Origin of the sequence: Pseudomonas sp. UBA6276 (assembly GCF_002438365.1) — a bacterium.
GTDB lineage: Bacteria > Pseudomonadota > Gammaproteobacteria > Pseudomonadales > Pseudomonadaceae > Aquipseudomonas > Aquipseudomonas coleopterorum.
The window spans coordinates 1-50752 of the sequence record NZ_DJUS01000081.1 but is presented as its reverse complement, the minus strand read 5'-3'; the positions used below and the strand labels follow the sequence as shown (position 1 = coordinate 50752).

The following is a 50752-nucleotide window of genomic DNA, read 5'->3' as shown; positions in this document are numbered from 1 at the left end:
CGCTGGGAGGCGATCGCCAACGGCGATGACGGCGCTGCCAAGGGTCGCGAGCTGGAAATCGCCGAGCTGCTGGGTTTTCTGCGCCAGCAAAAAATCGCCAACACCGTCTGGCTCACGGCCGATGTGCATTACTGCGCAGCCCACCACTACCACCCCGACCGCGCTGCGTTTCAGGACTTCGAGCCCTTCTGGGAGTTCGTCGCCGGACCGTTGAATGCCGGCAGCTTCGGGCCCAACCCGCTCGATGCCACGTTCGGTCCGCAAGTGGTTTTCCAGAAAGCGCCGCCTGCGCAGAACACTTCGCCGTTCGCGGGCTTCCAGTTTTTCGGCGAAGTGCAGATCGAGGGCTTAAGCGGGGAAATGACTGTGCAACTGCGCGACCTGGACGGCGTGGTGGTGTTCGAAAAGAAACTGCAGCCGGCCTGATCGGTTGCACCGCAAGCGCCATGGCAGACGGCTTGCGATGCCATGGCTCAGCCAACAAGGCCCGGCAGCACCAGGCTCGCGCCCAACCCGATGAGCGCGGTGCCGATCACGCGATCGACGAGGCGTTGCTTCTCCAGCATCCGCCGCCGCAATGGCCCGGACGAAAAGAACAGCGCCACGATGCTGAACCACACCCAGTGCGAGAACGACATGAACAGACCGTAGGCAAAGTTCGTCGTCATCGAACTGCCTGCCTGCACGACCTGACTGTAGGTCGCCACCACGAACAGCATCGTTTTGGGATTGAGCGCATTGGTGAAAAAGCCCATTCGAAAAGCGCTCCACAGAGACGGTGTCGCACCCTCGACGGTATCCAGCGCCAACTTTGACGTGTTGAACAGTGAGCGCAGCCCCAGGTAAATGAGATAACCGGCACCCAGCCATTTCATGGCCATGAACAACAGGGGCGATTGCGTGATGATCACGGCAATACCGAACACGGTGTAGAAAACATGCACCTGTACACCGCAGGCAATGCCCAATGCCGCGATCAGTCCACTGCGCCGCCCATAGGCATAACTGTTGCGCGTGACCATGGCGAAGTCGGGGCCTGGGCTGATGACAGCCAATACGGTAATCAGGGCTACTGCCAGTAATTCGTTCATGACCACATTCCGTCAGCGTTTCTTGAAAGTAACGACCAGTACATCGCGGTGGGCAGGTCGATCGGGGTGTATCGGGATGATGGCGCTGACACCGTGCCGGACCTGTGCGTCATTGAGCAGCGCAGCTTCCAGTTCATGGATCATCGAATGCCTGGCCAGCAGCCGCTGGTCGTTATCGTAGATGGACGTTTCGCCCTCCACGACATTGACCCTGTTGACCATCAGCATGAATACAAAGTCGACGCCGTCCCGGTGCACACCTTCGGGCGTGGGAGAGGCGGCGCCCGCGGACGCATCGATGCGGAACTGATGAACTTCGATATGCCATGCGCAGTGTGGCGCCAGCACGTTGAAGCAGGCGCAACACAGATCCATCACCGCCGAAAAAACCAGGCCTTCGCAGAGCTCGGTCGGGATCGGGGCAAAGTGCCGGACAATGCCGCCATTGAGTGGGTTGTGCACAGTGGTCTGGTAATGCGGTTGGTGAGGACTGGGCTGCCAGTGGCGACTGCCCTGCTCGGTGAAGAAGGTGGCGTAACGGCGGAAGCGATAGGTACCACCGTCGCCCATGAACGCGTCCCGGTCCAGATGATCCCATGACAGCCGAAAATCTTCCCAGCCCTGGACGAAGCCGGGTACGGCACTGTTCAGCAAGGCTGCGACCATGGGCGGTTGCAGAAAAACAAACCCATTGCGGTTTACGGTATCGCAGACTTCGGCGATCAGTGGCGTATACAGCTGGGGAGCAAGATTGCCAATGGGCACTGCACGCTTATGAATATTGTCCATGGATTTTCTCCATTTTATTGGTCAGGTCGCCAGAATCCTCGGCAACGAGCGCCATCATGGAGTTTTGCCTGGGCTGAAAAAAACGATTTATAGTCATCGAAACCTGTGAGATTTCGTTGCCCGTATGAGCCTCCCGCCCCTCGCTTCCTTCCGTTTTTTCAACGCTGCCGCGCAAACGCAGAGTTTCATCAAGGCCGCAGAGCAACTGCACGTCACTCATGGCGCTGTGAGCCGCCAGATTCGCTCGCTTGAAGAGGCATTGGGCGTAGAGCTGTTCGATCGACGCAACCGTGCGGTGTTTCTCAACCATGCCGGACGTCTGCTGCATGAGGTGACCCAACCGATGTTCGAGCAGCTGGAACAGGCGGTTCGTCAGGTACAGCAGAAAGCCGGCGAAGACATTCTGGTGTTGTCCTGCGAGCCGACCATCGCAATGAAATGGCTGATTCCACGCCTGCCCGCCTTCAACAAGGCGCATCCGGACATCCAGATTCAATTGCTGGCAGCGGGCGGACCGATCGATTTCTCTCGGTGTAGCGCAGACCTGGCCATCCGACGCGATGATTTCCACTGGGATGACACCGTGCACAGCAGCGCACTGTGTCCGGAATGGGTGGGCCCGGTGTGCGCGCCCAGCCTGGCAGGGCCGGCCGGACGATTGAGCGGCGTGCACCTGCTTCGCAGCCGAACACGACCCGCGGCCTGGGAGCAGTGGTTGCGTCTGGTGCAGCAAGTGGCCTGCGATGTCACGACCATCGATTACGAGCACTTCTACTTGTGCCTTCAGGCGGCCACTGCAGGCCTGGGCGTGAGCATGGCGTCGATGATGATGGTGGAAGAAGAGCTCGCCTCGGGCCAACTGGTCGCACCCTTTGGCTTTGTACGCGACGGGTCCGGGTATTTCCTGCTGTCGGCGCGGTCGACCGAAGAAAGCCGGAAATGCAGGGTTTTTCGTCAGTGGCTGGAGCTCCAGGCGCAGGCATCGGTGGCCCAAGGGCTTGAAGGCACGTCTGCCACCCCCCTCTGATCCGGCCTCGTCTGGTGCAGCAGGAATTAACCACCGCCTCGTCCACCTTGCGCTACGCTTTGTCTTATAACGCCCACCGAGGCTGGTTGGGTGTTCCGCTGTTCCATCAGCCTGGCGACTACGACAGCGCCAGCAAGCGTGCGAGGGGCGAACGTGAAAAACCTAGGCGATATTCTGCAAATCAAGAACTTGACCGAAAAGCTCCAGGGCATCCTTCCATCGACGGCTGCAAAGGGCTACCTGCAGGGGGCCGACGCCTTCGACAAGGGCCGTCCGGACTACCCCAAGGAGCTCGACAACTGGTTGCGCGAGACGATTCAGATCAAGCCGCACAGCAAATGGGACCCACCCCACACAACGGTACTCGACCTGGGGTCAGGGACCGGCAAGTTCATTCCGCGACTGCTTGAGGCCGGCGCCGAAGTGTTCGCCGTCGAGCCTGTTGCGGCGATGCGTGCACAGCTGGAACACAACTGGGCCGACAACCCCTACGTGAAAGTCCTCGAAGGAGCTGCCGAGGAAATCCCTCTCAAAAGTGGGTCGGTAGACGCCGTGGTCTGCGCCCACTCCTTCCATTGGTTCGCCAATGCCGCCAGCATGGCGGAAATCTACCGCGTGCTGAAACCCAGAGGACGCTTGGGGATGATCTGGAACCTGCGCGACACCAGCCACGACTGGGTGCGCCAGATCGCGGACATCGTGAGCGATGTGGCCGGAGACAGCCCACGGTTCTATACCCAGAAATGGCGGGAAGCATTCCCTCACAGCGGATTCACGCCCTTGGTGGAAAAGCGGTTCACCCATACGTACACCGGTACGCCAGAGGACGTCATCCTCAACCGGGTACGCTCGATCAGCTTCATTTCTGCCCTTGCCCCAGAGCAGCAGGAACCGATTTTCCAGAAAGTGCGCGAAATCATCGCCACACATCCGGATCTCAAGGAAAAACAGGAAATCACCGTGCCCTACAACACGGTGGCCTTTCACACTGTCAGGTTTCTCTAGCGCCCATAGCGAGCGGCCGGGGCCGGTCAGTGCACCGGCGTCAGCCCGCTTTCCTCAATTGCCAGCCGGGCCGCCGGGGTGCTCAAGTACTGCAGCAGCGCCGCGGCCTCTTCAGGGTGAGCGCTGGTACGCGTAACGCCACCTGAATACAGCGTCATCTTCTGCACCGCATCGGGAATCAGACCGACGATGTCGATACCCGGTACCGCCTTGAGCTCGCTCAATTGCTGGAACCCCAATTGCACATCACCCCGAGCGACGGCCGCCCCCACCGGTTCGTTGTCGACCAGGCTGCTTTTATCGCGAAGCTGCTCGGTGAGCTTCATGCGCGGGAACAACAGATGCGACAGGTACAGGCCACTGGTACTGTTGGAATAGGCCAGCGAACGGGCGTCAAGCAACGTCTTGCGAAAGGCGTCGACACTGCCGATGTCAGGCTTGGCCTCGCCCTGGCGTACCGCCATGGCAATGAACGACTTGCCGACATCCACCCGTGGCTCGCGCTGCACTTCACCCAATTGAATGAGTTTGTTCAGGGCCGCGTCTTCGGTAAGCACCAGGTCCGCACGCTCGCCGCGCTCCAGTCGACTGGAGATCGCCATGGGGTTGTCGCCGATGGCCGGCGAAGGCAACACCGTGACTTTGACCCCAGTGGCCTTTTCATATTCGACGACGATGGTCTGCATGGCGCTGACCACACCACCGGAGCCGAGCAACGACAGCTGAACCGGTGGGGGCGCTTTCTGCGCGTGGGCGGCGCTGGAGCCGAGTAATACACAAGCCAGCAGAGCGCTGGTGAGCCGTTTGGTCATGACAATATGATCCTGAAACTGAAGATGAAGCCTGGCCGATGACTGGCCAGAGGCGAAGCGAACGAGTGCAGTGAAGGTCAACCGCCTCGCGAGGAATGATCAGTTTACGCGTAATCGGCCAAAAGCCAGGATCAGGTTGCCATTTAAAAAGGTGTTCTCGGGCAACTGCAACTTGGCGAAACAATTTCTCCGGACAGTCGAGCGCTCATTACGGCAATGCGTCGCACGATGCATTGGCAGGATCTGTGGGGTAACTGTCATTTACCCACGCAAGCTCCGGACCGATCATGCCTGCTCCAGACTGGAGTGAACGTATGCCCAACGCCCTGCCCCCCGAACTGCAGATTTTCGACCGCCCCTTGCAGGTGGTCATCCTGCTGTATCCCGGTATCGAGATCCTCGACTTCGCAGGACCTTACGAGGTGTTCAGTGTCGCCACGCGCATCGCCTTGCGCGACGGCCTCAGTGCTCATCCACCGTTTCTCGTCAGCACAGTCGCGGCCAGTCGCGAGCTGCTTACTGCGCGCTACGACCTGCGGGTGCAGCCCGATGCGCAGTTCGATGACGAACTGCCTTGCGACGTTCTGATAGTACCGGGTGGTGTGATCGATCAGCCCGTAAATGATCCGCAGACCCTGGCTTGGGTGCGCCGGATGGCATCGTCGACAGGCTTGCTGACGTCGGTGTGCAGCGGGGCGTTGATTCTGGCCAAGGCTGGCCTGCTGCAAGGACACAGCGTGACCACCCATTGGGCCGACATCCAGGAACTCCGTGAAGGCTACCCGGACCTGGACGTGCAGGAAAATGTACCCTATGTCGACGCCGGCAGCCTGGTCACCAGTGCCGGGATCTCCGCCGGTATCGACATGAGCCTGCATCTGGTGGCGAGGCTGCTGGGCGGTGACGCAGCGCGCATCACCGCGCGCCAGATGCAGTACGAGTGGCGCGACCTGCCAGGCTAGGAACGATCCGCCTTGTCGGCCCGGAACATCTGGCGGATGCCACGTACGGCCTGGCGTATGCGATCCTGGTTCTCGATCAGGGCAAAGCGCACGTGATCATCGCCATAGTCACCGAACCCGATGCCAGGCGAGACGCAGACCTTGGCTTCGGCCAACAGCTTCTTGGCGAATTCGAGCGAACCAAGATGGGCGTAGTCCTCGGGAATCTTCGCCCAGACGTACATCGAAGCCTTGGGGGTTTCCACCATCCAACCCAGCTCGTGAAGACCTTTGACCAGCACGTTGCGACGCTGGCGGTACTGTTCGGCGATGTCTTTCACACACTGCTGATCGCCTTCGAGTGCGGCGATGGCCGCCACCTGCAGGGGTGTGAACGTGCCGTAGTCGTGATAGCTCTTGATCCGGGCCAGAGCGTTGACCAGCTCGGGATTGCCGACCATGAAGCCGATTCGCCATCCTGCCATGTTGTAACTTTTGGACAGCGTGAAGAACTCGACGGCGATGTCCTTGGCGCCCGGTACCTGCATGATCGAAGGCGCCTTCCAGCCGTCGTAGACGATGTCGGCGTAGGCCAGGTCGTGCACCACCAAAACGTCGTAGCGCTTGGCGAGTGCTACCACCCGCTCGAAGAAATCCAGTTCCACGCATTGCGCGGTCGGGTTGGAAGGAAAGCCCAGGATCATCATCTTCGGCTTGGGAATGGACTCGCGGATCGCCCGTTCCAGCTCGTTGAAGAAATCCACACCGGGCACCAGCGGCACCGAGCGTACCTGGGCACCGGCGATCACTGCACCGTAGATGTGAATAGGGTAGCTGGGGTTGGGCACCAGAACGGTATCGCCCTGGTCGAGGGTCGCCAGCATCAGGTGGGCCAGGCCCTCCTTCGAACCAATGGTGACGATGGCTTCGTCTTCAGGGTCGATATCGACCTGATAGCGGTCTTTGTACCAGCGCGAGATCGCCCGACGCAGCCGCGGGATGCCACGGGAAGTGGAGTAGCCGTGGGTGTCTTCGCGCTGGGCAACGGTCACCAGTTTGTCGACGATGTGGGGCGGCGTGGCGCCGTCGGGATTACCCATGCTCAGGTCGATGATGTCTTCGCCGCGCCGACGCGCAGCCATCTTCAATTCGGCAGTGATGTTGAACACATAAGGGGGGAGACGATCGATGCGCGCAAAGCGGCGCGGGCGAACAGGTTCGGCCATGATTTCCTCGGAGACGTAAGCGCCCGGAACCGTCCGAGCGACGTTGGCCACTGCGGTGGCCAGGTCGAACGATAATCGGGCCGATGCGGGGCTGTAAAGCGGAATATGCGGTGCGCCCTTCGCGGGCAGAGGGCTCGCCGCCCGCCCCGCTCCCACAGATGAGGGCCGGGTCTGGGGTACGGCCCTTGCGGGCAGAGCCCGGTTCCACGAAAGTCCCTGTGGGAGCGGGCTCTGCCCGCGAAGGCCGCACCACGGACCCAACCTCTGCCCAAAAAAAAGCCCCGGATCTATTCGATTCGGGGCTTTTTTATCGCTGCAGCAAAATCAGTGCGCGTAAGTCAGCAGCAACTCACTGGGCACCTTGAAATCCAGCGACATCATCACGCTCAAGGCAGTGATGGTGAAGATCGAGAACACGAACAGCTTGCGCGCCCAGACTCGATCATCAACCGCCTTGTAGCCCGTCCAAGCCATATACAACCAGTACATGCCCATGGCCGCCGCCACCGCCAGATAGCTCATCCCGGCATATCCACCCAGAGTCAGCATCAGCGTCGCCAGCAGGAAAGCCAAGATGTAGAGCAGGATGTGCTTCTTGGCCACCACGATTCCGCGCTTCACCGGCAACACTGGAATCGAAGCTGCCAGATAATCATTGAAGCGGAAGATCGCGATGGCATACGAATGAGGCATCTGCCACAGGCTGAACATCACCAGCAACGTCAAAGCCGCCAGATCGAAGCTGTTGCTGACTGCCACGTAACCGATCACCGGAGGCATGGCACCGGACAGACTGCCGACCAACGTACCATGCACCGACTTGCGCTTCAGGTAGAGGCTATAGAACCCTACATAGATCACGAAGCCGATCAGACCGCACAACGCCGCCAGAGGGTTGGCCAATGCGTACAGCATGACCATCCCGGCGACCCCGAGCAGTGTGGCGAAGATCAATGCGACCTTCACCGAAATCTGCCCCTGGACCAATGCGCGGTTCTTGGTGCGTTCCATCTTCACGTCGATGTCGCGGTCGATGCAGTTGTTGAATGCACAGCCCGATGCCACCACCAGCGATGTACCGATCACTGTGGCCAGGAACAGCCCAATGTCGACATGCCCTTGAGAGGCCAGGAAGAACCCACCTGCCACGGAAAGCACGTTACCGAAAATGATCCCCGGTTTGGTGATTTGGATAAAGTGCTTAACGGACATGCCGGGTTCCTTACTTCGCCATCATGAAGTGATGGATGCTGAACATGATCCACAGCGACAGACCGACCAGGAACGCGATGATCAACGCCGAGAAGACGAAGGCGATCACGTTCCAGCGCTGTTCGGACGTGCGGTCCAGGTGCAGGAAGTAAACCAGGTGAACCAGCACCTGGACCACCGCGAAGATCAGCGCGATCCACAGCGTGGCTTCCTTGGACAGCGTCGGGAACATCACCAGACCGAACGGAATCGCGGTCAGGATGACCGACAGCACGAAACCGATCATGTACGACTTGTAGCTACCGTGGCTGCTACCGGCCGAAGTGGTATGAGGGTTTGCCATTTACAGAGCTCCCATCAGATAGACGACGGTGAACACGCAGATCCAGACCACGTCCAGGAAGTGCCAGAACAGGCTCAGGCAGCTCATGCGCGTGTTGTTGGTTGCGGTCAGGCCTTTGGATTTGATCTGGGCGATCAGCACCGCCATCCAGATCAAGCCGCTGGTCACGTGCAGGCCGTGGGTTCCGACCAAGGTGAAGAACCCGGTCAGGAAGCCGCTGCGCTGCGGGCCGAAGCCCTCTTCGATCAGCTTGTGGAACTCGTAGATCTCCATCGCGATGAAGCCTGCACCCAGCAGGAACGTGACGAACAACCACTTCATCACGCCGCTTTTGTCGTTGCTGTGCAGCGCCAGCATGGCGAAGCCATACGTGATGGAGCTGAACAGCAGCAGTGCAGTCTCGGCTGCCACGAAGGGCAGCTCGAAGATGTCGTGGCCCGACGGGCCACCGGCGACATTGTTAACCAGTACTGCGTAGGCGGCGAAGATCGACGCGAACAGGATGCAGTCGGTCATCAGGTAGATCCAGAAACCAAAGACAGTCATGCCCCCGGAATCGTGATGATCGTGATCGTCGTGACCGTGCTCGTGTTGGTGAGCCACTTCCGCGTTTAAGGTTGCGTTAGACATTGTTTAAGCCTTCTCCACCGTGGAGTTCAGACGAGAATCAACTCGTGCAGCGTTTGCCAGGCGAGCCATGCGTTCACCTTCGATACGAGCGACTTCTTCAGCCGGTACGTAGTAGTCGATGTCGTCGTCATAGCTGCGCACGATCAGGGTGATGACCATGCCGGCCAGGCCGATCGCAGCCGCCCACCAGATGTGCCAGATGGCGGCGAAGCCCAGGATCAGACCGAAGAACGACATCAGCACACCCATACCAGTGTTGCGCGGCATGTGAATCTGCTTGTAGTCCGCGGCGTTGGCAGTGGCTTCACCACGCTCTTTCATGCCCCAGTAAGCGTCCAGGTCGGAAACCACTGGTTGCTCGGCGAAGTTGTAGAACGGTGGTGGCGACGAAGTCGACCACTCCAGGGTACGGCCATCCCATGGGTCGCCCGAAACGTCCTGATTCTTGTGACGATCGCGGATCGATACATAGAGTTGCAGCAGCTGGAAGAAGATACCGGCGGCGACGAACAGTGCACCGACGAAAGCCACGTACAGCCAAGGCGTCCACTCTGGGTTGTCGGTATGGTTCAGGCGACGGGTCATGCCCATGAAGCCCAGCACGTACAACGGCATAAACGCCAGGTAGAAACCGACCAGCCAGCACCAGAACGAGTACTTGCCCAGACGCTCGTTGAGCTTGAAGCCAAACGCTTTCGGGAACCAGAAGGCGAAGCCGGCCAGGTAACCGAATACCGCACCACCGATGATCACGTTGTGGAAGTGAGCGATCAGGAACAGGCTGTTGTGCAGCACGAAGTCAGCGCCCGGTACCGCCAGCAGTACGCCAGTCATGCCGCCGATGCTGAAGGTCACGATGAAGCCGATGGTCCACAACATCGGAGTGGTGAACTCGATGCGGCCACGGTACATGGTGAACAGCCAGGTGAAGATCTTCACACCGGTCGGAATCGCGATGACCATTGTCATGATGCCGAAGAAGGCGTTGACGTTGGCCCCCGAACCCATGGTGAAGAAGTGGTGCAGCCAGACCACGAACGACAGCACGGTAATGGCGATCGTTGCCCATACCAGCGAGACGTAGCCGAACAGACGCTTTTTACAGAACGTCGAGGTTACTTCCGAGAACACACCGAAGGCCGGCAGGATCAGGATGTAAACCTCGGGGTGGCCCCAGGCCCAGAACAGGTTGACGTACATCATCGGGTTCCCACCAAGCTCGTTGGTGAAGAAGTGGAAGCCCAAGTAGCGGTCAAGGGTCAGCATGAACAGAACAGCGGTGAGGATCGGGAACGAAGCAGCGATCAGGACCGCGGTGCACAGGCAGTTCCAGGTGAACACCGGCATTTTCATCAGCGTCATGCCAGGCGCACGCATCTTCAGGATGGTGACGATGAAGTTGACGCCTGTGAGCAAGGTACCCAAGCCGGATATCTGCAGGGCCCAGATGTAGTAGTCGACACCTACCCCCGGACTGTATTGCAACCCCGCCAACGGCGGATACGCCACCCAGCCGGTCTTGGCGAACTCGCCGACACCCAGAGAGATGTTGACCAGCAGCACGCCGACCACGAACAGCCAGAAGCTGACCGAGTTCAGGAACGGGAAAGCCACGTCGCGAGCGCCGATCTGCAGCGGCACGACAATGTTCATCAGACCGATCATGAATGGCATGGCCATGAAGATGATCATGATCACACCGTGAGCGGTGAAGATCTGGTCGTAGTGTTCCGGTGGCAGGAAGCCGGTGGAACCGCCCGTGGCGACCGCAAGCTGCGAGCGCATCATGATGGCGTCGGCAAAGCCGCGCAGCAGCATGACCATGGCAACGGCGATGTACATCACGCCGATTTTCTTGTGGTCGACCGACGTGAACCACTCGGTCCACAGGTACGTCCACTTCTTGTAGTAGGTGATCAGACCGAACACCACCGCCCCGAGCACCGCAACGACGGCGAGTGTCACCATCACTATCGGCTCGTGGAAGGGCACCGCTTCCAGACTAAGTTTACCGAACATCTTTTACTCCTCTGCCCCAGCAGCTGAATTCTTGCCCATGTCCATCCCTTCGTTCGAGGCTTGCTTCCCCTCGTGGCTGACGCCTTTACCTGGGTTCATGCCTTCATACTTGTCGATGATGGTCTGGAACAGGTTCGGGACGTACGAGGAATACAGCTCGACCGGATTTTTCTCGCTAGGTTTGGCCAGCGCTTCGTAGGTAGCTGCATCGAGCTGCTTAGGCGCGCTCTTCACTTCACTGATCCATGCATCGAAATCAGCCTGGGTCGTAGCGACTGCTTTGAATTTCATGCCGGTGAAGCCTGCACCGCTGTAGTTCGCGGAGATGCCGTCGAACTCGCCGTTTTCATTGGCGATCAGGTGCAACTGCGTCTGCATGCCGGCCATTGCGTAGATCTGGCCGCCCAGCTGCGGAATGAAGAACGAGTTCATGACCGAGTCGGAGGTGATGCGGAAGTTGACCGGTACGTTGGCCGGGAAGACGATCTTGTTGACCGTGGCAATGCCTTGTTCCGGATAGATGAACAACCATTTCCAGTCCATCGCAACGACCTGGATGGTGACCGGCTTGTGCTCGGAATCCAGCGGACGGTACGGATCCAGGTGATGAGTCGACACGTAGGTCACGTAGCCCAGCGCGATGATGATCAGCAGCGGGATGCCCCACACCACCAGTTCGATCTTGGTGGAGTGCGCCCATTCAGGCGTATAGGTGGCTTCCTTGTTGGAGGCACGGTACTTCCAGGCGAACGCGAGCGCCATGACGATGACCGGGATCACCACCAGCAACATCAGCCCGGTGGCGATGTAGATCAGGTTGCGTTCGTCGATGCCCACCTGCCCTTTCGAGTCGATCAGGGTCCACTTGCACCCGCCGAGAAAAAGCATGCCTAAAAAGGGCAGTATGCCAAACAGTCTGGGGTAACGCTTTTTACTCATCTCACGACCTCTAGAGCAGCTTGCTTCAATGCAATTGTGTTTTGGTAGCCAACACTTCGACCTGCCAAGCGCCAGCATTTATATCGGGATTGAATACGGACATGCCAGGCTCGCAGTTGCTGCGGGGTGACAAGACCGGTCTGGAACGGTGCAGCTGTCATGACTTGTGCAATCCAGAGGATTGCAGACTCTTTCCCTTGAGTGCACGGACCACTCAAGGGTTCAGCCAAGCCGTACCAACGGTATGAAAAGTGCCTGCCAATGGTGCAAAAGCGCCACCGACCTGCCCTTTTTGAGGCACTGACCTGCTGAAATTTCCGCGATTGTAGTGAGCCCTTTACCCATTGACTACGACTAATCCAGCAACAGGTATTTCCAAATTATGCAACAATCCGACGCACTTTCAAAGCCTTGCGACACGATGTCGCACCCCTGAAAACCCTTGCGAAGGCCCGTATTTTAGGGGCTTTCGCGAAATTGCCGACGACAGGTTGTCGCATCTTCGCCGTTACACGCCGAAGGCGGAATCGACTTCCGGCACGAATAATGACAAGGCCGATACCCCCGGCGCCATCAGGCGCGTGTTCGATTGCGATAGATGCCTACGGGTACAAGAATAGCCGTCATCACAAAAGCCACCAGCGCCCACTGCGCCAGCGACAGGCCGAGCACCGGCGGATAAGGTGTGGAGCAGAAACCCTGGACCTGAAACACGCTGGGCATCAGATCGGCCAGGGGCAACCCGTCGACGATCGGTTGCAGCGTGTCGAGGCCGCAACTGACCGAGGGATTGGCCAATACCCATGCATGACGCCCGGCCGCCGCAATGCCGCCCACGGCGCTGAGCACCACCAACCCTTCGCATACCGTCACACCGGTACGGCCGCGCATCGCCGCGCCGATGAAGGCGAACAGGGCAATGAAAAGCAAGGCATAGCGTTGCAGGATGCACAATGGGCAAGGTGCTTCGCCCAACACGATCTGCATGTACAGCGCCCCACCGATCAAGGCCAGGCAGATCACGCCCAGCAATACCAGGAAACGTCGCTCGCGGTTCAGGCGCAGGTTGACTTCATTCATTGCAGCTTTCCCTTCACAGGTCAGAACGGGCAGGTTTTTAGATGGGCGCCAGTCTACACGCTGGGTTGCCAAGTGGACTGTAGGAAAACTCTGGAAATACGGTGTAACCAGAAATTTCTGCCAACCCGCACACAGTATGGCGCGCGTGATTAAACCGACGTTAAGCCAGGCGTGGCAGCCAGCACGGCGATCTCGTTAAAGCCTGCGCGTGTCGAGTCGATACATAGGCAACGCACTCCTTTGGCGGGTCGTTCGCCGCCCCGCATCGGCTCCATCAAGAAGGTTCACATGGCAACCCAGAACGCCCGCGCAGATTCCCTTTCCTTGCTGTTGTTCAGCTTGCGCAGCGGCAAGTTGATGGCCATCAACCTGCTCAAGGTCAGCGAGATCATCCCCTGCCCTGCCCTGACCCGACTCCCCGAAGCACATCCCCACGTCAAAGGGGTGGCAACCCTGCGGGGCCAGGCGTTGTCCGTCATCGACCTGAGCCGAGCGATCGGTGAGCAACCCTTGCTCGATCCGTCCGGCGGGTGCCTGATCGTCACGGACGTCAGTCGCTCCAAGCAGGGCCTGCACGTTCAGGCCGTCAGTCGCATAGTGCATTGCCTGAGCACCGATATCCGTCCGCCACCCTACGGTTCTGGCACCAAGTCGTTCATTACCGGGGTGACCCAGGTGGACGGTGCGCTGGTGCAGGTACTGGACATCGAGAAAGTCATCCACGGCATTGCCCCGGCGCGCCTGCAGGGCGAACCCCAGCGCTTGAGCGACGCCGATGCCCGCTGCCTGGCCAACGCCAACATCCTGGTCGTGGACGACAGCCACGTGGCGTTGCAGCAGTCGCTCATCACCTTGCGCACCCTGGGCATCGAATGTCGGACGGCGCGCAGCGCCCGCGAGGCGATCGACTGCCTGCTGGAACTGCAGGGCACCGAGGCGCAGATCAATGTGCTGGTATCGGATATCGAGATGTCGGAAATGGACGGCTACGCGCTGACCCGCACTTTGCGAGAAACGCCGGACTTCAAGGATCTGTACGTTCTGCTGCACACCTCGCTGGACAGTACGATGAACAGCGAGAAGGCTCGGCTGGCCGGCGCCAATGCCGTGCTGACGAAATTCTCCTCCCCCGAACTGACCGGCTGCCTGATCACCGCAGCACGTTTCGTCGCCGAACAGGCGCGCTGAGCCCACTGCGGCATAAAGGTACCTGCGCACTTACGCCGTGAGGTCAGCGGTGCCTGGATGAACGGGACATGGATGGAAGGTACCCAGGCATAATGGGTGCCCGTTTACACCGCTGAGGCTCCCTGACCATGAAAACCCACCTGATCCTTTTGCTCGCGCTCGGCGGCGCCACCACTCAAGCGATGGCGTCGACCGACCAAGCCTGGGCGGAACACGACAAACGCGTCGCGAGCAGCTGCTTGAAAGCCACCACATTGAAACAGGCCCGGGTGGCCAGCGCGCCTGCCGAATTCGAAGACCGCGTGGGTTACACCGCAGTGCTCATCCAAGGCCGTTATCCACAGGCGCACATGAAGAATCAGCCTGGCGCCGAGCTGTGTCTGTACCACAAGCAAAGCCGCAAGGCATTCGTCACTCAGTGGGATTCGGTACAGGGCAAATAACGTCAAAGCAGAATGAATGCATAGAGGATGCTGACAAACGGCATGCTGCCGGCTTTCTCGTCGAGTGCTTCCAGCGCTGCGAACTTGAGCATGAATGAAGCAACCACCAGCACCCTAATCCATGGCTGGCGTGTCGATAACACCAACAGCATGCCCAAGGCGAGGGCCAGTTGAAAGGCGCAGCACTTGATCGCCGCCGGCAACGTGCTGACGTACAGCAAGGCCAGCATCACGGGGATCAGACTCGCCAGCAGCAATCCTTTGCCATACTTCACACAGTCCATAACGATCACTGGCCTTCCTTCATTTATCGACTTGTTGTAAGGAAAGAAGTCTCTGGTGATCAACTGGGCAGTTCCATAGGTCTATTCAGCACACCTTGTAGGAAAAACCCGACGGGTCTAACGGTTAAACGCCTCTGGATCTGAGCGATTTTTTCCTAGGCGAACCGCAATAGCTCCATGGGCGTCGGCTGCCTAGGGCCGGCCACCCACAGGCCTGGGCTTGGCAAGGCAGCGCGACTAAGGTCAAACTGCCCGATCTTCCCCCCTGCCGGTGTCCGATCCGCATGCGCATAGCCATCCGCCCCCTGCTCGTGGCAGGTCTGCTGCTCGTCGTCGTGGTCGTCGCGGCATGGCTGTTCAAGCGCACCTCACCCAACCAGCCAGCACCGGCCCAGCCCATCCCAGTGCGGGTGGTCAGCGTGGTGCAGGCCGATGTTCCGCGTTACCTCACCGGCATCGGTTCGGTGCTTTCATTGCATAGCGTGACCGTGCGCGCGCAGGTCGACGGTATTCTTGACCAGGTCGCGGTGAAAGAAGGCCAATGGGTGAACAAAGGGGATGCGCTCGCCAGCATCGACGATCGCGCCATTCGCGCCAGCCTGGCTCAAGCTCAGGCGCAAGCCAGTCAGAGCCAGGCGCAGTTGCAAGTGGCAGGGATCAACCTGCGCCGCTACAAGGACCTGAGCCGTGACAACGGTATTTCCCGACAGGTGCTCGACGAACAGCAAGCCCTGTTCGACCAGCTCACCGCAACCCTGCAAGGCAACAAGGCCGCCATCGCTGCGGCGCAAGTGCAGTTGTCCTATACCCAGATTCGTTCGCCGGTGACCGGTCGGGTCGGGATTCGCCGTGTGGACCCCGGTAATTTCCTGCGCGTCAGTGATGCCGAAGGCTTGTTCACGGTGACTCAGATCGACCCCATCGCTGTCGAGTTCTCGCTGCCGCAGCAGGAACTGGCCACCCTGCAGTCGCTGCTGGACAAGCCGCAGCCAGCGGTGGTGCGCGCGTACATAAATGGCGACACCGAGACGGGCACGCAGGTCGGTGAAGGCCACCTCACCCTGCTCGACAACCAGATTGCGGCAAACACCGGTACCATTCGCGCCAAGGCTGAATTTCATAACGGCAAACACACTTTGTGGCCAGGTCAGCTGGTGAGTGTCGGATTGCAGGTCGGGGTCGAGCGCAATGCCCTGGTAGTGCCATTGGCCGTGGTCCAGCGCGGGATCGACGGCCATTACGTCTACCGTGTGACCGACGCCAAGGTCGAGCAGGTTCCGGTGCAGGTGCTTTACCAGAACTCCACGCAAAGCCTAATAGAAGGCGTGGCGGCGGGTGACGTGCTGGTCAGTGACGGGCAGTCAAGATTGAGGCCAGGCGCTCCAGTACAGCTTGTCGAGCCGGCGACGGGCAACGCAGCGACCGCGCCATGAGCACCGGGCGCTCGGTCAGCGCCTGGTGCATCGACCACCCGGTGGCCACCGTTCTGCTGACCTTTGCCCTGGTGTTGCTCGGTGGCCTGGCCTTTACCCGGCTGGCAATCGCGCCGCTGCCCGAAGCGGATTTCCCGACCATTCAGGTGAACGCCCAGTTGCCCGGCGCCAGTCCGCAGACCATGGCGTCTTCGGTCGCTACACCTTTGGAAGTGCAATTCAGCGCCATCCCCGGCATGACCCAGATGACCTCCAGCAGCGCACTGGGATCGACCAATCTGATCCTGCAATTCAGCCTGAGCAAAAGCATCGACACCGCCGCGCAAGAGGTCCAGGCGGCAATCAATACTGCAGCTGGACGTCTGCCGCAGGACATGCCCAACCTGCCAACCTGGCGCAAGGTCAACCCGGGTGACAGCCCGGTGCTGATCCTCAGCGTGAGCTCGGCGCAGATGCCCACCCATGTGTTGAGTGACTACACCGAAACGCTGTTGGCCCGGCAACTGAGCCAGATCGAGGGCGTCGGCCAGGTCTACATCACCGGCCAGCAACGCCCGGCGATTCGTGTGCAGGCGGCTCCCGAGCGCTTGGCTGCGTTGGAGCTGACCTTGGCCGACCTGCGCGGCGCCATCCAGCAGACCAGCCTGAACCTGGCCAAGGGCGCTCTGTACGGCGACACCAGCGTGTCGACACTGGCTACCAACGATCAACTGTTCGAGGCCGACGAATACGCGCAACTGGTGGTGGCCTACCGTGACGGTGCGCCGGTGCGGCTCAAGGATGTCGCCACGGTGATCCAGGGCGCGGAGAATGCCTACGTGCAATCCTGGTCCGGTGATCAACCGGGGTTGAACCTGACGATTTTCCGTCAGCCGGGCGCGAATATCGTCGACACCGTCGACCGCATCCTCACCGCCATGCCACGCTTGCAGGAGATGCTGCCGGCGACCGTGGACGTCACCGTGCTCAACGACCGCACCCAGACCATCCGGGCTTCCCTGCACGAAGTCGAGCTGACGCTGCTGATCGCCGTATTGCTGGTCGTGGCGGTCATGGCCCTGTTCCTGCGCCAGCTGTCAGCCACGCTGATCGTGTCGAGCGTGCTGGGTGTGTCTCTGGTCGCGACATTCGCCGCCATGTACCTGATGGGTTTCAGCCTGAACAATCTGACGCTGGTGGCGATCGTGATCAGCGTCGGCTTCGTGGTCGACGACGCGATCGTCGTGGTGGAGAACATCCATCGCCATCTGGAAGCCGGCGATGGCATGCGCGAAGCGGCGATAAAGGGTGCCAGCGAAATCAGCTTCACGGTGGTGTCGATCAGTTTTTCGCTGATCGCCGCGTTCATTCCGCTGCTGTTCATGGGGGGCGTGGTCGGGCGGCTGTTCAAGGAGTTTGCGTTGACGGCGACCTCGACCATTCTGATTTCGGTCGTGGTTTCCCTGACCCTGGCACCGACCTTGTGCGCGCTGTTCATGCGCCGACCCGCGCACACCACGCGCGCCGATTTCGGTGCGCGTCTGCTGGACTGGTATGACAAGGGGCTGATACGCGCGCTGGCGCACCAGCGCGTCACCCTGGCCGTGTTCGCCGTGACCGTGGGCCTTTCAGTCGCAGGCTACGTGCTCATCCCGAAAGGGTTCTTCCCGGTGCAGGACACCGGTTTCGTGCTGGGCACAACCGAGGCGGCGGCGGACATTTCCTATAAGGACATGCAGGAAAAACACCTCGCTCTGGCCCGCATCGTCGGCGCAGATCCGGCGGTCCGGGCTTATTCCCACGCTGTCGGCGTGACAGGCAGCAACCAGACCATTGCTACTGGACGGTTCTGGATCGGCTTGAAGAACCAGGGCGAGCGAGACGTGTCGGCCAGCGAGTTCATCGACCGCCTGCGGCCGCAACTGGCGCAGGTCCCGGGCGTGGTGCTGTACCTGCGCGCCGGGCAGGACATCAACCTGAGCGCCGGCCCCAGCCGTAGTCAGTACCAATACGTACTCAAGAGTAATGACGGGCCCACCCTGAACCTGTGGACCCAGCGTCTGACCGAGCGGCTGCGGGCCAACCCGGCCTTCCGCGACCTGTCCAACGACTTGCAGCTGGGCGGCAGCGTGACGCAGATCAGCATCGATCGCGTGGCCGCAGCACGCTTCGGCCTGACCGCCAGCGACATCGATCAGGCGCTGTACGATGCGTTCGGTCAGCGCCAGATCAACGAATTCCAGACCGAGACCAATCAGTACAAGGTCATTCTGGAGCTCAAGGCGGACCAACGCGGCAAGGCCCAGAGCCTGCAGTACTTCTATCTGCGCTCAGCGCTGAGTGGTGAAATGGTACCGCTCTCGGCCGTCGCCCGAGTGGAGCCGCCCACTCAGGGCCCCTTGTCGATCAGTCACGACGGTCTGTTTCCCGCTGCCAACCTGTCTTTCAATCTGGCGCCAGGCGTTGCGTTGGGCGAAGCCGTGGCGTTGCTCGAACGCACGGAGGCGGAACTGGGCATGCCCGCTGCCATCTCCGGCAGTTTCCAGGGTGCAGCCCAGGCCTTTCAAAGCTCACTGGCCAGCCAACCTTGGCTGATTCTGGCCGCGCTGGTGGCGGTCTATATCATCCTGGGCGTGCTGTACGAAAGCTTCGTCCACCCCCTGACGATCATCTCGACCCTGCCCTCGGCTGGACTCGGTGCCCTGTTGCTGCTATGGCTGTGGGGACAAGATTTCTCGATCATGGGTTTGATCGGCCTGGTCTTGCTGATCGGCATCGTCAAGAAGAACGGCATTCTGATGATCGACTTCGCCCTGCAGGCGCAACGTATCCAAGGACTGCCCCCGCGTGAAGCGATACACAAAGCCTGCCTGACGCGATTTCGCCCGATCATCATGACCACCCTGGCTGCACTGCTGGGTGCGTTGCCGTTGATGTTCGGCTACGGCGCCGGTGCGGAATTGCGCCAGCCGCTGGGTATTGCGGTGGTGGGCGGCCTGCTCATCAGCCAGGTGCTGACGCTGTTCACCACCCCGGTGATCTATCTGCAACTGGAGCGGCTGTTTCACCACACCGACGGTTCGCGGACACCCGCACTGCCTGCCAGCCACTGAACACCACCCATAAAAAAACGCCCGATACGCGGGCGTTCTTCTATTGCTCAAACCTACTCAGCTATGGGCGCGAGCGATATTGCGCAGCGCCTTGATCTCGTCGTGATTGCGTTGCACCCCCTGCTGCTGACGCTCGATGATGGAATGAACATGGGCGGGCAGTGGCTGGGCCAAGGCGTCCTTATAGGCCGCGAGTGCCACATCTTCGCCACGCTCGGCTTCGTTCAAGACCGCTTCTTCATCCTTGCCGGTAAAAATCGATTTGACGTCGACCCAACGGCGGTGCAGGTCGCCGCTCAGGCTGGTCGAGTCTTCAGGGGTACCGCCCAGAGCGATCACTTCGGCTTGCAACTCGCCAGCCGCCTCGGCGCATTCGTGCGCGTGCTTGGTGAACAGCGCCTTGAGCTCGGGGTTCTTGATGTCTTCGGCGCACGTCTTGAAGCCTTCCTGACCGTCTTTGCAGGTTTCGATCAGATTGTTGAGAATCGAAATCACGCTTTTGGTGGGACCATTCATCTTTGTTCAATTCCTGAGAAAATCGGAAACCGGGTTGGGGATGAATGAGCAGGAGCAGGCTTCGTGCCAAATCGCTGTTATTGGTTATTGTCTTATAGATCAGTGGCTTGCGATTAATCAGCCGCCGACCCTACCCTCTTTATGCATGATCGCGAATTATGCGCTCGTGCAGAATGCATGTAACCTTTGTCACCTTGTCCATGAAATGAAACTCGTTGCGAAGACCTGCCCATGAACCCCGAAAAACTCGAATCCCTGGTGACATTTGCAATGCCCTTCGGCAAGTACAAAGGCCGGGTGATTGCCGATCTGCCAGGGCATTATCTGAACTGGTTCGCACGCGAGGGTTTTCCCAAGGGAGAGCTGGGTGGTCTGCTGGCCCTCATGCAGGAAATCGATCACAACGGTTTGTCCGACCTGCTCGATCCGCTGCGTGCCAAACATGGCAAGCCGCGCATTGCCGATGGCCGCTAGGCCCTGTAGGGGGCTTTATTCCAGGCAAAAAAAAGTGCGCCGACCAAGCGCACTGAAGACAGCCATGAAGCGCCTAACGAAGTCTGATCAATCGAGCAGAGCCAGTGCTTGCGCGCTGCACTCCTGAATGCGTGCCCAATCGCGGTTTTCAATCCATTTGCTGTCGAGCATCCACGAGCCGCCCACGCACATCACGTTGGACTGCGCCATGTAGCTGTTGATGTTGCCTGGACCCACGCCGCCGGTTGGGCAGAAGCGTACCTCCGGGAAAGGCCCGCCCAGCGCCTTGATGGCAGCAACACCACCGCTCACCTCGGCCGGGAACAGCTTGAAGCGGCGATACCCCAGCGCGTAGCCCATCATCAATTCGGACGGACTGCTGATACCCGGCAGCAAGGGCAGCGAGCTTTCCACACCGGCCTCGAGCATGTCCTGGGTCACACCGGGGGTGACGGTGAACTGAGAGCCGGCCTGCTCGGTTGCGGCCAGCATTTCCCGAGTCAGTACGGTGCCTGCGCCCACCAGCAGTTCGGGGCGTTGCTCGCGCAGCACCTGAATGGCCTTCAGGCCGAGCGCCGAACGCAGGGTCACTTCCAGCACGGTCAGACCGCCGGCCGCCAGCGCATCAGCGAGCGGCAGAATGTCCTCTTCACGCGCGATAGTGATGACGGGCAGGATTCGCGCACGCGCCGCCAGGGCGTCGATCTGGGCAACCTTGTCGACCATGCGTTGCTGTTGTTCGGTGGTGATCATTGCGGCGGTTCCTTGATTCATTGACACCAGTAGATATCCAGCGCGGAGTGCAGGAAGGCGCGGATCGGCATCTGCGCGACATCGTCGCCAGCCAGTGCGGTGCGCAATGTGCTCAACTTGCTTTCGCCCTGTACCGACAACACCTTGAAGCGGGCCGAGGCCAGCAGCGCGCGGCTCATGCTCAGGCGTTGATGAGGGACGCTGGGCGCCAGCATGGGCCAGCAGCGACGCTCGCTGTCCAGTGCCAGAGCCTGTTCGAGGTTGGGGCTGTCGGGAAACAGCGACGCGGTGTGCCCGTCATCGCCCATGCCCAGTACCAGCACATCGATCGGCGGCAATTGGCCAAGCAGATCATCGGCCACTGCAGCGGCCTCCTCCTGGCTGGAAGTGGTCTGGTACAGACTGACGAAACGAGCCTGCTCCACCGCGCCGACCAACAGGTGGCGCTTGAGCAGACCGGCGTTGCTGTCGGCATGCTCGATGGGCACCCAGCGCTCGTCGGCCAGGGAAATCACTACGCGCGACCAGTCCAGGCTCTGACGCGCCAGGCATTCGAAGAACGCCACCGGACTGCGTCCGCCGGAAACCACCAGGGTCGCCACGTTCTGACGCTCGATGGCCTCGCGCAATTGTTCGGCCACCTTGCCGGCCAAGGCTTCAGCCAACAAGGGAGCGCTCACGCAGTCGTGAACCTTCACCCCTTCGGGGAACTGTAAATCAGATATCGCCATACCAGGATCTCCCATCGCGTGTGATCAGGGCAATCGAGCTCATCGGCCCCCAGGAACCTGCCGCGTACGGCTTGGGGGCATCGCCGGACTTCTTCCAGCCGGCGATCAGCTGATCGCACCACGTCCACGCATATTCGATTTCATCTTTGCGGACAAACAGGTTCTGATTGCCCTGCATGACCTCCAGCAGCAACCGCTCGTACGCATCTGGAATACGCGCACTGCGATAGGTGTCGGAGAAATTCAGTTGCAACGGCCCGCTGCGCAGTTGCATGCCCTTGTCCAGGCCTTGTTCCTTGGTCATCACCCGCAGCGATATGCCTTCGTCCGGTTGCAGGCGGATGATCAGCTTGTTGCTGATCTGCAGGCGCTGCTCGGGAGCGAAGATGTAGTGCGGCGGCTCTTTGAAGTGGATGACGATCTGCGACAGTTTCTGTGGCATGCGCTTGCCGGTGCGTAGGTAGAACGGCACGCCGGCCCAGCGCCAGTTGCGAATGTCGGCGCGCAGCGCGACGAACGTTTCGGTGTCGCTCTGGGTGTTGGAGTTTTCCTCTTCCAGATACCCCGGCACAGGCCGGCCTTCGCTATAGCCCGCGATGTACTGACCCCGGACCACTTGCTGGGTCAGCCCATCGGCAGTGAACGGCGCGAGCGCCTTGAGAACCTTCACTTTCTCGTCGCGGATACTGTCGGCGGACAGATCGGCCGGTGGATCCATGGCGATCAGGCACAGCAGCTGCAACAGGTGGTTCTGGATCATGTCGCGCAGCTGACCGGCCTGGTCGAAATACCCCCAACGGCCTTCGATACCGACCTTTTCCGCCACGGTGATTTCCACGTGGGAAATGTAGTTCTGGTTCCACTGGGTTTCGAACAGGCTGTTGGCGAAGCGCAGGGCAATGAGGTTCTGCACCGTCTCCTTGCCCAGGTAGTGGTCGATTCGGTAGACCCGGTTTTCGGGGAAGTACTGCGCCACGGCGTCGTTGACCCGGCGCGAGGATTCCAGGTCGTGGCCAATCGGTTTTTCCAGCACGGCGCGGGTGCGCTCGGTCAGGCCGACCTTGTGCAGGTTTTCGCAGATGGCGCCGTACACGGCAGCCGGCGTGGCGAAGTAGGCGATCAATTGCTCGGCATCGCCGACTTTCTCGGCCAGTGCAACGTAGGTGTCGGCGTCCAGAAAGTCCACGTGCACGTAGCTCAGACGGGCCAGAAAACGCTGCAGTGATTCAGGCTCAAGCTGCGCCTCGGAAACGAATTTGCGCAGTCCGGCTTCGATGACACCCAGGTGGTGGGCCTCGTCACCGGGTTCGCGAGCCAGCGCGAGAATGCGGGTATCGGCGTGCAGCAACTGCGCGCGATCGAGTTGATACAGCGCTGGAAACAGCTTGCGCAATGCCAAGTCGCCCAAGGCGCCAAAGAGGGCAAAGGTGCATGATCCTGCGGTCATTGAGGGCATGATGTTTGTTCTTCTATCAAGTTGACGTAGAAATACCCTTTTTCAGGGCGCGATTCAAGGCAGAATGTAGTAATAACCACAACATTTGCCCCTTCAAACAGATACGGGTGGTGGCGCACTGCGCCCACCAGTAGGATAAGCCACCCGTGAAGACAGCCTGGCCAGACATGCTCGCTGGCTGCAGTAGACCCAAGGACATACCATGGACCGTGTGCGAAACCTTCTGGAACAGATCCAGAGCCGCCTCGATGAGCTGAACAAGGCCGAACGCAAGGTGGCCGAGATCATTCTGCTCAATCCGCAGCAGGCAACCCGCTTCAGTATTGCCGCCCTGGCGCAAGCCGCCAAGGTCAGCGAGCCGACGGTGAACCGCTTCTGTCGATCCTTCGGCGTCAGTGGCTACCCCGAGCTGAAGCTGCAACTGGCGCAAAGCCTGGCCAGCGGCGCGGCTTATGTCAGTCGCGCGGTGGAAGCCGACGACGATCCTGCAGCCTACACCCAGAAGATTTTCGGCAGCGCCATTGCCTCGTTGGACAGCGCCTGCCAGCAACTCGATCCGGCCTTGGTCAGCCGCGCCGTGGACATGCTGATCCAGGCGCGGCAGATCCATTTCTTCGGCCTCGGCGCATCGGCGCCGGTGGCGCTCGATGCGCAGCACAAGTTCTTCCGCTTCAACCTGGCGGTGTCGGCGCATGCCGATGTCCTCATGCAGCGAATGCTGGCCTCGGTGGCCCACACCGGTGAGCTGTTCGTGATCATTTCCTACACCGGGCGCACTCGCGAACTGGTGGAAGTGGCTCGCCTGGCGCGGGAAAACGGCGCCTCGGTGCTGGGCCTGACCGCCGCGGGCTCGCCCCTGGCCAAGGCCAGCAGTGTCAGTCTGAACATACCCCTGCCAGAAGACACGGATATTTACATGCCGATGACCTCGCGCATCGTGCAACTGACCGTGCTCGATGTGCTGGCCACGGGCATGACGCTACGACGCGGGGTGGATTTCCAGCCGCACCTGAGGAAGATCAAGGAAAGCCTGAATGTCAGCCGCTATCCGGCAGGAGATGGGCTGGACTGAATACGGATCTGTAGGAGCGGCCAGTGGCCGCGAAAAGTGCGCTGCGGTGAAGCAGATGGACTGTGCCCTGGCTTTCGCGGCCGATGACCGCTCCTACGGTGAGCCCGTCACCGGGTAAAAAAACGGGCGACCGAAGTCACCCGTAAAGAGCACACCACAAATCAGAACTTGGACTGAATCTTCAGGCCGGCCACCAGTGCATCGTCCACCTGATTCACGCCGCCCGGGTGCTTGATGTACTGCACGTTGGGCCGCACGGTCAGCCAGTTGGTGACGTGGAACCCGTAGTAGATCTCGGCGTTGTATTCGGTGTCCTGGATCGGCAGGTAGGTGGGGTTGTCGTAGTCGTCGACATTGTTCAGATCGTTGACCAGGCGACGATTCTTGCGTACGTCGTCGTTGACGTGGATGCGGGCGATGCCCACGCCGATGTCATCCTTGGGCCGAGCGTCGAAGGGCCCCATGTAGGTCAGGCCGATCTGCTGGTAGTTGTCGACGAAGTTGGTGTCCTTGTCGTGCACGGTGGCGTTGGCGAAGATGCTCAGACCACGGGCAGCGCTGCCGTTATGGCTGGTCAACTGCTGCTGTGCCACGATCCAGGCGCCATGCTTGCTGCTGTGGGACTTGTAACTGGCGCCGGACACGGCTGCTGCCTGGCCATTGCCGTCTTCATAGACGTCGTCGGCCTTGGCCGTGCTGTAGTAATAGCCCAGACGGTACTCGCCTGGCAGATCGTTGAGCTTGGGCGTCCACACCAGTTCGACCGGCAGGATCATGCCTTTGGTGCCGCTACCGCTAAGCTTGAAGCCGTTGCCGGTTTCCAGGTACGAAGGGTTCTGCTCGAACACACCCACCTGCGCGTACACTTCCGGCGTTATGTTGTACTTGATGCGCAAGGCCCACTGGCTGACCGGCCAGTTGTACCAGATGTTGCCCACCCAGTTGCCGACCTGCGAACCGCAGAAGGCCAGGTTCTGGAAGTCGCACGGGAAGCTGTTGAATTCCTCGCCCGGACCAAATCGACCGATCTTGACGTTGAGTTTGTTGTCGAAATAGCCCTGCTTGTACCACATCTGCGTCAGCCGCCAGGTCTGCCCCCTGCCCCAGACTTCCTGGGAGGAACTCAAGGTCCCGGCACGCGGATCGCCGATCCGGTCGTTGGAAATGTTGCGACCGCTACGTTCGGTAATGGCCAGCTTGAACTCGGCGTCGTTCCAGCCCAGGATCTTTTCCAGGTCCATCTTCACGCCCAGGGCGAACTGGTCGCTGTAGCGTGCGGTGGTGTCGTCGTTGTAGCCACCGTTCAGGTTGCTACCAACCTCCCCCACATACTCCAGCGAAAAATCGTACCCCTTTTCCAGCAACTCGGTACGCGCTCCACCCCAATCGCCGGTCATCCACGGCGACTCTTCGGTGAAGGCGCCGGCGGCGTGCACGCTACCGGCCAGACTCAAGGCGCCAAGCATCGACAATTGGCCGATCAGTCTGGGTTTGTTGATAAGTCTGCTGTTCATCCCGCTTCCTCTTTTATTGTTATTGACGTGTTGTACAGTCTTGCCAATGACAGGCGACAGGCCGCCTGCCGGTATCGCTATTCAGCGTCCTTTGAACTGGGTCACGTTGCCCAAGGGTGCAGCATCTTCCACGGAGCGCGTTGTGCCGAGGCGCTCGCCACTGGCCGCGTCGAAAAGCAGGACCTTGCTCGGGTCCAGCAACAGGTTCAGGGTCGCGCCTGGCGTCGGTGCATCATCCGGCGCCAGTCGGCAGCAGACCTTGGTCTGGTTCACCGTGACGAAGACCAGGGTGTCCGGCCCGGTCGGCTCGGTGATCTGTACTTCGGCGCGCAACACCGGCAACCCCGTGGTCTGTTCGCTCGCCAGGGCGATCTGCTCGGGGCGAATACCGAGGATGATCTCGCGATCTTCTAGCCCTGCGTCGGTGATACCCAGCGGTAGCTCGCAGCGCGCCTGGCCGCTGTCGAGCAACGCCACCAGACGGCCGTCCTGACGCGTCAGGCGCAGAGGGATGAAGTTCATCGGCGGCGAGCCGATGAAGCTGGCCACGAACAGGTTGGCCGGATCGTTGTAGATCTGTTGTGGCGTGCCGAACTGCTGGATGATCCCATCCTTCATGACTGCCACCTTATCGCCCAGGGTCATGGCCTCGATCTGGTCGTGGGTCACGTAGACCGTGGTGGTCTTCAGGCGCTGGTGCATCAGTTTCATTTCAGTGCGCATCTCGACGCGCAGTTTGGCGTCGAGGTTGGACAGCGGTTCGTCGAACAGATAAATCTTCGGCCGACGCGCCAGGGCACGGCCCATCGCCACACGCTGTTGCTGACCACCGGAGAGCTGACCCGGTTTGCGGTTGAGCAGGTGTTCGATCTGCAGCAGCTTGGCCACGCGCGCGACTTCTTCATCGATCGCCGACTGCGGCATCTTGCGGATTTTCAAGCCAAATTCGATGTTCTCGCGCACGCTCATGGTCGGGTACAGCGCGTAGGACTGGAACACCATGGCGATGTCACGATCCTTCGGGCTCATGCCACTGACGTCCTGATCACCAATCATGATCGCGCCGCCGGTGATGCTTTCCAGACCGGCGATGCAGTTCATCAGGGTCGACTTGCCGCACCCCGACGGGCCGACGAGGATCAGGAACTCCCCGTCCTTGATCGACAGTTCGATGTTCTTCAGCGTGTCCGGCAGGCCGGGACCGTAGGTCTTGTTGACGTTGCGAAGTTCGAGCGTAGCCATGATTACCCCTTGACTGCGCCGGCTGTCAGCCCGCGCACGAAATACTTGCCTGCGACCACATAGACCAGCAGGGTCGGCAAACCGGCGATCATCGCCGCCGCCATGTCCACGTTGTATTCCTTGGCGCCGGTGCTGGTGTTGACCAGGTTGTTCAGCGCCACCGTGATCGGTTGCGAATCACCGCTGGAGAACACCACACCGAACAGGAAGTCGTTCCAGATCTGGGTGAATTGCCAGATCAGGCACACCATGATGATCGGCGTCGACATCGGCAGAATGATGCGGCGGAAAATCGTGAAGAAACCCGCGCCGTCCAGACGTGCGGCTTTAACCAGCGCGTCGGGAATGCTCACGTAGTAGTTACGGAAAAACAGCGTGGTGAACGCCAGACCGTAAACCACGTGGACAAGCACCAGGCCGGTGGTAGTACTCGCCAGCCCGATCTTGCCGAGCGTGAACGAGGCCGGCAGCAGCACCGTCTGGAACGGCAGGAAGCAGCCGAACAACAGCAGACCGAAGAACAACTGCGAACCGCGGAAGCGCCACATCGACAGCACGTAGCCGTTCAGTGCCCCGATGGCGGTAGAGATGATCACAGCCGGTACGGTGATCTTGATCGAGTTCCAGAAGTAACCGTCAACCGTGGCCCAGGCCTTGACCCAGCCGATGCCGCTGACCACGGTCGGCCAGCTCAGCAGGTTGCCAGTGCTGATGTCTTCCGGGGTCTTGAAGCTGGTCAGCAACATGACCACCAGCGGCACCAGATAAAGCAATACGGCGAGGATCAGCACTGCATAGATCGCGATGCGACTCAGGCTCATGGCGGGTTTGGCTGCGAGATCAGTCATTGCGCTTGGTCCTCAGCTCGGAATACAGGTAAGGCACGATGATCGCGAGGATCGCACCGAGCATCAGAATCGCACTGGCCGAGCCCATGCCCATCTGGCCGCGACTGAAGGTGAAGGAATACATGAACATCGCTGGCAGGTCGGAGGAGTAACCCGGACCACCGGCGGTCATCGCCGCGACCAGGTCGAAACTCTTGATGGCGATGTGCGCCAGAATCATCACCGCACTGAAGAACACCGGACGCAGACTCGGCAGCACCACTTTCCAGTAGATCGTCGGCATGCTTGCGCCATCGATCTGCGCGGCACGAATGATCGATTGATCGACACCACGCAGGCCAGCGAGGAACATCGCCATGATAAAGCCCGAGGCTTGCCACACCGCCGCGATCACAAGGCAGTAGACCACACGATCGGGGTCGATCAGCCAGTCGAGACGGAAGCCTTCCCAGCCCCAGTCACGCAGCAATTTGTCCAGGCCCATGCCCGGGTTGAGCAGCCATTTCCACGCGGTACCGGTGACGATCATCGAAAGTGCCATCGGGTACAGGTAAATGGTTCGGATAAAGCCTTCGCGACGGATGCGCTGGTCGAGGAACACCGCCAGCAACACACCGATCACCAGCGTGATGCCGATGAACATGCCACCGAACACGGCGAGGTTCTTGCTCGCGACCCACCAGCGGTCGTTGTCGAACAACCGCGCGTACTGCGCAAGGCCCGCCCACTTGTAGGTCGGCAGGAACGTCGACGTGGTGAACGACAGCACGAACGTCCACAGGATGTAGCCATAGAAGCCCACCAGTACGATGAACATGCTCGGCGCCAGCACCAGTTTTGGCAGCCAGCGTTGCAATGCATCGAACGGCGAGGCTTTGCTGAACGCAGCAACAGAGCTCATGGGGAAATCCATCGAGAAAGAAAAGGGCAGCTACGCTACAAGTTTCAAGCTGCAAGATAAGCAGGGCAGTGCTCTGACTTGCAGCTTGCAGCTTGCCGCTACGGCTTATTTGGAAGACTTGACCGCTGCGCCGAGCTTCTTGGCAGTGTCGGCCGGGTCGGCCTTCGGGTCGTTGATGTAGTTGGTCACGACATCGAAGAACGCGCCTTGCACGGCCAGCGTGGTCGCCATGTTGTGCGCCATGCTCGGTTGCAGGCCGCCGGACTTGGCGTCCGCCAGGAAGTCCTTTGCAGCGGTCTGTGCGCAGGAATCGAAACCGAGTTGCTCCATGTTGTTCAACATGTCGTTGCGAACGGGGATCGAGCCTTTGTTGATGCTGAAGACTTTCTGGAAGTTCTCACCCAGCACGACTTTGGCGATGTCCTGCTGACCGGCCGCAGTGCCTGCGTCCTTCTGCTTGAACACGGCCAGCGAGTCGATGTTGTAGGTGAACGCCTTGTCGGTGCCCGGGAAGGCCATGCACTCATAGTCCTTGCCAGCGACTTTCTTGGCGGCGGTCCATTCGGACTTGGCCCAGTCACCCATGATCTGCATGCCGGCCTTGCCGTTGATGACTTTGGCCGCTTCCAGGTTCCAGTCCTGACCTTTGCCGTCGGCGTCCATGTAGGTCGCGACTTTCTTCAACTCGGTCAGCGCCTTGACCATTTCCGGGCCAGTCAGCGCAGCGTTGTCCAGGTCGACCAGGGCCTTTTTGTAACCATCGACACCCATGACCGAAAGCACTACCGCTTCGAACACGGTGCTGTCCTGCCAAGGCTGACCACCATGGGCCAGAGGGATGAAACCTGCAGCCTTGAGCTTGTCGCCCGCGGCGTAGAATTCTTCGAGAGTGGTCGGGTTCTTGGTGATACCGGCTTTCTTGAACACTTCCGGGTTGATCCACAGCCAGTTCACGCGGTGAATATTCACCGGCACGGCGACGTAATCACCGTCGTACTTCACGGTATCGGAGACTTTCTTGTCGAGCAGACTGTCCCACTTTTCCGACTTGGCGACGTCTTTCAGCACGTCGGTGTCGAGCAGGCCGGTCGACGCCCATTCCTGGATGTCCGGGCCTTTGATCTGGGCTACACCAGGCGGGTTGCCGGCCACGGCGCGGCTCTTGAGCACGGTCATTGCAGTCGAACCGCCGCCACCGGCTACGGCCCCGTCTTTCCAGGTGAAGCCATCTTTCTCGACCTGCGCCTTGAGCACGTCGACCGCCGCTTTTTCACCGCCTGACGTCCACCAATGGACCACTTCCACCGAACCTTTGGAATCGGCAGCCATGGCACTGAGCGGGAACAGGGAGGCGAAGGAAACGACGAGGGCGAGGCGAGAGAGCTTGTTCATGGGACTTCCTTTTTTGTTGTTATGCAGAGGCAAGTCTGATGCTTGCGTTGCGTGAGAGTGTAAACACCGCCAAGTAGGGTGCAGGTAACGAAGGGATAGGGAAATGTCACAGACTGGTGACATTCATGATCGCCAGGCCAGTCGGTGTGCAGAAACACGCGGACCGCTCACACCGTCTTGCGCGGCAAGACCAATGTCACCCGCAAACCACCGGCCGGAAGATTCTGCAACGTCACCTCGCCACCGTGGCTATGGGCGATGTTGCGCGCGATGCCCAGCCCCAGCCCATAGCCCTGCTGGGTGCCGGCCAGGCGAAAGTGCGGTTCGAAGACCTTCTGCAACCGTTGCTCGGGTACACCGGGACCTTCATCGTCGACGTACAGCACGAAGGCCTGCGCATCGTCGTGGATGGACAGGTGCGCGCGGTCACCGTACTTCAGGGCGTTGTCGATCAGGTTGCCGATGCAGCGCTTGATGGCCAGCGGCTTGCCGGCGTAGGGTCGGCGCGCCTGGCCTTCCAGGGTCACACGGCCATTGCCGTGCGGCGCCAGATAGGGTTCCACCAGACAGTCGAGGACCTGATCGAGATCGACCCGCTCGATGTTCTCGTGGATGTCGGTGTCTTTCACGCATTGCAGTGCACCCTTGACCAGCAATTCCAGCTCGTCCAGGTCGCGACCGAACTTGGCCTCCAGGGTGGGATCGTCGAGCAGTTCGACGCGCAGCCGCAAACGGGTGATGGGCGTTCGCAAGTCATGGGAGATGGCACTGAACAACTGGCTGCGTTCGGTCAGGTAGCGGCTGATGCGCTCGCGCATGGCATTCAGCGCCCGCGCCACTTCCACCACCTCGCTGCCGCCTCCGTCCATGGGCGGCTGGTTGTTGACCTCGCCCAAGGACAACTCGCGCGCGGCGCGAGCCAGACGTTTGAGAGGGCGACTCTGCCAGTGCACCAGCACGCCGATGAACAGCAGCAGGAAACCGCTGGTGAGGGCGATGAACCAGATCTGCTGGGCCGGCAGTCCCTCTTCTTCCAGGGTCGTGTAGGGTTCGGGCAACAGTGAAGCGATGTACAGCCATTCGCTCGGCCCCAGGCGGATCTGGGTGACCAGCACCGGTGGATTCACCGGCTCCAGGGTCAGGGCGTAGTGCGCCCAGGAACGCGGCAGTTCGTCCAGCTTCAGGCCGCTGTTGAAGATGCGCAGATCATCGGGACTGACGAAGGTCACCGATATATCCACGTCGCTGCCCAGCTGGGATCTGAGGACCGCAGACACCGCCTCGATCACTGCGGTCTTGCGTGCGGTCGGTTCAAGCAATTGCATGCCCAGGGGCTTGTCATTGAGCGAAACGAAAAAGCGCGTACCGCCCATGCTGCGCAGTTGATCCAGCACCAGCGGCCGATAGGCTAGTGGCAGCGAACGAAAATAACTGACGCTGGCCGCCATCGAATGCGCCAGGCTGCGCGCGCTGGTGACCAGTCCTTCGAGCTGGGTGGCCCGCAGCTGTGACAGCCAGATCACGCTGGACAACCCCTGCGCCAGCAGCACCGCCAGCAGTGTCAGCAAGAGCATGCGGCCCAGCAGAGAGCGTGGTTTAAACAGGCGCAACGTGGGCCGCCAGCAGGTAGCCGCTACCGCGCACCGTGCGGATCAAACGGGGCGGTTTGTCGTTGTCGCGCAGGCGTTGGCGCAGACGGCTGACCGCCATGTCGACGATGCGGTCCAGAGGCATCGGCTCGCGCCCGCGTGTGGCGTTGCCGATGGTGTCGCGGTCGAGAATCTGCTGGGGATGATCGAGAAACAGTTTGAGTAAGGCGAAGTCGGCACCGGAGAGGAACACTTCCTCGCCATCGGTGTGAAACAACCGGTGGCTCACGGTATCGAGCCGCCACTCGTCGAAGCCGAGCACCTCGCCGCTGCGCTCGCTGGCGAACTGGCTGCGCCGCAGCAGCGCCTTGATGCGTGCCTGCAGCTCGCGTGGGCTGAACGGTTTGCCCAGATAGTCATCGGCGCCCAATTCGAGACCGATTACCCGGTCCGCTTCATCGGAGCTGGCCGTCAGCATGATGATCGGCACCTGAGCCATGCGTGGATGCTGGCGGATCCAGCGGCACAGGCTGAAGCCGTCTTCGTCGGGCAGCATGACGTCGAGAATCACCAGGTCGGTGCCGACCTCGGCGCTCAGGGCTTCGCGAAAGCCCGCGCCGTTGGCCGTGGTGCGCACGGCAAAGCCGGCGCGGCTCAGGTAGGTGTCCAGCAGTTCGCGGATTTCCTGATCGTCATCGACCAGCAGGATCGATTTGCCGACAGTGCTCACGTGGGCGTCCTTGTTGTCATTGCCGGGTCGATACGCCCGGCTTTTTTCAAGGGCTGATTAAACGCTCAAGCTTGCGCCTGTTGCAAGGCCACGCCAGCGCCCAGCAGTCCGGAGAACTCGGCCGTGACCACCCACACGGGAATGCCCTTGAAGTAATCGCTCATGCAGCCCTTGTCGGCGAAGCTCTGGGCGAAACCGCTCTGCATGAAGATATCCAGGAAGCGCGGGATCACGCCGCCGACGATGTACACACCGCCGCGACCGCCCACGGTCAGCACATTGTTGCCCGCCACCCGGCCGAGAAAGCGACAGAATTGCTCCAGGGTTTCGCGGGCGACGGGATCGCCGGCCAGACCGGCTTCGGTGACTTGCGCAGGTGAGTCGCAGGATGGTTCGTGGCCGTCCACTTCGCACACAGTTTGATACAACCTCAACAAGCCGCCACCGCTCAGAATCGTTTCGGCACTGACGTGACCGATCTGTGCTTCGATGTGCGCCCGCAGTTGAGCTTCGCGGGGGCTGCCGACGGGCAGGTCGACATGGCCGCCCTCTCCCGGCAGCGCCATCCAGCCGTTGCGCAGGCCGATCAAGGTGCCCACGCCCAGGCCGGTGCCCGGACCGATGACCACGGCCGGACGTGCAGGGTCGGCCTCCCCTTCGCACACCAGCTGATACTCGTCGGGCTGCAGGCGGGTCATGCCCAAGGCCATGGCCGTGAAGTCGTTGATCAGCAGCAGGTGGCCCACCTGCAGGGTCTGGCAGAACGCCTTGCGGCTCAGGCGCCAATGGCTGTTGGTGAAGCGAAATTCGTCACCGTCCACCGGGCCGGCCACCGCCAGGCACGCGGCGCCGATATCGCCTTTCTGCAGTTTGAGGTCGGCCATGTACACGCCGATGGCGTGCTCGGGGCTGGTGTAGTCCGCCGTCGCGAAGACCCGGACCGAATGCAATGCGTCATTCTCCCAGATGGCGAAACGTGCGTTGGTACCGCCAATATCGCCAATGAGGGCGAGTGTCATCGCAAAATCTCCAACCCCGAAGTGAAGGCACTGGCGCCTTGCTCGGCCGAGCTGAAGGCCTGGCGCATGAACCCGAACAGTTCACGCCCGCAACCTACGCCATTGGCCAAGGTGCCGACCGCCGGGGTGCGGCTGGCCAGCGTCTGGGCATCGACGCGCACCTGCAAGGTACCCTCGACACCGTCGACCCGGATGATATCGCCATCGCGCACCAAGGCCAACGGTCCGCCACTGGCCGCTTCGGGGCTGACGTGAATCGCGGCGGGAATCTTGCCGGACGCGCCGGACATGCGCCCGTCGGTAACCAGCGCGACCTTGAAGCCGCGGTCCTGCAGCACGCCAAGAAATGGCGTCATCTTGTGCAGTTCCGGCATGCCGTTGGAGCGCGGGCCCTGGAAGCGCATGACAGCGACGAAATCCTTTTCCAGTTCGCCGGCCTTGAACGCATCGGCCAGTTCCTGCTGGTCCTGGAACACGCGGCAGGGCGCCTCCACCACCTGATTCTCCAGAGCCACGGCAGACACTTTCATGACGCCACGGCCCAGGTTGCCTTCCATCACACGCAATCCGCCCTCGGCCGAAAACGGGCGTGCCACCGGGCGCAGGATGCTCTCGTCGAGGCTCGCCACGGGCCCTTCGCGCCAGACCAGACGACCGTCTTCCAGGAACGGCTCGCGGGTATAGCGGCTCAGACCGTGGCCGGCCACTGTGTTGACATCCTCGTGCAACAGGCCTGCACCGAGCAGCTCGCGAATCAGGAACGCCATGCCGCCAGCGGCCTGGAAATGGTTGATGTCGGCCTTGCCGTTCGGGTAGACGTTGGACAGGGTGGGCACGACCTCGGAAAGGTCGGCCATGTCCTGCCAGGTCAGGATGATGCCTGCTGCCATGGCGATCGCCGGCATGTGCAGGGTGTGGTTGGTCGAACCGCCCGTGGCGTGCAGGGCGACGATCGAATTCACCAGTGACTTTTCATCGACGATGCGACCGATGGGCGTGAACTCGCCATTGGCTTTGGTCAGGCGCGTCACCTGATGAGCCGCTTCATGGGTCAGCGCGTCGCGCAGCGGCGTATTGGGGTTGACGAACGAGGCGCCCGGCAGGTGCAGGCCGAGCACCTCCATGAGCAGCTGATTGGTGTTGGCCGTGCCATAGAAGGTGCAGGTGCCCGGACTGTGGTAGGACTTCATCTCCGATTCGAGCAATTCCTCACGGCTGGCCTTGCCCTCGGCATAGCGCTGCCGGACATCGGCCTTTTCCTTGTTGGAAATGCCCGACGGCATCGGTCCGCCAGGGACGAAGATCATGGGCAGATGGCCAAAGCGCAGGGCTCCCATCATCAAGCCCGGCACGATCTTGTCGCAGATGCCGAGCATCAGCGCAGCGTCGAACATGTTGTGCGACAGCGCCACGGCTGTGGACAGCGCAATGGTCTCGCGGCTGGCCAGGCTCAGCTCCATGCCGGGCTCACCCTGGGTCACGCCATCGCACATGGCGGGCACGCCGCCGGCGAACTGGCCGACCGAGCCGATTTCACGCAGAGCCTGCTTGAGCTGTTCGGGGTAGGTTTCGTAGGGCTGATGCGCCGAGAGCATGTCGTTATATGACGAAACAATTGCGATGTTGGTCGCGTTCATCATGCGCAGTTGGTGCTTGTCTTCGGTGCCGCACCCCGCTACTCCATGGGCAAAGTTCGCACACTGCAGCTTGCCCCGCATGGGGCCGTCGCTGGCAGCGCTGTCGATCAGTTGCAGGTAGTGCTCGCGGGTAGCTTGGCTACGCGCGATCAGCCGTTGGGTGACCTCAAGGACGCGGGGATGCATGTGAAGAACTCCAGGCTTTGGGGGCGACCTCTGCAACACTCTGTCCGAACTACGACCTGTGCCAGGGCTCAAAGCCCTGCAGGCAGAATCGATGTGAAGGAAGGGTTGTACCGGTCACTCGTTGTAGATAGAACAAAATATTGCCACTAAAAAGGCTTGTTTTCTATTTCTATGCGAATAATCTTGTAATTCCAACAACAAAACAGATTACGTGACCTGCTTGCCCGGACCTGATCCAAGGGGAATCACCCAATCTGATTACAGGAATCACTCATGACCATTCGCATAGCAATCAACGGTTTTGGCCGCATCGGCCGCAATGTCCTGCGGGCACTCTATACCCAAGGCTACCGCCAGGACCTGCAAGTCGTCGCCATCAACGACCTGGGCGACAGCGCGATCAACGCCCACCTGCTCAAGTACGACACGGTGCATGGCACCTTCGACGGCACGGTGGAGCACGACAAGGAAGGCCTGACGGTCAATGGCGATCGCATCTCGGTGAGCGCGATCCGCAACCCGGCCGAGCTGCCGTGGAAGGCCGAGAACATCGACGTGGTGTTCGAATGCACCGGCCTGTTCACCGACCGCGAGAAGGCCGCGGCGCACCTGACCGCCGGCGCGCGCAAGGTGATCATCTCGGCCCCGGCCAAGGGCGCCGACGCCACGGTGGTCTATGGCGTCAACCATGAAGTGCTGCGCCAGTCCCACGAGGTGATCTCCAACGCCTCGTGCACCACCAACTGCCTGGCGCCGGTTGCCCAGGTGCTGCACCGCGAGCTGGGCATCGAGCAGGGTCTGATGACCACGATCCATGCCTACACCAACGACCAGAACCTGATCGACGTGTACCACAGCGACCCCTACCGCGCGCGCTCGGCCACCCAGTCGATGATCCCCAGCAAGACCGGTGCTGCCGAGGCAGTGGGCCTGGTGCTGCCCGAACTTGCCGGCAAGCTGACCGGCATGGCGGTGCGCGTCCCGGTGATCAACGTATCGCTGGTCGACCTGACCTTGAACCTGTCGCGCGAAGTCAGCCGTGACGAGATCAACGCGCTGATGCAGGCGGCGGCCGAACAGTCCAAGGTGCTGGGTTACAACACTCTGCCGCTGGTCTCGACCGACTTTAACCACAACCCGCTGTCGTCGATCTTCGATGCCAACCACACCAAGGTCAACGGCAAGCTGGTCAAGGTCATGGCCTGGTACGACAACGAGTGGGGCTTCTCGAACCGCATGCTCGACAACTGCCTGGCGCTGATCAACGCCAAGTAAGGCCCTATGGCGGCTGGATACGGTAGATGCCGTCTCCAGCCGCGATACCTCTTGCAAAGATCGCGACTTGACTAGATGAGCAGATGAGAAGCATTATCATCTGCTGCTTTCCGGTCGGGCACTTCCGTGAGTCAATCACGCTTCAATTCTGTTTTCCTATCCCAACGCTTGAGTCTGCTGCGCACCCTTCAGCGCATGGTACGCAACCCCAGCACCGCCGAAGACCTGCTTCAGGAAACCTACCTGAGGGTCAACCGTGCCCTGGGCGAGCGACCCATCGAGCACCTCGAACCTTTCGTGTTCCAGACAGCGCGCAATCTGGCACTGGATTATCTGCGCTCACGGCGGGTGCAGGAGCGGACCATGGTCGAAGATGTGCCCCTCGACGTGCTACAAAGCATTGCAGCAGCGAGCAGCACTCCAGATGAGGCGGCTCATGCCGAGCGCCTGCTGGCCAGGCTGACCCTGAGCCTTGGCCGACTGACGCCGCGCCAGCAGCGCATTTTCATATTGAGCCGAGTGCATGGCAGCAGTTATGTAGAGATTGCCCAGGACCTGGACGTCTCGGCAAGCACCGTACAGAAGGAATTGAAATTGATCATGGCGATCTGCATCGGCGTCGCACAGCGCCTGGAGCAACACCCGTGAACCGGCAGCATTCACCAGAACAGGCGCCATTGACGCCCGTCATGGAGCAAGCCATCGATTGGCTGATCGTTCAGCCCTGCGCCGACCCCGCCGAGCAAAGGGCATTCGAGGCCTGGCTGCTGGCCGATCCCGAACATGCCGCTGCGTTCGAGCAAGCCCGCGCCGTATGGCACGGGGCGCCGGTGCAGGACGCCGCCGTGGCCCTGCAAACGCAGCGCCGAACGCCGCCGTGGCGGCGGCATTGGAAACCTCTCGCCACCGCCGCGATGCTGGTGGTCGGTGTACTCAATTTCACCCAGCTGCCGCTGCGCGTACAGGCCGCTCATCTGACCCAGGTCGGCGAACGCCAGCACTTGGAACTGGAGGACGGCTCCAAGGTGCTGCTCAACACCGATTCGGCCTTTTCCAGCCGAATCGACACCCGCCAACGCAACGCGCGCCTGTACGAAGGCGAAGCGTTTTTCGAGGTGCCGCCCAGCCGCCAACAACCGTTGCAGGTGCGAGCCGGCCCGGTGCGTGCCGATGTGCTCGACAGCGCCTTCGCCGTGAGCTACCACGATGGCCAGGCGCAAGTGCGGGTGCAGCGCGGCAACGTCGACCTCAGCGCCAGCCATGACGAGAAGGTCCGCCTGAACGCCGGCGACAGTATCCGCATCGGCCCCAAGGGGTTCGGCACGCGCGAGCGGCTCGATCCGCAGAAGGATCTGGCCTGGGTCCAGGGCCGGCTGATCTTCGAGAACCGCCCCATGGGCGAGGTGCTCGCCGAACTGCGGCGCTATTACCCGGGGTGGATCATCAACACCGACAAGAAGCTCGAGCAGGTGGCGGTGACCGGCAATTACCGCCTGGACAATCCGCTCGATGTAGTTCGCTCGCTGGCCCAGGTAACGTCGGCGCAGGTGCGGGAGTTTCCGGCGCTGGTCATCCTGAACTGACAGACACGTCACTCTCATGAACCAACAACCTGCATAACCCGCATAATTATTTTTACGCTGTAGCGCTTCCCCATCCGTCTAGTCATAGCCAATGCAACTGATTCGCATTCGAATCAGCGACACTATAACGACACGCGACAGGGAGCGCTTTCGATGCCCACAGGTTTCACTCGTCCAACGTTCCACCACTCGGTGCTCGCCGTTGCCCTGCTGCTGGCCGCCGTGCCTGCCGTGGGCAGCGCTGCGGAGCCGACACCAAGCAGCGCCCGCAACAGTGTCAGTCACTCCTTCAGCATCGCCCAGCAACCGCTGACGTCGGCCTTGAACGGCTTCAGCTCCACGACGGGATGGCAAGTCGGATTGCCCGCCGAGCTCGCTCGGGACGTTGTCTCACCCGGCGCACGTGGCAACCTGACGCCGGAACAGGCACTGGATCGGCTGCTCGCCGGAACAGCGCTGCGCTACCGGAAAATCAGCGCCAACAATGTCGTGCTCGAGCGCAGTCCGCCGGGTGCCGTGATCGCCCTGCAACAGATGACCGTCAGCGCCACCCGCCAGGAACAGAGCGCCGACAGCGTACCAAGCACCGTCAGCGTGCAGGGCCGCACGCAGCTGGACCGTGACAACGTCAACACGATTCAGGATGTGGTGCGCTACGAACCGGGCGTTTCCGCGGGCGGCACCGGCCTGCGCAGTGGCATCACCGGCTACAACATTCGCGGCATCGATGGCGACCGCATCCTCACCCAGGTCGATGGCGTCGAAGTGCCGGACAGCTTCTTCAACGGCCCCTATGCGCAAACCGAGCGCAATTACGTCGACCCGGAAATCGTCAAGCGCGTGGAAATCCTGCGCGGGCCGGCTTCGTCTTTGTACGGCAGCAGTGCCATCGGCGGGGTGGTCAGCTACTACACCCTGGACCCGGAAGACATCATCAAGCCGGGCAAGGACATCGGCGCGCGCCTGAAGACCGGCTACAGCTCGGCAGACGAGAGCTGGCTGAACTCGGCCACCGTGGCCGGCCGTACGGGTGACTTCGACGCCTTGCTGCATTTGAGCCAGCGCAACGGGCATGAAACCGAGTCCCACGGTGATCACGACACCACTGGCCTGAGCCGCACCGCGGCCGACCCCAAGGATGTGCGCTCCACCAACGTTCTGGCCAAGCTGGGCTGGAACTACGCCGACGACGCTCGGTTCGGGCTCACCTATGAAAAGTACAAGGACGACCGTGATGTCGACCTGAAAAGCGCCTATGGCGGCCCGTATGCCAATGGCAGCCCGCTGAATTTCTATCGATCGCGCGGTGGCAATGACACGGTCACCCGCGAGCGCTTCGGCTTGAACCACGACTTCGGCCTGGACAGCGTCGTGGCCGATCACATCAAGTGGAGCCTGAACTACCAGATCGCCAAGACCGACCAGCACACCGAAGAGCACTATGTCGTTCCGCGCGCACGCGATGTGCTGCGAACGCGTGACACCCTGTACAAAGAGCGCCAGTGGGTGTTCGACCTGCAACTGGACAAGGCCTTTCAGGTGGGACAAACCGATCACCTGCTGACCTACGGCACGAACATCCGCCAGCAGAAGGTCACCGGCTCGCGCAGCGGCTACGGGACCTGCCTGACCGTGATGGGCAGCTGCCGAGCCATCGGCGCCGACAGTTCGACCGATCGCCTGGTCAAGTCCAGCGACTTCCCCGACCCGACCATCAACACCTACAGCCTGTTCGCCCAGGACGAGATCCGCTGGAACCAGTGGACCTTTCTGCCCAGCGCGCGCTATGACTACACCCAGCTCAAGCCCCGCCTGACCGATGAATTCCTGCGCACGGTCAACCCCACAGGTGAATACACCGTGACCGACAGCGAGCGGAACTGGCACCGGTTGTCGCCCAAGCTGGGCGTGACCTACGACTTCGATGACCACTACACCTGGTATGGGCAGTATGCCGAAGGCTTTCGCACGCCCTCGGCCAAGGCGCTGTACGGTCGCTTCGAAAACCTGGGCGCAGGCTATACCGTTCAGCCCAATCCGGACCTGGATCCAGAGAAAAGCAGAAGCTATGAAACCGGTCTGCGCGGCAAATTCGAAGCAGGCACCTTCGACATTGCGGTGTTCTACAACCAGTATCGCGATTTCATCAATGAGGATGCGGTCACCCCCGGGGCGACGTCCACAGTGTTCCAGAGCAACAACATCAAGCACGCCACCATCAAGGGCGTCGAGCTCAAGGGCCGCTTGAACCTGGACAACTTCGGCGCGCCGCAAGGTTTCTACAGCCAAGGCGCCATCGCCTACGCCCATGGCAAGAACGAAGACAACGGCCAACCGATCAACAGCGTCAATCCGCTCAAGGGTGTCTTCGGCCTGGGCTACGAGCAGCAGCAGTACGGTGGCCTGCTCAGTTGGACGCTGGTCAAGCGGCAGAACCGCGTGGACAGCAGCGCGTTCAAGTCGCCGGACGGCAGTGGTGTGTTCAAAACGCCTGGCTTCGGCATCCTCGACCTGGCCGGTTACTACAAAGTCACCGACGACGTCACCGTCAACGCCGGCCTGTACAACCTTACCGACAAGAAATACTGGCTATGGGACGACGTACGCAGCTATGACGGCGTGGGCGAAGCGGCAGTGACATCACCCGCCAACCTCGACCGCCTCACGGCTCCCGGTCGTAATTTCGCGATCAATCTGGTTTGGGACATCTGATAATGGCACTGTAGGGGCAGATAACCGCTGCCCCTGTGGTGGGATTTTTTTACGGTCCGCTGTGAGTCGATTCGTCTCGTCTACACAGCACCGCATTTTTCAAGGAACTCACAATGACCGTCACCGAGCACCCTCAGGACCACGCCCCGCTGCGCTCCGCCCGCTTGCGCGCGATCAGCCAGGCGTTGCACGACAGCCTGGAAAATACCGTGGCCCGCTACGCCCCTTTCGATACGCCGGAAAGCTATGGGCGCTTTCTGCAGATGCAGTACCTGTTCCAGTCGGAGCTGCAGCACCTGTACAACGATCCCGCCCTGATCGCCTTGTTTCCCGACCTGCCGGGGCGCTGCCGCGCAGAGGCGGCCAAGGCCGACCTGATCGATCTGGGCGTGGCCATTCCGCAACCTGTTCCGGGCGCCCTCAGCGAGCCCAGCCTGGCGACGGCGCTGACCTGGATTCGTGTCTCCGAAGGGTCTAAACTCGGCGCCGCTATCCTGATCAAGCGGGCCAACGCCCTGGGCTACACGGAGAGTTTCGGTGCTCGTCATCTGGCCGAACCCGAAGGCGGACGCGGCAAGGGCTGGAAAGCCTTCAACGCAATCTTCGATGCCCTGCCCTTCAGCCCGAGCGAAGAAGCGGAAGCCGACCAGGCGGCCAACGACGCGTTCGCGCGCTTGCAGGTGCTGCTGCAACACACCTACGCCGATCATCGGGACACGGCGCCGGCTTGAAACCCGACTGTATGGAACTCATGGACAACCCTCGCCCGCTCCCCTCAAAGATGGCCCGCGTGCTTTACGGCCTGCTGGCCTATACCAGCCTGATAATCGGGCTGATCGCGATCGTGGTGCCGGGGTTGCCCACCACCGAGTTCATCCTGCTGGCTGCGTGGGCGGCAACCAAAAGCTCGCCGCGGCTCAGCGCCTGGCTGGAGAACCACAAGTTGTTCGGCCCCATGCTGCACAACTGGCGCAATGGCAAGGTAATTACCCGCCGGACCAAGGTCAGCGCCACTGTCAGCATGGTGATCTGCTCGCTGGTGATGTGGTTCACCCTCAAGCAACACTGGCCGGTCTACGCCGCCATCGCTGGCATGGTGCTGGTCAACCTGTGGATCTGGTCACGACCCGAACGCGTCACTGCCGAGCGCTGACCCACAGCCTCGGCCCTACAGCTTTGAGCCATGGCAAGGCATACTGCCTGCCTCCGCTGTCCAGAATGCACGAAACCCATGCGTATCCACGTCAGCTTCATCGACCGTGTCGGCATCACCCAGGAAGTGCTGGCATTGCTTGGTGCCCGCAATCTCAACCTCGATGCCGTCGAGATGGTCCCACCCAACGTCTACATCGATGCGCCGACGCTCAGCCCGCTGGTCCTGGAAGAGCTGCACGATGCCCTGTTCCGGGTAAAGGGTGTGGAAGACGTGCGTGTGGTCGACATCCTGCCCGGACAGCGCCGGCATCTGCAGCTCGAAGCCCTGCTGGCCGCCATGGCCGATCCGGTGCTGGCGCTGGACAGTGCTGGCAATGTTCTGCTGGCCAACCCGGCCTTGGTCGAGCTGTATGGTCGCGAGCCGGACGGGCAGTCGGTGGCCGATCTGTTCGCCGATCCGGCCCTGCTCGGTTCCCTGTTGGAACAGGGGTTCCGACTGCCACTGCGCGAGGTCAACCTGAATGGCCAGACGCTGCTGCTCGATGCCACACCCATCACCGACGCAGGTGCCTTGCTGACGCTGTACCCGCCCAACCGCATGGGTGAACGGCTGGCCGCCCTGCACCACGACCATGCCGAGGGATTCGATTCGCTGCTGGGTGACTCTGCACCCATTCGTGCGCTGAAAGCTCGGGCGCAGCGCGTCGCGGCTCTGGATGCGCCTTTATTGATCCAGGGCGAAACCGGCACCGGCAAGGAACTGGTGGCACGTGCCTGCCATGCCGTCAGCGCGCGCCACGGGGCGCCGTTCCTGGCTCTCAATTGTGCCGCGTTGCCGGAGAACCTCGCCGAGAGCGAGCTGTTCGGCTACGCCCCCGGCGCCTTCACGGGTGCCCAGCGAGGCGGCAAGCCGGGGCTGATGGAGTTGGCCCACCAGGGCACGGTGTTCCTCGATGAAATCGGTGAAATGTCGCCGTACGTGCAAGCCAAGCTGCTGCGTTTTCTCAACGACGGCAGCTTTCGCCGGGTCGGCGGCGACCGCGAGGTCAAGGTCAATGTGCGCATCCTCAGCGCCACCCACCGCAATCTGGAGCAGATGGTGGCCGAAGGGGCGTTTCGGGAAGACTTGTTCTACCGTCTCAACGTGCTCAACCTGAATGTGCCGCCGCTGCGCGAGCGCGGGGAGGACATCCTGTTGCTGGCGCGTTATTTCATGCAGCAGGCCTGCACCCAGATTCAGCGGCCGATGTGCCGACTGACAGCGAACACGTATCCTGCCTTGCTGGGCAACCGCTGGCCGGGCAATGTCCGGCAGTTGCAAAACGTGATCTTTCGCGCCGCTGCCGTCTGCGAAAGCAATACGGTCGATATCGGCGATCTGGATATTGCCGGTACCCGCGTGACCCACCGCAACGACGGTGAGGTGGTCAGCCTGGAGCAGGCGGTGGGTGCCTACGAAAAAGCGCTGCTGGAAAAGCTGTATCCCAGCTACCCGTCGAGCCGCCAATTGGCCAGCCGTCTGCAGACGTCACACACGGCCATTGCCAACCGGTTACGCAAATACGGTATCGGTAGCGCATCCTGACACGTAACATAGCCTGCGCTGTATCGATTCCAATACACCGTACGCAATCCAATACACTCTTGCCTAATGCGCTCTGTAGCAGCAGCGCAAGCCGCGTCCGGGCTCACCGAGGTGTATTCGACAGACCGCGTCGGCCGCCGACGCGGCTTGCGCCGCTGCTACAGGGGTTGTCGCGGGGAATGGACCAGGGCGGTGCGTAGCGTTTTCGTTACAGCCACTCTGCTGCTGGACGTGGGTCATCTGCCTGAAGGCCTTGAAGTGTGTGGCTTTGAGAAATCTGGCAACCATCTTGCTATGTAACCGCCATTGCTGAACCCCAAATCATTGCGGAGTTTCCATGAGCGAGTTGCGTTTCACCGTCGAACACGAATGGCTACGCCTCGAAGCCGACGGCAGCGTCACAGTCGGCATCACCCCTTTTGCCCAGAACGCCTTGGGCGATGTCGTGTTCGTGCAGTTGCCCGAACTGGCCCACCACGCGCGCGATGCCGAGGTTTCGGTGCTGGAATCGGTGAAGGCTGCCAGCAGCATCAACATGCCGCTCGACGGCGAGATCGTCGAGGTCAACGCAGCGCTCGATGCCGCCCCGGAACTGGTCAATCAGGACCCACTGGCACAGGGCTGGTTCTTCCGCTTCATCCCCGATGACCTCGGCCAGGTTCACGCCTTGCTCGACCAGCCCGCCTACGACAACCTGATCGCCGCCCAAGGCTGAGGATCGACCATGACTCGCGCCATTGCACTGCACACCGACAACGAATTCATCGATCGCCACATCGGCCCCGGCCCTGCCGACGAGCAGGCCATGCTCGATTTTCTCGGCTACGAGAGCCTGGACGCGCTGAGCGCCAGCGTCATCCCCGAAAGCATCAAGGGCACCAGCGTGCTCGGTCTGTCTGCCGGGCAGAGCGAAGCCGATGCCTTGGCCGCCATCAAGGCCATTGCCCAGCAGAACCAACTGTTCAAGAACTACATCGGTCAGGGCTATTACAACACCCACACGCCAGCGCCGATTCTGCGCAACCTGCTGGAAAACCCTGCGTGGTACACGGCCTACACGCCGTATCAGCCGGAAATTTCCCAGGGCCGCCTGGAAGCGCTGCTGAACTTCCAGACCCTGATCAGCGACCTGACCGGCTTGCCCATCGCCAATGCCTCGCTGCTCGACGAAGCGACCGCGGCTGCCGAAGCCATGACCTTCTGCAAACGCCTGAGCAAGAACAAGAGCAGCCAGCGTTTCTTCGCCTCCAGCCACTGCCATCCGCAGACCCTGGCCGTACTGATCACCCGCGCCGAGCCCTTGGGCATCGAGGTGGTCGTCGGCGACGAGCACGAGCTCGCCGACACCGACGGCTTCTTTGGCGCACTTCTGCAGTACCCCGCCAGCAACGGTGACATTTTCGATTACCGCGAACTGGTCGAGCGCTTCCACGCCGGCAACGCTCTGGTGGCCGTGGCCGCGGACCTGCTGGCCTTGACCCTGCTCAGCCCGCCGGGTGAATTCGGTGCCGACGTGGCCATCGGCAGCGCCCAGCGTTTTGGCGTGCCGTTGGGTTTCGGCGGCCCGCACGCTGCGTATTTCTCCACCCGCGACAACTTCAAACGCGACATGCCAGGCCGTCTGGTCGGCGTGTCGGTGGACCGCCACGGCAAGAGCGCCCTGCGCCTGGCCATGCAGACTCGCGAGCAGCATATCCGCCGCGAGAAGGCCACCAGCAACATCTGCACGGCGCAGGTTCTGCTGGCCAACATCGCCAGCATGTACGCGGTCTACCACGGCCCGGCCGGCTTGATCCAGATCGCTCGGCGCACCCACCAGCTCACCGCCATCCTGGCGCGCGGCTTGACGCAACTGGGCGTGCGCGTCGAGCAGCAGCATTTCTTCGACACCCTGACCCTTGCCACCGGCAACGCGACCGAGCGCCTGCATGAGCAGGCCCGTGCCGCGGGTATCAATCTGCGCGAGGTCGATGCCGAGCGCGTGGGCATCTCGCTGGACGAGACCACCCGCCAGGCCGATGTGGAAGCGCTGTTCGCGCTGTTCCACAACGAAAGCACCCAGGTGACCTTCCAGACCCTGGCCGACGAAGTCACCGATCAACTGCCCGAAGCCCTGCTGCGTCAGTCGGCGATCCTGCAACATCCGGTCTTCAACCGCTATCACTCGGAAACCGAGCTGATGCGCTATCTGCGCCGCCTGGCCGACAAGGACCTGGCCCTGGATCGCACCATGATCCCGCTGGGCTCCTGCACCATGAAGCTCAACGCCGCCAGCGAGATGATCCCGGTGACCTGGGCCGAATTCGGCCAGTTGCACCCTTTCGCACCGGCTGCGCAGAGCCAGGGCTATCAGTTGCTGACCGATGAGCTGGAAAGCATGCTGTGCGCCGCCACCGGTTACGACTCCGTGTCCCTGCAGCCCAACGCCGGTTCCCAGGGTGAGTACGCCGGGCTGCTGGCGATTCGGGCCTACCACCAAAGCCGCGGCGAAGCGCACCGCGACATCTGCCTGATTCCGTCCTCGGCCCACGGCACCAATCCGGCCACGGCGCACATGGCCGGGATGCGCGTGGTGGTCACCGCCTGCGACGCGCGCGGCAACGTCGACATCGAAGACCTGCGCGCCAAGGCCATCGAGCACAGCGACAAGCTGGCAGCCCTGATGATCACCTACCCGTCCACCCATGGCGTGTTCGAGGAAGGTATCCGCGAGATCTGCGCAATCATCCACGATCACGGTGGCCAGGTGTACATCGATGGCGCCAACATGAATGCCATGGTGGGCCTGTGCGCGCCGGGCAAGTTCGGCGGCGACGTGTCCCACCTGAACCTGCACAAGACCTTCTGCATTCCCCATGGCGGTGGCGGTCCGGGTGTCGGCCCGATCGGCGTGAAAGCGCACCTGGCTCCGTTCCTGCCCGGCCATGCGGCCCTGGAACGCAAGGAAGGCGCCGTCTGCGCAGCGCCGTTCGGCAGCGCCAGCATCCTGCCGATCACCTGGATGTACATCCGCATGATGGGCGGCGACGGTCTCAAGCGCGCTTCCCAGGTCGCCATCCTCAACGCCAACTACATCGCCCGGCGCCTGGAGCAGCACTACCCGATTCTGTACGCCGGCAGCAACGGTTTGGTGGCCCACGAGTGCATCCTCGACGTACGCCCGCTGAAGGACAGCAGCGGCATCAGCGTCGACGACGTCGCCAAGCGCCTGATCGACTTCGGCTTCCACGCCCCGACCATGTCTTTCCCAGTGGCGGGCACCCTGATGATCGAGCCGACCGAAAGCGAATCGATGGAAGAGCTCGACCGTTTCTGCAACGCCATGATCCAGATCCGCGAAGAAATTCGTGCGGTCGAGGAAGGCCGTCTGGATCGCGACGACAACCCGCTGAAGAATGCGCCGCACACGGCTGCCGAGCTGGTCGGCGAATGGACCCACGCCTACAGTCGTGAACAAGCGGTCTACCCGCTGCCGACCCTGCTGGAAAACAAGTACTGGCCACCCGTTGGCCGGGTCGACAACGTTTTCGGCGACCGCAACCTGGTGTGTGCCTGCCCTTCCATCGAAGCCTATCAGCAAGCGTGATGACGGCGGTGCGCGGCCTTGATTGCCGCGCGCCCTGCTGCGCGAGGAATGACTATGTCCGATACCCCCCTGCAAACCACCCCGCTGCATGCGCTGCACCTGGAACTAGGCGCACGCATGGTGCCCTTCGCCGGCTACGACATGCCGGTGCAGTACCCACTGGGCGTCATGAAAGAACATCGACACACCCGCGCCCAGGCCGGCCTGTTCGATGTGTCGCACATGGGCCAGATTCGCCTGACCGGTGCCGACGCCGCCAAGGCCCTTGAAACGCTGGTGCCGGTGGACATCATCGACCTGCCGGTGGGCATGCAGCGCTATGCGCTGTTCACCAACGAACAGGGCGGCATTCTCGACGACCTGATGGTGGCGAACCTGGGCAACGACACCCTGATGCTGGTCGTCAACGCTGCCTGCAAGGACCAGGACCTGGTCCACCTGCAACAGCATTTGAGCGGCCGTTGCACGATCGAAGCCTTGTTCGATTCACGTGCGCTGCTGGCGCTTCAGGGTCCGGCGGCGGTCACGGTGCTGGCACGTCTGGCCCCGGAAGTCGCGCAGATGACGTTCATGCAATTCGCCAGCGTCAAGCTGCTGGGCGTGGACTGCTACGTGAGTCGCTCGGGCTACACCGGCGAGGACGGTTTCGAGATTTCCGTGCCAAACGCCCAGGCCGAAGCCCTGGCGCGCGCGCTGCTGGCCGAGGCTGAAGTGGAACCCATTGGCCTGGGCGCACGGGATTCGCTGCGACTCGAAGCAGGCCTGTGTCTGTACGGCCATGACATGGACAGCGATACCTCGCCCATCGAGGCCAGCTTGCTCTGGGCCATCTCCAAGACGCGCCGCGCCGATGGTGCCCGTGCCGGAGGTTTCCCGGGTGCCGAGATCATCTTCGCGCAGCAACACGAAGGCGTTGCACGCAAGCGCGTCGGCCTGCTGCCTCAGGAACGCACACCCGTACGTGAGGGTGCTCCCATCCTGAATGCCGAAGGCGTTGAAGTCGGTCGCGTCTGCAGTGGCGGTTTCGGCCCGACCCTGGATGCTCCGGTTGCAATGGGCTACGTGGAGGCCAGCGCGGCGACGCTGGACACTACGCTCAGTGCCATCGTGCGTGGCAAGCCCGTGCCCGTGAAAGTTGCCAAGATGCCGTTCGTGCCGCAACGCTATTATCGGGGCTGATTGCAACCTGGCGCATCGATGGACTCTGGCTAACAGCCGTCTCTGGTAGATAAAAACTATGACGCGAAGCTAAAGCGTCATAGTTCCAACACATCTTATTGCACTGTTTCCGTTGTTTTAACTCAATGACGTCAAGTGTATGCACCTTGTGCACGAACTTGGGGCAACGCCCCGAACAGGGCCTGAAATGCGGCACAAAAAGGTCCGAACGCGGCGGTTGCGAGGGCTTGTTTTTCTCGCTGAAGTTAGCGTAAAGTTTCTCCACTGTGTTTGCATGGGTCGCTTGGATCGTGACCTGGGCAGTAGCGCTGATGACTGCTACAACCCGTTCGACGTCTCTTAACTTTCCTGCAAATCAGCCCAGTACTCTTTCATGTGAAAGACGCTGTTAATACTTCTAGGTTTCAAGGAAATTAAGCTATGTCGAATCGTCAAAGCGGTACCGTCAAGTGGTTCAACGACGAAAAAGGTTTCGGTTTCATTACGCCTGAAAGCGGTCCAGACCTGTTCGTTCACTTCCGCGCCATTCAAGGCAACGGCTTCAAGAGCCTGAAGGAAGGCCAAAAGGTCACCTTCGTGTCCGTGCAGGGCCAGAAAGGCCTGCAGGCTGACGAGGTTCAAGCCGAGGCTTGATTCGAGCGTCGCCCAAAAGCCCCAGCGCTGATAGCCTGGGGCTTTTTTGTGGGCGCTCGACTGGCGTCGACTGTTTTCCCTTCCAAGGATTCTCGATGGCACCCGATGTCGTGAACGCTATACAGCAGCCGACGCCGGCAACCTTGACTCGGCGCCTGGCTGCGGCAGCCTACGATCTGATCCTGTTGGTAGCCCTGCTGATGGTCGCCACCGCGCTGTACAAGCTGGGACAGATGCTCTGGTACGGCGAAGCTCACCTGCGCGCCCTGTCCGAGGCAGGCGCCTTGGATCATGACCAATGGCTTTCACTGCTGCTGGCAAGCCTGTCGTTCGCCTTCTTCGCCTGTTTCTGGACCCGTGCCGGGCAGACCCTGGGCATGCAGGCCTGGGGTATCCGCGTGCAAAGTGCCGACGGTAGCCCGCTCGGCCTGGGTCAGGCGGCGCTGCGGTTTGTCCTGGCGATATTGTCGTGGCTATGCCTGGGGATCGGCTGGTGGTGGATGCTGTTCGATCGACGCCAGCGCACCTGGCACGATCTGGGATCGCGCAGCCGAGTAGTGCGGATGGCCCAATGAAAAACCGGCCACTGAGGGCCGGCTTTCTGTATGGCTGTGCTTGCGCTAACCGGCGCGTCGCAACAGCCAGATCCCTGCCACGGCGCAGATCGCTGCAGGCAGCACCACCGCCAGCAGCGGTGGGAAGCCGAATACCAGGCTCGATGGCCCGAGCAGGTCTTGAGCGATGCGGAACACGAAGCCCACCAGCACGCCAGTGAACACGCGCTGGCCCAGAGTGACCGAGCGCAACGGACCGAAGATGAACGAGATGGCCATCAACACTAGCGCTGCCGTGACCAGCGGTTGCAGGACCTTCACCCAGAACGCCAACCAGTACTGACCGTTGTTCAGCCCTTGATCGGCGAGGTAGTGGATGTAGCCCCACAGACCTGAAATCGACAGCGCTTCGGGCGCAACAATGACCGTGCTGAGCAACTGTGGGGTCAGAGAGACCTCCCAGCGCTCGTCAGCAGCCTTGACCACTTCGCTGCGATCACTGTGAAAGAGCGTGGTGGTGACATCGCTCAACTGCCAATGATCGCCATCGTACTGCGCCTTGCGGGCGAAGCTGGCGCTGAGCATGTGGCGCTGGTCGTCGAAGCGGTAACGGGTGACCCCGTACAGCAGCCCTCGTGGCTGCACCGTGTTGATGTGGATGAATTCGTCACCCTGGCGGTGCCACATGCCGTGCTTGCCGCTCTGCGCATCACCGCTGCCCTGAGCCAGGGAGCGCTCGGCCTGAGCCTTGTCTTCTGCAGGCGGGGCAACGTATTCACCCACCAGCACGCCCACGATCATCAACACCAGCATGGGCTTCATCACTGCCCAGACGATGCGCCCCACCGACACGCCGGCCGCGCGCATGATGGTCAG

The 50752-nt window shown here is 61.2% G+C and carries 47 protein-coding genes; 22 read left to right on the top strand and 25 right to left on the bottom strand.

Features of this window, described 5'->3' with window-relative positions; translation table 11 throughout:
• Positions 1-426 (top strand): alkaline phosphatase D family protein (locus B2V21_RS09705; protein WP_286916723.1); only part of this gene is annotated, 426 nt, incomplete at its 5' end.
• A gap of 47 nt (positions 427-473) precedes the next feature.
• Here B2V21_RS09705 and B2V21_RS09700 read toward each other — a convergent pair.
• Together B2V21_RS09700 and B2V21_RS09695 are read right to left on the bottom strand one after the other, a co-directional pair.
• Positions 474-1091: a LysE family translocator gene (locus B2V21_RS09700; RefSeq protein ID WP_286916722.1), complete on the bottom strand. Its 618-nt coding sequence runs from the start codon at positions 1089-1091 to the stop codon at positions 474-476.
• Between the two features lie 12 nt (positions 1092-1103).
• On the bottom strand, positions 1104-1880 hold the full coding sequence (locus B2V21_RS09695; RefSeq protein WP_286916721.1) for a 2OG-Fe dioxygenase family protein: 777 nt from the start codon (positions 1878-1880) through the stop codon (positions 1104-1106).
• Positions 1881-2004: 124 nt separating this feature from the next.
• Here B2V21_RS09695 and B2V21_RS09690 point away from each other — a divergent pair, with 124 nt between their 5' ends.
• Complete coding sequence (locus B2V21_RS09690; RefSeq protein WP_286916720.1) at positions 2005-2907, top strand: LysR substrate-binding domain-containing protein; 903 nt, start codon at positions 2005-2007, stop codon at positions 2905-2907.
• 153 nt (positions 2908-3060) lie between these two features.
• On the top strand, positions 3061-3912 hold the full coding sequence (locus B2V21_RS09685; RefSeq protein ID WP_313661423.1) for a class I SAM-dependent methyltransferase: 852 nt from the start codon (positions 3061-3063) through the stop codon (positions 3910-3912).
• A gap of 26 nt (positions 3913-3938) precedes the next feature.
• Here the strand turns inward: B2V21_RS09685 and B2V21_RS09680 are convergent, their stop codons facing one another.
• The gene (locus B2V21_RS09680; RefSeq protein ID WP_049861871.1) at positions 3939-4724 is read right to left on the bottom strand and encodes a substrate-binding domain-containing protein; all 786 of its coding nucleotides are present in this window, start codon (positions 4722-4724) and stop codon (positions 3939-3941) included.
• A 314-nt stretch (positions 4725-5038) separates the two neighbouring features.
• On the opposite strand from B2V21_RS09680, the gene B2V21_RS09675 reads away from it, so the two are divergent.
• On the top strand, positions 5039-5686 hold the full coding sequence (locus tag B2V21_RS09675) for a DJ-1/PfpI family protein (RefSeq protein ID WP_056844973.1): 648 nt from the start codon (positions 5039-5041) through the stop codon (positions 5684-5686).
• Here B2V21_RS09675 and alaC read toward each other — a convergent pair.
• From alaC to B2V21_RS09640, 7 genes are all read right to left on the bottom strand, one after another.
• Complete coding sequence (gene alaC, locus B2V21_RS09670) at positions 5683-6891, bottom strand: alanine transaminase (protein ID WP_049861869.1); 1209 nt, start codon at positions 6889-6891, stop codon at positions 5683-5685. The two genes, B2V21_RS09675 and alaC, sit on opposite strands and share 4 nt — an antisense overlap.
• Before the next feature lie 324 nt (positions 6892-7215).
• Entirely contained in the window at positions 7216-8103 is an 888-nt protein-coding gene (gene cyoE, locus B2V21_RS09665) for a heme o synthase (RefSeq protein ID WP_049861868.1), read from the bottom strand.
• Positions 8104-8113: 10 nt separating this feature from the next.
• A complete protein-coding gene (cyoD, locus tag B2V21_RS09660) occupies positions 8114-8446 on the bottom strand; it encodes a cytochrome o ubiquinol oxidase subunit IV (protein WP_286916719.1) in 333 nt (110 codons plus the stop codon).
• Positions 8447-9076: a cytochrome o ubiquinol oxidase subunit III gene (locus tag B2V21_RS09655; protein WP_049861866.1), complete on the bottom strand. Its 630-nt coding sequence runs from the start codon at positions 9074-9076 to the stop codon at positions 8447-8449.
• 3 nt (positions 9077-9079) lie between these two features.
• Positions 9080-11095, bottom strand: coding sequence for a cytochrome o ubiquinol oxidase subunit I (gene cyoB, locus B2V21_RS09650; RefSeq protein ID WP_282347818.1), 2016 nt, complete (start codon positions 11093-11095; stop codon positions 9080-9082).
• Positions 11096-11098: 3 nt separating this feature from the next.
• The gene (cyoA, locus tag B2V21_RS09645; protein WP_286916718.1) at positions 11099-12034 is read right to left on the bottom strand and encodes a ubiquinol oxidase subunit II; all 936 of its coding nucleotides are present in this window, start codon (positions 12032-12034) and stop codon (positions 11099-11101) included.
• A 573-nt stretch (positions 12035-12607) separates the two neighbouring features.
• Positions 12608-13114 carry a disulfide bond formation protein B gene (locus B2V21_RS09640; RefSeq protein WP_049861863.1) on the bottom strand — a complete coding sequence of 169 codons (507 nt, stop codon included), beginning with the start codon at positions 13112-13114 and terminating at the stop codon, positions 12608-12610.
• A 288-nt stretch (positions 13115-13402) separates the two neighbouring features.
• Between B2V21_RS09640 and B2V21_RS09635 the strand changes: the two genes are divergently transcribed.
• Together B2V21_RS09635 and B2V21_RS09630 are read left to right on the top strand one after the other, a co-directional pair.
• Positions 13403-14302: a chemotaxis protein gene (locus tag B2V21_RS09635; protein WP_286916717.1), complete on the top strand. Its 900-nt coding sequence runs from the start codon at positions 13403-13405 to the stop codon at positions 14300-14302.
• A 128-nt stretch (positions 14303-14430) separates the two neighbouring features.
• Positions 14431-14745 (top strand): hypothetical protein, encoded by a 315-nt coding sequence (locus B2V21_RS09630; RefSeq protein WP_049861861.1) that lies wholly within the window; start codon positions 14431-14433, stop codon positions 14743-14745.
• Between the two features lie 2 nt (positions 14746-14747).
• Here the strand turns inward: B2V21_RS09630 and B2V21_RS09625 are convergent, their stop codons facing one another.
• Complete coding sequence (locus B2V21_RS09625; RefSeq protein ID WP_286916716.1) at positions 14748-15092, bottom strand: hypothetical protein; 345 nt, start codon at positions 15090-15092, stop codon at positions 14748-14750.
• Positions 15093-15313: 221 nt separating this feature from the next.
• Here B2V21_RS09625 and B2V21_RS09620 point away from each other — a divergent pair, with 221 nt between their 5' ends.
• Positions 15314-16462 carry an efflux RND transporter periplasmic adaptor subunit gene (locus B2V21_RS09620; RefSeq protein ID WP_286916715.1) on the top strand — a complete coding sequence of 383 codons (1149 nt, stop codon included), beginning with the start codon at positions 15314-15316 and terminating at the stop codon, positions 16460-16462.
• A complete protein-coding gene (locus tag B2V21_RS09615; RefSeq protein WP_286916714.1) occupies positions 16459-19554 on the top strand; it encodes a multidrug efflux RND transporter permease subunit in 3096 nt (1031 codons plus the stop codon). Before B2V21_RS09620 ends, B2V21_RS09615 begins: the two co-directional genes overlap by 4 nt.
• A 57-nt stretch (positions 19555-19611) precedes the next feature.
• On the opposite strand, the gene B2V21_RS09610 is transcribed toward B2V21_RS09615, so the two are convergent.
• Complete coding sequence (locus tag B2V21_RS09610; protein WP_049861857.1) at positions 19612-20070, bottom strand: ferritin-like domain-containing protein; 459 nt, start codon at positions 20068-20070, stop codon at positions 19612-19614.
• Between the two features lie 231 nt (positions 20071-20301).
• On the opposite strand from B2V21_RS09610, the gene B2V21_RS09605 reads away from it, so the two are divergent.
• Positions 20302-20544, top strand: a complete 243-nt coding sequence (locus B2V21_RS09605) for a DUF3820 family protein (protein WP_049861856.1) — start codon at positions 20302-20304, stop codon at positions 20542-20544.
• A gap of 87 nt (positions 20545-20631) precedes the next feature.
• Here the strand turns inward: B2V21_RS09605 and B2V21_RS09600 are convergent, their stop codons facing one another.
• From B2V21_RS09600 to zwf, 3 genes are read right to left on the bottom strand one after another with little or no spacing between them, the layout of a single operon-like run.
• Positions 20632-21318, bottom strand: coding sequence for a bifunctional 4-hydroxy-2-oxoglutarate aldolase/2-dehydro-3-deoxy-phosphogluconate aldolase (locus B2V21_RS09600; RefSeq protein WP_177327975.1), 687 nt, complete (start codon positions 21316-21318; stop codon positions 20632-20634).
• Positions 21315-22028 (bottom strand): 6-phosphogluconolactonase, encoded by a 714-nt coding sequence (gene pgl, locus B2V21_RS09595; protein WP_049861854.1) that lies wholly within the window; start codon positions 22026-22028, stop codon positions 21315-21317. Before pgl ends, B2V21_RS09600 begins: the two co-directional genes overlap by 4 nt.
• Positions 22015-23484, bottom strand: a complete 1470-nt coding sequence (zwf, locus tag B2V21_RS09590) for a glucose-6-phosphate dehydrogenase (RefSeq protein WP_056844964.1) — start codon at positions 23482-23484, stop codon at positions 22015-22017. Before zwf ends, pgl begins: the two co-directional genes overlap by 14 nt.
• A gap of 211 nt (positions 23485-23695) precedes the next feature.
• On the opposite strand from zwf, the gene hexR reads away from it, so the two are divergent.
• Entirely contained in the window at positions 23696-24556 is an 861-nt protein-coding gene (gene hexR, locus B2V21_RS09585) for a DNA-binding transcriptional regulator HexR (protein WP_177327977.1), read from the top strand.
• 161 nt (positions 24557-24717) lie between these two features.
• Here the strand turns inward: hexR and B2V21_RS09580 are convergent, their stop codons facing one another.
• The 9 genes from B2V21_RS09580 to edd all read right to left on the bottom strand — a co-directional run bounded on the left by B2V21_RS09580 (position 24718) and on the right by edd (position 35614).
• Complete coding sequence (locus B2V21_RS09580; protein ID WP_376787120.1) at positions 24718-26022, bottom strand: carbohydrate porin; 1305 nt, start codon at positions 26020-26022, stop codon at positions 24718-24720.
• Positions 26023-26151: 129 nt separating this feature from the next.
• Positions 26152-27312: an ABC transporter ATP-binding protein gene (locus B2V21_RS09575; protein ID WP_282347806.1), complete on the bottom strand. Its 1161-nt coding sequence runs from the start codon at positions 27310-27312 to the stop codon at positions 26152-26154.
• A 2-nt stretch (positions 27313-27314) separates the two neighbouring features.
• Positions 27315-28160 (bottom strand): carbohydrate ABC transporter permease, encoded by an 846-nt coding sequence (locus B2V21_RS09570; protein ID WP_286916713.1) that lies wholly within the window; start codon positions 28158-28160, stop codon positions 27315-27317.
• The gene (locus B2V21_RS09565; protein ID WP_049861849.1) at positions 28153-29061 is read right to left on the bottom strand and encodes a carbohydrate ABC transporter permease; all 909 of its coding nucleotides are present in this window, start codon (positions 29059-29061) and stop codon (positions 28153-28155) included. Before B2V21_RS09565 ends, B2V21_RS09570 begins: the two co-directional genes overlap by 8 nt.
• 105 nt (positions 29062-29166) lie before the next feature.
• On the bottom strand, positions 29167-30453 hold the full coding sequence (locus B2V21_RS09560; RefSeq protein WP_286916712.1) for an ABC transporter substrate-binding protein: 1287 nt from the start codon (positions 30451-30453) through the stop codon (positions 29167-29169).
• 167 nt (positions 30454-30620) lie between these two features.
• Positions 30621-32027, bottom strand: coding sequence for an ATP-binding protein (locus B2V21_RS09555; RefSeq protein WP_082484727.1), 1407 nt, complete (start codon positions 32025-32027; stop codon positions 30621-30623).
• Between the two features lie 22 nt (positions 32028-32049).
• The gene (locus B2V21_RS09550; protein WP_286916711.1) at positions 32050-32772 is read right to left on the bottom strand and encodes a response regulator; all 723 of its coding nucleotides are present in this window, start codon (positions 32770-32772) and stop codon (positions 32050-32052) included.
• Positions 32773-32837: 65 nt separating this feature from the next.
• Positions 32838-33791 (bottom strand): glucokinase, encoded by a 954-nt coding sequence (locus B2V21_RS09545; protein ID WP_286916710.1) that lies wholly within the window; start codon positions 33789-33791, stop codon positions 32838-32840.
• On the bottom strand, positions 33788-35614 hold the full coding sequence (edd, locus tag B2V21_RS09540; protein WP_286916709.1) for a phosphogluconate dehydratase: 1827 nt from the start codon (positions 35612-35614) through the stop codon (positions 33788-33790). Before edd ends, B2V21_RS09545 begins: the two co-directional genes overlap by 4 nt.
• 273 nt (positions 35615-35887) lie before the next feature.
• Between edd and gap the strand changes: the two genes are divergently transcribed.
• The 12 genes from gap (at position 35888) to B2V21_RS09480 (ending at position 49897) form a co-directional block, all read left to right on the top strand.
• Complete coding sequence (gene gap / locus B2V21_RS09535) at positions 35888-36889, top strand: type I glyceraldehyde-3-phosphate dehydrogenase (RefSeq protein WP_049861843.1); 1002 nt, start codon at positions 35888-35890, stop codon at positions 36887-36889.
• A gap of 126 nt (positions 36890-37015) precedes the next feature.
• Positions 37016-37537: an RNA polymerase sigma factor gene (locus tag B2V21_RS09530; protein ID WP_286916708.1), complete on the top strand. Its 522-nt coding sequence runs from the start codon at positions 37016-37018 to the stop codon at positions 37535-37537.
• A gap of 41 nt (positions 37538-37578) precedes the next feature.
• The gene (locus B2V21_RS09525) at positions 37579-38472 is read left to right on the top strand and encodes a FecR family protein (RefSeq protein ID WP_286916707.1); all 894 of its coding nucleotides are present in this window, start codon (positions 37579-37581) and stop codon (positions 38470-38472) included.
• A 153-nt stretch (positions 38473-38625) separates the two neighbouring features.
• The gene (locus B2V21_RS09520; protein ID WP_286916706.1) at positions 38626-41184 is read left to right on the top strand and encodes a TonB-dependent receptor; all 2559 of its coding nucleotides are present in this window, start codon (positions 38626-38628) and stop codon (positions 41182-41184) included.
• A gap of 113 nt (positions 41185-41297) precedes the next feature.
• A complete protein-coding gene (locus B2V21_RS09515; protein WP_282347797.1) occupies positions 41298-41915 on the top strand; it encodes a biliverdin-producing heme oxygenase in 618 nt (205 codons plus the stop codon).
• Positions 41916-41935: 20 nt separating this feature from the next.
• Complete coding sequence (locus tag B2V21_RS09510; RefSeq protein WP_090361984.1) at positions 41936-42337, top strand: YbaN family protein; 402 nt, start codon at positions 41936-41938, stop codon at positions 42335-42337.
• Positions 42338-42415: 78 nt separating this feature from the next.
• Positions 42416-43924 carry a sigma-54-dependent transcriptional regulator gene (locus B2V21_RS09505; RefSeq protein WP_286916705.1) on the top strand — a complete coding sequence of 503 codons (1509 nt, stop codon included), beginning with the start codon at positions 42416-42418 and terminating at the stop codon, positions 43922-43924.
• Between the two features lie 337 nt (positions 43925-44261).
• On the top strand, positions 44262-44639 hold the full coding sequence (gene gcvH, locus B2V21_RS09500) for a glycine cleavage system protein GcvH (RefSeq protein ID WP_090356341.1): 378 nt from the start codon (positions 44262-44264) through the stop codon (positions 44637-44639).
• 9 nt (positions 44640-44648) lie between these two features.
• Positions 44649-47510, top strand: a complete 2862-nt coding sequence (gene gcvP / locus B2V21_RS09495) for an aminomethyl-transferring glycine dehydrogenase (protein ID WP_286916704.1) — start codon at positions 44649-44651, stop codon at positions 47508-47510.
• 54 nt (positions 47511-47564) lie between these two features.
• The gene (gene gcvT / locus B2V21_RS09490; RefSeq protein WP_286916703.1) at positions 47565-48689 is read left to right on the top strand and encodes a glycine cleavage system aminomethyltransferase GcvT; all 1125 of its coding nucleotides are present in this window, start codon (positions 47565-47567) and stop codon (positions 48687-48689) included.
• Positions 48690-49109: 420 nt separating this feature from the next.
• Positions 49110-49322 carry a cold-shock protein gene (locus B2V21_RS09485; protein ID WP_049861833.1) on the top strand — a complete coding sequence of 71 codons (213 nt, stop codon included), beginning with the start codon at positions 49110-49112 and terminating at the stop codon, positions 49320-49322.
• Positions 49323-49417: 95 nt separating this feature from the next.
• Positions 49418-49897, top strand: a complete 480-nt coding sequence (locus B2V21_RS09480; RefSeq protein WP_286916702.1) for an RDD family protein — start codon at positions 49418-49420, stop codon at positions 49895-49897.
• Between the two features lie 45 nt (positions 49898-49942).
• Here the strand turns inward: B2V21_RS09480 and lptG are convergent.
• Positions 49943-50752, bottom strand: an 810-nt coding sequence (gene lptG / locus B2V21_RS09475) for an LPS export ABC transporter permease LptG (RefSeq protein WP_286916701.1), incomplete at its 5' end; no start/stop codon positions are given.

Coding starts and splice junctions, on each gene's coding strand:
- B2V21_RS09700 (WP_286916722.1), bottom strand. CDS start 1,091: ATGAACGAATTACTGGCAGTAGCCCTGATTACCGTATTGGCTGTCATC.
- B2V21_RS09695 (WP_286916721.1), bottom strand. CDS start 1,880: ATGGACAATATTCATAAGCGTGCAGTGCCCATTGGCAATCTTGCTCCC.
- B2V21_RS09690 (WP_286916720.1), top strand. CDS start 2,005: ATGAGCCTCCCGCCCCTCGCTTCCTTCCGTTTTTTCAACGCTGCCGCG.
- B2V21_RS09680 (WP_049861871.1), bottom strand. CDS start 4,724: ATGACCAAACGGCTCACCAGCGCTCTGCTGGCTTGTGTATTACTCGGC.
- B2V21_RS09675 (WP_056844973.1), top strand. CDS start 5,039: ATGCCCAACGCCCTGCCCCCCGAACTGCAGATTTTCGACCGCCCCTTG.
- alaC (WP_049861869.1), bottom strand. CDS start 6,891: ATGGCCGAACCTGTTCGCCCGCGCCGCTTTGCGCGCATCGATCGTCTC.
- cyoE (WP_049861868.1), bottom strand. CDS start 8,103: ATGTCCGTTAAGCACTTTATCCAAATCACCAAACCGGGGATCATTTTC.
- cyoD (WP_286916719.1), bottom strand. CDS start 8,446: ATGGCAAACCCTCATACCACTTCGGCCGGTAGCAGCCACGGTAGCTAC.
- B2V21_RS09655 (WP_049861866.1), bottom strand. CDS start 9,076: ATGTCTAACGCAACCTTAAACGCGGAAGTGGCTCACCAACACGAGCAC.
- cyoB (WP_282347818.1), bottom strand. CDS start 11,095: ATGTTCGGTAAACTTAGTCTGGAAGCGGTGCCCTTCCACGAGCCGATA.
- cyoA (WP_286916718.1), bottom strand. CDS start 12,034: ATGAGTAAAAAGCGTTACCCCAGACTGTTTGGCATACTGCCCTTTTTA.
- B2V21_RS09640 (WP_049861863.1), bottom strand. CDS start 13,114: ATGAATGAAGTCAACCTGCGCCTGAACCGCGAGCGACGTTTCCTGGTA.
- B2V21_RS09635 (WP_286916717.1), top strand. CDS start 13,403: ATGGCAACCCAGAACGCCCGCGCAGATTCCCTTTCCTTGCTGTTGTTC.
- B2V21_RS09630 (WP_049861861.1), top strand. CDS start 14,431: ATGAAAACCCACCTGATCCTTTTGCTCGCGCTCGGCGGCGCCACCACT.
- B2V21_RS09620 (WP_286916715.1), top strand. CDS start 15,314: ATGCGCATAGCCATCCGCCCCCTGCTCGTGGCAGGTCTGCTGCTCGTC.
- B2V21_RS09615 (WP_286916714.1), top strand. CDS start 16,459: ATGAGCACCGGGCGCTCGGTCAGCGCCTGGTGCATCGACCACCCGGTG.
- B2V21_RS09610 (WP_049861857.1), bottom strand. CDS start 20,070: ATGAATGGTCCCACCAAAAGCGTGATTTCGATTCTCAACAATCTGATC.
- B2V21_RS09605 (WP_049861856.1), top strand. CDS start 20,302: ATGAACCCCGAAAAACTCGAATCCCTGGTGACATTTGCAATGCCCTTC.
- B2V21_RS09600 (WP_177327975.1), bottom strand. CDS start 21,318: ATGAATCAAGGAACCGCCGCAATGATCACCACCGAACAACAGCAACGC.
- pgl (WP_049861854.1), bottom strand. CDS start 22,028: ATGGCGATATCTGATTTACAGTTCCCCGAAGGGGTGAAGGTTCACGAC.
- zwf (WP_056844964.1), bottom strand. CDS start 23,484: ATGCCCTCAATGACCGCAGGATCATGCACCTTTGCCCTCTTTGGCGCC.
- B2V21_RS09580 (WP_376787120.1), bottom strand. CDS start 26,022: ATGCTTGGCGCCTTGAGTCTGGCCGGTAGCGTGCACGCCGCCGGCGCC.
- B2V21_RS09575 (WP_282347806.1), bottom strand. CDS start 27,312: ATGGCTACGCTCGAACTTCGCAACGTCAACAAGACCTACGGTCCCGGC.
- B2V21_RS09570 (WP_286916713.1), bottom strand. CDS start 28,160: ATGACTGATCTCGCAGCCAAACCCGCCATGAGCCTGAGTCGCATCGCG.
- B2V21_RS09565 (WP_049861849.1), bottom strand. CDS start 29,061: ATGAGCTCTGTTGCTGCGTTCAGCAAAGCCTCGCCGTTCGATGCATTG.
- B2V21_RS09560 (WP_286916712.1), bottom strand. CDS start 30,453: ATGAACAAGCTCTCTCGCCTCGCCCTCGTCGTTTCCTTCGCCTCCCTG.
- B2V21_RS09555 (WP_082484727.1), bottom strand. CDS start 32,027: ATGCTCTTGCTGACACTGCTGGCGGTGCTGCTGGCGCAGGGGTTGTCC.
- B2V21_RS09545 (WP_286916710.1), bottom strand. CDS start 33,791: ATGACACTCGCCCTCATTGGCGATATTGGCGGTACCAACGCACGTTTC.
- edd (WP_286916709.1), bottom strand. CDS start 35,614: ATGCATCCCCGCGTCCTTGAGGTCACCCAACGGCTGATCGCGCGTAGC.
- gap (WP_049861843.1), top strand. CDS start 35,888: ATGACCATTCGCATAGCAATCAACGGTTTTGGCCGCATCGGCCGCAAT.
- B2V21_RS09525 (WP_286916707.1), top strand. CDS start 37,579: ATGGAGCAAGCCATCGATTGGCTGATCGTTCAGCCCTGCGCCGACCCC.
- B2V21_RS09520 (WP_286916706.1), top strand. CDS start 38,626: ATGCCCACAGGTTTCACTCGTCCAACGTTCCACCACTCGGTGCTCGCC.
- B2V21_RS09515 (WP_282347797.1), top strand. CDS start 41,298: ATGACCGTCACCGAGCACCCTCAGGACCACGCCCCGCTGCGCTCCGCC.
- B2V21_RS09510 (WP_090361984.1), top strand. CDS start 41,936: ATGGACAACCCTCGCCCGCTCCCCTCAAAGATGGCCCGCGTGCTTTAC.
- B2V21_RS09505 (WP_286916705.1), top strand. CDS start 42,416: ATGCGTATCCACGTCAGCTTCATCGACCGTGTCGGCATCACCCAGGAA.
- gcvH (WP_090356341.1), top strand. CDS start 44,262: ATGAGCGAGTTGCGTTTCACCGTCGAACACGAATGGCTACGCCTCGAA.
- gcvP (WP_286916704.1), top strand. CDS start 44,649: ATGACTCGCGCCATTGCACTGCACACCGACAACGAATTCATCGATCGC.
- gcvT (WP_286916703.1), top strand. CDS start 47,565: ATGTCCGATACCCCCCTGCAAACCACCCCGCTGCATGCGCTGCACCTG.
- B2V21_RS09485 (WP_049861833.1), top strand. CDS start 49,110: ATGTCGAATCGTCAAAGCGGTACCGTCAAGTGGTTCAACGACGAAAAA.
- B2V21_RS09480 (WP_286916702.1), top strand. CDS start 49,418: ATGGCACCCGATGTCGTGAACGCTATACAGCAGCCGACGCCGGCAACC.